Below are 57364 nucleotides of genomic sequence, written 5' to 3'. Positions count from 1 at the left end.
TCCCTAAGTTACTGGGAAAATAGAATTCAAAATTATACTGAAAATGGGTGGATTGGATTCGTTGCCGAGCTTGATGGCGTTGTTGTGGGTGAATTAGTCATTTTTACTGAAAAAAACATAAGGCTTAGGCATGTAGTTTCTTTCGGGATTGCTGTAGATGTCAATCATTCAGGAAAAGGCATAGGCAAACAGCTGATTACTTTTTTTCAGGAATATGCATTTCAATGGCTGGCAGCCAGTAGGCTCGAGTTAGAAGTTTTTGTTAGTAACTGTTCTGCAATAAAACTTTATGAAAGGTTAGGATTCGAAATTGAAGGTAAAAAGAGAAAGGCTGCATTGAAGGATGGCGTGTATCAGGATGTATTTATTATGTCGAAATTAGCCAGTTAAACTTAAGCCCTAGAGAGTATACTTCTAGGGTTTCAGCAATATTGTCGGCACCCGCAAGAACGACTTATGGTAAATCCGACTGCGCTGCTTCACAGTGCTTCATTTCTTCTGAAATAAACCAACTAACATTTTTGCAAACCAATATGTCAGATAACTGAAAATTCTGACCAGTATTAGAAAAGAGCATGTATTTTTTAGGTATTCGTTCACCAGCCTAGTTGAACAGGTAGCGATAACTCTCGCCAACACTTTTGATGTCGTTAAGTTGTGAACCTAAAGTGGCCTAGCCTTAATGGCACTCATGGGAAGATAGCAGCTTTGTGCTTAAGGTATAAAGTACTTTTCATTAGCGACAATTCGATGGTAGGCAAAAATGTTGACAGGTAGAAGAGCAGTTGTCACCGGTGGTGGCAAGGGATTTGGCCAAGCATTGTGTGTCGGACTCTCCAGGGAGGGAATAGAGGTAGACTTCTGCGCCCGACGTTCCGAGGATATCGATAATACCTGCGAAATGGTCAGGGCCGAAGGGGGGATTGCCAGAGGGTATCTCTGTGACCTTACTCTGACAGAGTCTGTACAGCAATTCGCTGCACAGTTGACGACGGTAGAAAAACCCATAGACATTCTGATCCTAAACGCAGCACAGTGGTTATCAGGAACCTTAGATAACCAGCAAGAAATAGAAATTATTACTACTATCAATTCCGGCGTAACTGGCTCTATTTTACTGACCAAGGCACTGCTACCCAGTTTAAGACGCTCTGAGGGCGCGGATATTATATCTATCATTTCGGCTTGTGCTATTCCACACTTTACCGATTCCATCGCGCACCCAGCCTTTTTTGCAGGTAAGCACGGACTCAGTGGCTTTACATCCCTACTGTCAGAGCAATTAGCCTCGGAGAATATCCGAGTGACTGGGTTGTATCCGCCGGATTTCGAAACTACGTCTGTAGACGCGCTTATCGATAATCAGGCTAAGATGGGGCAACAATTACTAAATGGGCGTTCTATTTGGGAAACTATACGCTTTTTATTACTTCAGCCTCGTAGTTGCCATATTAGCAGTATCTACTTTAAAGGACCGACTCGCGAAACACTGAAGTCAGTGCAATAGCCAATAACTAAATCGACGTTTCCTATCAAAATCCCCTGCAGTTGAGGTGTTATACCTTAGGCGTAAATGCGCATTCTGTAAGTCGTGGTACTTCGCCCACAGCTATGTTAAATAATCGATAACCACAACCGCAGCGTTAAGGATCATTATGAAAGGTAGCTGTCTTTGCAAAGCCGTGAGTTATGAATGTGATCAGCTGAGCAGTGGTATAGTGAACTGTCATTGTCATACCTGTCGGAAAGCTCAGGCTGCCCGTTACGCGCCCACGGCAAAGGTAGAGCGCAAACATTTTCGCCGGCGGCAGGGAGAACACCTGCTTAAGGCTTACGAATCATCCGCTGGAAAGTTTCGTTATTTCTGTTCAGTGTGTGGTTCGCATCTGATGGCTGAAAGGCCCGCTCAGGGGCATGTGATCTTAAGGGTAGCAACCTTAGATGACGCGCCTGCTGTTACAGGCATTTCTTATATCTGGTGCAGCCATAATTTACCTTGGCTTGTGGACAGTGAAGTAACACCTCACTTTGCTGAATGGCTACCTGAGTGACGATGATAAACACTAGCTCGGTGTTTTGGTGATGAGCGACAGTCGCTTAGCGACTGGTTGAGTACTTACTGAGTAATAGCTATACCCGTGCGGTAGACACCTGCTACTTAGCCGAAAGGCAGCAGTGATAGACGATAACTATGTTAAGTCATCGGTAACCACAACCGCAAAATTAAGGGGCATTATGAAAATGAGCTGTCTATGTAAAGCAGTAAGTTATGAATAGGTTCAGCTGAGCAGTGGGGGATGGGGGACTAGCAGTATGACTGCTCGCTGGTGACGGAATATTAAACGAGCAAGACTCAATCCTTCCCTGCGGTAATAATTTTACCTTTAAACAGGTCAAAGAACTCGTGGATATCCTCGATGAGGACTTCTGGATGGAAAGTATCCTCAAAAGCCCTATCTGGGTTTTCCGTGTAGTCGCTGATAAACAGGTCGAACTCCTCGGTCAACAGATACAGAATACCAGCAGGGCAATTAGCGATGTAGTAATCCACCGCTCCTTCAATAGAGTCTGCTTCGCAGATATAATCGAAATCTTGATTCAGATAAGCACCCATTAGGTTTTCAATTAACGGATAGGGCGTTTTCATCGTGCGCAGTCTTCCCAGAAAAAGGGCGACAAGCTAAAAGATTTTTTGTTGTCTGTATTTAAAGTCTCCGGTTCAGTGACTGAGTTATCAGACTGTATAGCGGTAACCTGAATGCGAGTGATCGCTATCTGTAATGCGTCATCCATAACCTTTATGCCCTCCAATAATCATCAGCCGATGACTGAATACACTTTCTGTATCAGTGAATAGCGTCAGTCCTAGACCGGTACTGTTACGAAATAGTCTCCCGCGTGGGTAGCTAAGACTGGCGTGGCTAAAATATACAATTTCCTCAGCAGCATAGGATAAAGACCTACATGATTTGTGTAGCTGATCACGCGGAGGAGAACTTTATTCCGAGCCTCATTCCTGGGGTTGCGACTCAGACTGCGTGGTGGACAGCGCGATTAGTGAGGGAGAGGGCTTTAGCGCACTCTCTACAGCAGACTATCTGTCGCGATTCACCGGACATTTGACAGTATAACCTTTAATTTACCTAAGCCGCGCTTAGTTTCGCCTACCAGGATCTTCACTGCAGAAAATGACGCTGAACGGCTTGTGAGGGACTCGTTTTTGTTATCTTTGCTGATCATCAACGATACAATCTATGAGTAGTTCCATTCTGATGGCAGATGCCGCTTGCCCTATACCCCCTATATTGTCCTGTGCACAGGGGAGTACGGCGACTTCAACGCACAGTATTGCTAAGGCCGTTGCAGACCTATTGATTGAAATGAAGAGGTAACATCATTCCCGATCATATTGTAGAGTCAATATCAGTAATTTGTGTTACAGTCATTTACAGCATTCACCATTCTCATATTTAGACAGGAAATTAAGTGAATAAGATTATACCATTTGTAGCGATGGCGTTATTTAGCCAACTTGCCATGGCCGATGATAGTCTTGATATCGATGGCTTACCCCTGGTATTGACGCTGCAGGATAATAGAACCGTTAGCGTGTCAAACTGTGATGAATTCATTAAAGTTAGGAAGGCAGGAGGGGTAGTAAAAGAACTTCCAGATTTACCTAATGATTTTTATGATGGGATGAGGATGGAGCTTATTGATTGTTATGTAAAAGCCGTAGTTTCGCAGCGGGGTTTAATGAGGAGTAATGCACCTAAACCGTCTTTAAGTGAGATATTACACCATCTTCCAGCAACTGAAAAACTGTTGATCAGTGATGATGAAAAAGAAAGTGTCGAGAAAAAGTTCAAAGGGAAAAGTATTTGGGATGCAGAACCTGATTTGACTAGCGTTGATGACACTGTTATTTCAAAAAAGAATGATGATGGTTACAAGCTGATTAATTATACCTCTTACACATCAAAGGATGGCAATAAAGTTGATTTAGTGACTATGGTATCATTTGTTTTGCATGGCACTTATGCTTACAGTAGAAGTTATTTCATTAACTCCAAAGAAAAAAATATTTGGGATGTTGAGGAGTTGAGTGTCAATAGCCCGTTGCATTAATGGCTAGAAGGATATATAGGCGTAGACTACTTTTATCATTAAAGAAGGTATACGTTATTTTTATAGGATGACTTGCTCTACAGTTGGTCCCCAAAGGTATCTTAATTCAAAGTGAGATTTGGAGTTAAATTGATTATTAAAGAGTTACTCTATAGATGGAGTGATGGAAAGGCGTAGACTGGGGGCAAGCATAGCAGAGCATTACTCTGCCTATCAGGAGGAATTTATGCCAATGTGGGGAGATAGATTGCCAGCCCTGTTAGGCGTAGCAAGGCCTATTTCGACTCAAGGGGTGGATAGTGAAGGCAACAAACACCGGTTGTTCAAACTCTGACCTCTCTTGGTATGTCGAATTGCCGGTTGGTTGACCAGCATTCTGATTAACTCGCGTAACCACCCTCTTTTACTCATTCGACTCTTTTGACATCAGGATGACGATCACTGGCCGCTTCGTGGAAAATATCCCCTAACCAAGCGGGAATTTCTGTCTCCGTCATATCATCAGGGATCACAATATCATAGGTTCTCGAGTACTTCCGTTCGGTGATACCGACTCTGAATGTTAGCCAACGATGATGTTTACGTTGAACACCAATGTATTTCCCAAAAACGTTGAAAATCATCATAGCAAGTCTCGACTTATCTCTTGAGTAAACTGCAACGGAAAATTATTTTGCATGACAGCCCTGGGCATTATCTACTTTGAAGTCAGCCCACCTTTGTCATCTTTCTCAATGATCCTATTGAAGTCAATGTCTCGACTTGGCTAAAGCTACACTCAGGCTTCTGTAAGTGTCGTAGAGATTAAGGCTGAATCAACGTAATGATGGCTCAAGCCTGAGCCTGCTTTTTGCAAAGCGTGAACCCGTTCTCGGCCATCGGGGGGATATTAGCCTTTCAAGATAAGGCTATGTCATAACCACTTAATCACGTAACTGCTCGATAGCAAAGTCAATTGAGTGCATATCGTAACTATAAATTGTCGCAACGTCGGTCCGCTGAGGGATGAAGTTTTATATCCCCCAAAACAGGGCTGAACACCGTTCTTAGCCAAGCAACATAAGTTAAGGGGAAAGCTTGACCGAGTTATCTATACCAGGGAGCGAACGGGATGGACAGGGTACCCAGTCGCTCAGTAAGTGAAGGGGGAGTTCGGACGATGACTCGCGGTGAGGCGTGACAGTCAGAGACTGTTCTGTATCGTCTACTATCCTGTGTCTTAGAAGGGTGCGGAATTGAGTGCATCAGCAATAAAATCAACGAAGGTGCGAACTTTAAACGGGATTCGGATCGCGCTTGGATAGACGGCCTGAATGGTGAGCTCAGACGTGCGGTACTCTGGTAACAGTTCCACTAATTGACCCTGCAGTATAGGCTCGCGAAACACGAAACTAGGGCCATAGGCAATTCCTGCTCCGGTCAGTGCGGCCTCCCTCAGCAATTGCATATTATTGGCGGTTAACCGACTTCGGCTGTCAATCACATGTAATGTGTTTTCTGCATCATAGAGTGTCCAATCACCAGCAGAAACTGCCTGACTGAATACCAGTCGTGGTGCACGTGAAAGATCATCCGGCGTTTCGGGCCTGCCATGTTTTTTTAAGTAATCTGGTGATGCACATAACACCATTCTGCAGGGTGCCAGCCGACGAGTTACCAGCGTCGGATCGTCAAGACGTCCTATCCGTAAGGCGACGTCAACTCGGTTTTCGAGTAAATCGCTATATTTATCCTCTAAAACAACATCCACACTGACGTTAGGGTAGGCTTCAAGATAACGTGACACAATTGGACCAAGATACATGGCACCAAAGGCGACCGGGGCGGCAATCCGCAGTAATCCATGAGGTGTTGCCTGAGTGTCACTAGCTTCTTTCTCGGCCTCTTCTAATGCCTCAATGATGGTCTTGCAGCGTTCATAATAGCGTTGACCTGCATCTGTCAGGCTCAGCCGACGTGTCGACCGCTGAATAAGCCGCACATTTAAATCAGACTCTATTGCACTGACATGTTTGCCCGCCATCGCCGCGGAAAGGTGAAACCGTCTTGCTGCCGCAGCAAAACTTCCTTCCTCAATGGTCGCAATAAAAACGCGCATACTGGTAAATTTATCCATCATATCTCACTATTCGATAATCTGGCTATCGACTGTATTAAATAACCTATCTATTATCATTTATAATAACTGTAATTAACATTGTTTCAAATCCTGAGGAGAATGAAGCGATGAAAATGACAGTTAACAATATCAGTATTAATGTTGAGCAATATGGTTGCGGTGAATGGACACTGGTATTTCTCCATTACTATGGTGGTTCATCTCGGACGTGGCAGCGGGTGATATCTCAGTTATCTGATCAGTACTCGATTATTGCTATTGATCACCGTGGCTGGGGACACTCCGATGCACCAGGATCTGGATACCAGATTGCGGATCTTGCCAGCGATGCTGAGGGCGTAATCGCTGCGCTCAAACTGAAACGCTATATTCTGATTGGCCACTCAATGGGTGGGAAAGTGGCGCAATTGATGGCATCTCGTCGGCCTCAAGGTCTTGAAGGACTTATCCTTATCGCGCCGTCACCCCCTTCGCCGATGCGGCTCTCTGCAGAAGAGCGCGATAGACTGGTTAATGCGTACAGCAGCCGCGAATCCGTCGAGTTTGTTATCGATAATGTTCTGACGTCGAAGCCGCTGAGTCCTGAGATCCGTGAGCAGGTGATTGAGGACAGCCTAAACGCTTCAGCTGCCGCTAAGGCCGCTTGGCCCGAGATCGCTATGAACGAAGATATTACCCGTGAAGTCGCAGCCATTAATGTTCCCGTGACGGTCATTTCAGGGGAATTTGACCGAGTCGATACACCGGACCGGTTACAAAAGGAGTTACTGCCGCGTATTCCCCATGCAGCGATGAGGATTATCGAAGGGACTGGACATCTTTCACCGCTGGAATCCCCCCAGGACATTGCAGGGTACATCTCAAATTTTGCTGCTTCAATTGAGCGGAGTGACAGTGTTTATCGTACCCCAGCAGACACTATTGCGGCATTTGATGCAGCGTTCAATGCAGGGAATATTGATGAATTAATGTCAGTGTTTAGCAACCTCGCGACGATGAAAATGACCAATGAGGTTATCGTGGAGCAGGATGTTGTTGGCTTGCGCAATGCACTGACTGCACTGATTGCAACAGGAGCACAAATCAGTAATCAGATCCGCACACTGATACCTTCAGGAGATCTGCTGCTGGCCATAATCAGTTGGTCGTTGACAACCACTCTGCAGGACGGGACTCACCGGCATGAGCAGGGTATTGCGACACAGGTCTTGGAAAAAGGTGCAGATCATGGCTGGCGCTTACGGATATCGAATCCTCTCGGCGTGAGTTAATTACGGTCAGGGTCACGACTGCTGTCACTGATGTCGAGAGCGGTATTATGCGCGACGATTTACGAAAGTATCAATGGGTTACGTTGTCGGTATAGTGATTCAAGACCCCGCGAATCTCACGTCGAACCTTTTCAATATTGAACGGCCATTCCCGCCAGGGATGGCCGAATTCTCCGGTTGCACGGCTAGACTGCCGGTGGCTCAATCCTGAGTGCTGAGCAGCACGAGGCATCACGCTGAGCACTCTGCTTTGAACGGACTCTGTAAAGCGCATCATAACCGTGACTTATTGCCCCTGCTCCTATGTTGGTAACCCTTGTTCATCGCTGCTGGCGGTCTGATAGCGGGCTTCCATTTCATCTAACGCTTGCTGATTCTTCAGCCCCCATTGGTAAAGCTGTTCTATCGGTTCGGCAAACATTTGCCCCAGAGAGGTGAGACGGTAATCCACTTTGGGTGGCACCACTTGGTAGACATGCCGGGCGATCAGACCGCGCATTTCCAGTTCTTTCAACGTCTGAAACAACATCTTTTTGGAAATACCCTGGAGACTGCGTTGTAGCTCGCCGGTGCGGGCTCTCCCCTCCGGCCAGTGATAAAGCGCGTGCAGCACCATTGTGCTCCATTTGGCTGAAAATAAGTCCATCATGCGACGCGGTGGCGAGTCCGCATAAAAAAACAGTTTACCTTCTACCCAAGCTGGCATAAGCGATCTCTCTGTTTATGGTCACCAAATGGTGACTACTATCAATCTAAAACCCATTTGATTATAGTCTGCGCCACGAAGTCAACCTACATCCTTTTATTGGTGAGGATAAGATGAAAATTAATGCACTGGTGGCTCATGATGCCACCCAACCCTTGACCACTGGACAGATCGCACTGCGCCCCTTGCAACCTCAAGACGTCAAGATTGATATCCTTTACTGTGGTGTCTGCCATTCGGATTTACACATGGCGCGCAATGAGTGGGCGGTTAGTCGCTATCCTCTGGTTCCTGGGCATGAAATCGTCGGCCGAGTGGTGGCAACCGGTCATGCTGCAAGTCGGTTTAAGGTGGGCGAACTGGTTGGGGTTGGTGTGATGGTCGACGCCTGTCGTGAGTGCCATTTCTGCCAACAGCATGAGGAGCAGTATTGTGAGGCCGGTTTTGTGCCGACTTACAATGGAATCGACCGTTATACGGGAGATAATACCCATGGCGGCTATGCACAAAGCTTGGTTGTTGATCAACATTTTGTGGTGACGGTTCCGAAAAATCTGTCTCTGCCTGGGGTAGCCCCGCTGTTATGTGCTGGGGTAACGGTCTGGTCACCGTTGCGCCATTTTAACGTCAAGGCTGGGGATCAGGTGGGCGTTGTTGGACTGGGAGGCTTGGGCCATATGGCGGTTCAGTTGGCCAGTGCCATGGGCGCTGAAGTCACGCTGTTTACCACCTCGCCACAGAAAGGGCAGGATGCACTACGCCTGGGGGCTAAAAACGTCGTGGTCTCTAAGGATGCGGCGCAAATGACTGCTTGCCAGACTTCACTAGATCTGATTATTGATTGTGTTGCTGCGCCGCATGATTTAGATCCTTATTTGGCGACCTTGAAAACCAATGGTCGGCTGGTGCTGGTGGGGATCCCCGATAAACCTCACCAGTCCCCTAATATCACGCCGATGGTGTTTCGTCGCCTGAGTATCAGCGGCTCTTCAATTGGCAGTATTCAAGAAACTCAGGAGATGCTGGATTTCTGTGGTCAGCATAATATCACTGCGGACATTGAACTGATCACCGGTGAAGAGATTGAAACGGCATTTGCCCGAATGCTGCGAGGCGAAGTGAAATACCGGTTTGTGATCGATGTGCAGGCGACTTGCTGGGGGGCAGTGCATCCTTAAAACGGCTAGCGGTTTCATTGCAGCACAACCACAGCGTGATGCCGATTGCTGGATACAGCGATCTGGTTAATGGGCGGGCCGTCATAGCGGGCGGCCTGCGCAAAAATCACATCGCTGTTAATACAGCCAGCGACCGGCACGGGCTGAGTTAGCAAACATCCTGACGGTTAAGGGAGTTTTGGCTATTGGCGGTGTATCACGGCGTAACCATTTTCGAAAACAGCCCCGTATCGTCCAAGGAAAGTAGTTATCTACCTCCATGGCGGTGATATCGACCTTAAAGTGTTCAGCATAGTTGGCGATGGCCTCTACCAGCACCTCCCTCGCGGCATACTCCTGCAAAATATCATCGGCTCTCAGGGTAACGGACTTTATCCCTAAGCGCGTTACCCGGGGGAGTTGTTGGCTGAAGAAATTCAGTACCCTTTCTTCTGTTACCATCTTTTATGCACTCCTTGCAGTTAGGGTCGGGGCATACCCTACGATAGCATTCAGTTGATCACCAGTGCGAAAACCTGGTTTTGTGAGGGCGCGCCGTTTTCGGCTGCGGTGACGTTTCCCTCCGCTAAGATGAGGAAGAGGCGGCACAAAATGCTGACGAAAAATCACGTATAGATCACTTTGCCGGCTGAATATTTCACGGCATCATCTGTAGTAACCACTGGCGCAGGGCACGGATTTCCGTCACATCCGCCTTATCTTCAAGTGTCATCATGTAATAATTAGCCCCCGGTAGCGAATCTGCAAAAGGCGCGACCAACACTCCACGGTTGACCAGGTCACCGACCAGAAGCTGACTGGCAATAACTGCCCCGTGTCCTGCCACCGCGGCTTGCAAGGCATGACTCTCATCATTGAAGTAGAGCCCGCGCCCAGTACCGGCAGCTATCACACAGCCGCTTGGGCGTGGCTGGCGCACTCACCCACAGATGCCGGCACTTTATGTGGCGACAGCAGTTATTATCAGTGCCGCACTTTGCGGCCTTCACGTATATCCAGCCAATGCTGACTCGTATCCAGGCTGTTCCGTTCAGTGGCGTCTCGGCATTGTTATTGGTCTCTGGTCTGGCCGGGATATTCGGAAATGTGATTGCTGGTAAATTGATTGACCGTCACCTGAAAAGATTGATCACCCTCAATCTGTTTATCAGTGCCATTGCGTTGGTCTTACTGGGGCTCAAAGGGCTAGCGCCACTCCCAATCGCAGCCATTATTGCGTTACTGGTGTTATGGGGTGCCGCAATCGCGATAATTTTTGTCGGTTTACAGACCTGGGTACTGCGAAACGCTGGTGATGCGGCACAAGCCGCCTCTGCCTTGTACGTGGCTATTTTTAATGCGGCTATCGGTCTCGGTGCCCTGGTCGGCGGCCGATTGTTGGCCACCACCGGCGTTCAAGGAATGGCCCTTTTTTCGGCAGTACTGCTGCTAGCAGGGGGGCTATTGATCGTGAAACTAAGAAAACCTGACTAGAGAGACGGAAGTGGAAACTGGGTAAAGGTCCCCAGTTGCCGTTACCCGGTGCCAGAAAACCGTTGATTAGCTATCCTTAAGGAGTAAGGCATTTAACCAACGTTCATCTCGATCAGGACGCTGGTCAGCAGTTGTCCAACATTTTTCGATGCGCAAAGCGGATACAGAGTGGATCAGAGTATTCAGTCTGTCCTCATTAAGATCAGTAAAATGTCTTTCTCCAACCTGTCGCTCTTGGTCACCATATTTGAATGAGACATAGATAACGCCACCTGATTTGCAGGCTTTACTTAGACGTAGCAATGCTTCAGATAATTGTGAATAGGGGAGATGTAATAAAGAGGCGCAACACCAGATACCATCATAGAGCAGATCACTGACGAACTCTTCAAAACGTAGGGTGTGTACTGAGATACCGGCATACCCGGATGCCAGTTTTGCAAGCGCCGGACTGGCATCAAAGGCGTCAACCTGGAATCCCTTTTCAATAAACACTTTACTGTCCCGACCAGACCCGCAACCCGCATCCAATACCCACGCACCTTCTGGGAGATAGCGGCAAAATAACCCATGCAGCGAAGACATATCGACCCGATAAGTGTTCTCAAAAAAGCTCTGCGCATGGGTTTGGTAATACTGTTCGCTACTCAAAATAACGGGTCTCCACAGACTTCAGGCTGCCAAGTATGAAATAGCGCAGTGTGAAGGGCAGTATTCCATTGTGTATTGAGAAACTCTCTTCTGGTTGCTTCGGTTTTTCCGGTCTGTCTGATTAAGGTTTCACGTAATGGCAGGTGGCTATTAATAAAATATTCATTACGTTTGTGCAATCGCCGTAACAGGTCAAGTGAGGGCAGTTGCGCGAACTTTCCACCTTGACCTCGGTTGCACGGTTGGCAGGCAAGTACCAGGTTCCAAATACCGTCGATATTTTCAATATTCTGCCGAGAGGACCAGGGTATAAAATGGTCAACATCACAAAGTTCTGTGTTTCCACTGTCAACCCCGATTGGCCGATAGCAGTAAAAACAGCGACCTTTTTGGTAACCATTCAAGCTGTTTCTGCAGCTAGTAATAGTCACTCTGCGCGTCTGCTGGCGGCTATATAACTCACTGGTTTCTGCATCATAGGCGACATCCAACAGGTTGCGTGAGACACCACTAGCCCAGGCATGTTCCACCAGTCGCCAGCGTGCGTCGGTCTCCGCGATGAGGTTGCTGAACTGCTGGGTCTCTGCGAGGTGAAAGAAATCATCAGTCAAACGGATAGATTTAGCGGTTTTACGCTCATCGATAAAGAACCGGGTCGCAATTTCTGCGCTATTTACGTTATGAAAAGCATCAATCACATTATTAAAGCCAAGACGTACCGTGGTGTTAATCAGTGTCTCCCGACTGATTTCACTTTGGTTGAATGCATTACAGGCATCAATATAGCGGCTGCTGTTTGTGGTGATCTGCTTAGGAGCATCGAGTAAATGTCGGCAGAGGTGTTCGCTGAAAGGCTGTGCCAGTTCTTCAAGACTGAGTAGTTCTGACTGACTGTGTCTTAAATCGTAGAGTGCATGGGCGAGAGCGAATTTGTAGGAGGCAACATTTTTGCCAAAAAGAATAATACCACGCCAATAATTTTCGCGTGTCGGGTCGCATTGATAAAACTCCATCTCTCTGCCTGTTATCAGTAAACTGATAAATGATTTTAATATAAAGCACCAGGCTTGTAACCTGACCCTCTAGCAGAGTTTCGGTAGTATAGGTTTGCAGGATGTAAAAACAGGGGTCAGCTTGCGCTGACCCCTGTTTTAGTACCAAGAGTGGGGCAGTAGACGATCACTGCCCGCTTGGGATTATTAGGCACCCAGCTCTTTGCGGATAATGGCCGCACCGGCGCTCAGGGCTTTTAACTTACCGTTTGCCACTTCGCGGGACAGTGGCGTCATACCACAGTTGGTAGAAGGGTAAAGTTTGTCAGCATCGACAAACTGCAGAGCTTTACGCAGGGTATCCGCCACTTCTTCCGGGGTTTCAACCTGGTTAGTGGCAACATCAATCGCACCGACCATCACTTTCTTACCGCGGATCAGTTCCAGCAGATCCATCGGTACGTGGGAGTTATGGCACTCCAGTGAAATGATATCGATGTTCGATTTTTGCAGTTTCGGGAACGCTTCTTCATATTGGCGCCACTCTGAACCTAGGGTCTTTTTCCAATCCGTGTTGGCTTTAATGCCGTAGCCATAACAGATATGCACCGCGGTTTCACACTTCAGGCCTTCGATAGCGCGTTCCAGTGTAGCAACACCCCAGTCGTTAACTTCATCAAAGAAGACGTTAAACGCAGGTTCATCGAACTGAATAATATCGACGCCCGCAGCTTCTAACTCTTTCGCTTCCTGGTTAAGGATTTTAGCAAATTCCCACGCCAGCTTTTCGCGGCTTTTGTAGTGACCGTCATACAGGGTATCGATCATGGTCATCGGTCCCGGCAGGGCCCATTTGATCGGCTGTTTAGTCAGGCTGCGCAGGAATTTAGCATCTTCGACAAACACGGGCTTTTTACGGGAAACGTCACCGACCACAGAAGGTACGCTGGCATCGTAACGATTACGGATTTTGACGATTTCACGTTTCTCAAAATCGACACCTTCCAGGTGTTCGATAAAGGTGGTGACAAAGTGCTGACGGGTCTGCTCACCGTCGCTGACAATATCGATACCGGCCTGCAGTTGGTCCAGCAGGGAAACACGCAGTGCATCCAGTTTACCGTCGATTAATTCCTGGCCTTCCAGTTTCCACGGCGACCACAGTTTTTCTGGCTCGGCGATCCATGATGGTTTTGGCAGGCTGCCGGCGGTAGAGGTTGGGAGCAAAATTTTCATTACAGGTGACCTTTTTGTTATCGTTAATTAAAGTGCGCAGTCAGCAGACCATTCTTCGAGCAGGGCTTTATAAGGTTTAATAAAATACTCTTCGGTATATTTACCCTGTTCAACTGCCAGACGGCTACGCTCTTCGCGATCGTAGACAATTTTGGTAACTGAGTAATCCTGATAATGCAGGTCCGGCTGGTATTCGTGTCCGGCAGCGGAGTTAGCATTATAGATTTCAGGACGATAAATCTTTTGGAAGGTTTCCATAGTACTGATAGTGCTGATTAATTCAAGATTGGTGTAATCAGCCAGCAGGTCACCATTGAAGAAGAATGCCAACGGAGCAACGCTGTTTGGCGGCATAAAATAGCGCACTTCCAGGCCCATTTTATGGAAATACTGCTCGGTCAGCGAGCTGCCTTGCGGCTTATATTCATGACCCAGTATCGGGTGGTGGTTACCGGTACGGATATAGGTATCCTTGGTGGAGACACTCAGACAAATTACCGGCTGCTTGCTGAACGTCGCGTTATATTCCTCGGAGCGCAAGAATTTTTTGAAAATATTACCGTGCAAGTCGCCGTAGTTTTCTGGAACCGTAAACTCACTTTTGCCTTTGTTATGATCTAGCAGCACTACACTGAAATCGTAATCGCGGACGTAGGAAGAGAAGTTATTGCCGGTAATACCTTCGATACGCTGACCGGTATGTTTATCCAACACGGTTGTTTTTAAAATTTCGATAGCGGGGAAGGTACCGGTCTGTTCTGCGGTATGAATATTCATCTCCACAGAGATAATGTCCAGCTCAACAGAGTAACGGTCGCTTTTCGGATTGTCCCAATGGGCCAAGTTATTAAAGCGTTTATCGATCATCACTAAGGTATTGCGCAGGTTCTGCTGACGGCTTTCACCGCGCGCCAAGTTGGCAAAGTTAGTGGTCAGACGGGTATTTTCCGATGGATTATAATTCTCATCGAAGCGACTGCGCGTAATCGTAAAGCTAAAATTATTATTCATGGTGATCCTGTCTTCCGGTGTTTATTCGGTACGCTGAGGTCATTGTTATTACGCCTGAACATTCGGCACTGTCATCCAGCGAGCTCATGATGTCTGTCATCTATAAGGCATATTTTATGCCAGAGTGGGGCGGGAGAAGGTAGTGAATTAATTTCACTCCTTCATGAGGGAAATTCATGTTGGAGCTCTATACGCCTGGACATCCATACTTCCAAGGTCGATAAGCGCTAAGATAGGACGGTATTGCCTGGGCTCCGCAAGGGCCACAACGGGAAAAACTTGCGACGCTATGGCAACATGGCACTTGATGGCAGGGCGTTATCTTGTGGGGGAACTCGGGGGAATGCAACCGTTTGCTGCCTGCTTAGAACGCTGGGGGGCAGTCAAATGTCAACGCAATACCGCTCAGCGGGTGGATGAAGGCCAGTTTGCTGGCATGTAACATCAGTCTGGGTAGCGATGGAGACTCATCAGCACCATACAAATCACAGCCGAGGATAGGATGTCCGAAGTGTTGGCAGTGAATGCGCAGCTGGTGGGTACGGCCGGTTTCTGGGTACAGTTCACAACGGCTATAAGGCAGTCCCGCTGCCAGATAACCGGTTTCCATTAGCTGATAACGGGAACGCGCTGGTTTTCCACGCTGCTCACAGATTACCATTCTTGGAAACAGTGCCGGATCTTTGGCAATAGCGGCCTCGATACACCCCGTCGGCGACTGTAAATGACCGGCTAGCAGAGCCGTATAAACCTTGGTGACCGTGCGCGCACTGAACTGCTGGCACAGGGCGGCATTGATCTATTTATCACGGGCAACCACCATTAGGCCCGAAGTGCCGAAATCTAAACGGTGTACTAGGCTGCAACCGGGGTAGTCGCGGACCAGTCGGTGATGGACCGAATCCAGATTGGCAGGATTTTTTCCCGATAAGCTGAGCAGTCCGGATGGCTTATTGATGATCACTATCTGGTGATCTTCATACAGTACATCAATCTGTTCACTGCAGGGCGGAGCAATAAACGTATCATTAATAACGGTCATCAGGACTTCCAAGCATCATGTGGGCACGGGAGTGTACCCTAAAGGCTATCCCTCCGGAACCGGAGGGAACATTGTCGTCTCTGACCGAGCATGGTAGTTTCACCAAACGCAGTACCTCTGCCACCTCCTAAACGGATCTGTTATGACTATCAGCAAATGCTCTGCCGCAGACTGGCCCTCTCTGGTCGATATTTTTATTGAGATGGAAAATTATTACCATGATCTTCCCGAGATCACACCACAGGAGATGGGTGACTATCTGCGGGAGAATATTTTTAATCCGACAGCCGGGACTTCGGTCTATATCAGCCGTCAGGAGGGCAGGATCACCGGTTTTGCCTGTGTCACTATTCTATTTCCTGCACCGCGTTTTAGCGGCCAGATGTTTATCAAAGAGCTGTTTGTTTCGGCACCGTGGCGGGGGCAAGGGATTGGTAGATCCTTGATGGCATTCTTAGCTGGGCTGGCACGCAAAGCTGGCTGCCTGCGTCTAGACTGGCTATCGGATAAACATGACCGTGCCGCCCAGCATTTTTATCAATCGCTGGGCGGAGAAGTGATAGAATCGGTGAGCTATTACCGACTTACTGGTGAAAATCTGCACCGGCTCGCAGAGAGCGATGACCACCACTAACAGCCGATCCTGACGGACAGTCGCCGAAGCCGGCGAGAGGGGTTAATCCACTTTCAACGCACTGAATACAATACTGATAGCCTCAGCGCCGGGATCTTTATGGCCTTTGAGGGTGTCTTCATTCAGGTAAGCAGAGCGTCCAGCGGCCGCCTTTTTCATCTGGGCGGTGCTATCCGCCCCCTGCTTGGCGGATGCGACCACCTGTTGCCACGGTTTATCTTGGCTTAAGGCCTCTAATGCCGGTTGTAGGGCATCGATTAGCGTACGATCCCCCGGCTGTGCACCGCCGTATTTTTTCATCTGTTCAAGACCGGCCAGCAACCCGCGGGCCAGGAACTTTTCTGTCTGGCAGCCTTCGGCAGCAGCGCTGAACAATAAGGACAGTAATACACCGCCGGAACCGCCCATTGGCGTGGTGATATTTTCCCCTAACCAGCGTAACAGTGCCGGAGGTTCATCCAGCGGCAGTTTTTTTTCCTGTAGCGCTTTCAGTACAAAGCGCGCTCCGGTGGCTAGCGTTGAGCCGGTGTCACCATCACCGACATGGCTGTCGAGGGTATTCAGTTGCTCCTCGCTATCGAGCAGCGATTGGCAGGCGGAGCGCAGTAGCTCAGCCGTATGTGGATTGTCACTCGGCGTGACCGTAGACGTTGGCGGCAGTGGCTGGCTGGGTTGCCAGTTCATCTGAGTGGGTTGATATACCGGCGACCAGCCACTGACTTCGACGGGTGCAGTCAGCGCGGCCAATAACTCATCATCCAGCGACAAGACTGTTAGGGAGAACCCCTTCATATCCAGAGCACTGGCCAGTGTCGCGGGGCCTTGTAGATAGCTGATGCGCTGAGCTATTGGGGAGTTCAACACTTGTTGAGTCAGCAGCGCCATCTCCAAGAGTGAACAGCCGCCAAGGTTATTGACCATCAGTAGCAGATCACGCTGATCGCCGATATGCTCGAGTAGTATTTCACTGAGTGTGCGCACCAGTTGTTGGCTGTTCTGAGTGTTTAAGGTAGTGATGCCATGCTCGCCGTGGATCCCCATTCCTAATTCACTCTTACCCGTTGGGATACGTTCTCTGCTATTGCTGGCGGGCAGGTGACAAGAGGAGATGGCCAGTCCCACCGTGGCGATTTTATTCAATGCCTGCCGAGTGATTTCAGCAACCTGTTGTAGCGATGCGCCTTGAGCGGCAGCATAGCCCGCAATTTTATGGGCGAGGATAGTACCTGCCAGGCCACGGGGGTGTGGATTATCCGGTAAGGCAATATCGTCGCTGACCAGCACCATTTCAACCTGATAACCGAGGGCACGCGCCTTTTCTGCTGCCAGGCCGAAATTTAGGCGATCACCGGTATAGTTTTTCACGATCAGCAGGCAACCCGCATCACCGGTGACAGTTATGATGGCGCTGAGGATCGCGTCCACCCCCGGAGAGGCAAAGATATCCCCGACAATGGCACCGGTTAGCATCCCTTCACCGACAAAACCAATATGCATAGGTTCATGGCCGGAACCGCCACCAGACAGCAGCGCCACACGGGATTTATCATAGTCAGTCCTGACCACTATCCGTTGACCGTCTGGGGTTTTCAACTGGCTAAGTCTGCCGCCAGCAGTACGGATCATCCCTTCGATGGCTTGATCGACCAGGTTCTCTTTATTATCAAAGAAAAAATGACTCATGACTGTTACTCCGCGCAATGGCTTGGAAAGGTTATTTTAGTGTGGGGCAGAATATCCAGCTGTGAGGGGGTTTGGGGTCTATATGTGATGAAGATCACCAAATGAATTGAACGTACCGGTATGGATAACCCTAGCCTAAGACCAGTTTCTGATGGAGAACAGAAGGTCACAACAATAATTGTGACTCTGCTCCCGCACCTGCACCTGCTAACGTGGCTGCAGTAACGCTTTTACCGCTGAGCGAATATCTATAGACAGTAAAGTTGTTTGCTGCATCGCAGAGGAGTCAATAGGATCAAACATTTACCGCCAGACTCGCCTTATGAAAAAAAATGCTTTTCTCTGTCTTGATGATTACCAACGTCCAGCGAAACGAAAACTGCCAGGACCACTCTATGCTTATGTATCTGGGGGAGTAGAAGATAATATTTCTCTGCATGATAACCGTGCCGCGTTTGCAAGGATTTATCTGCGTACGGAAGTCCTTAAAGATGTCTCAGTAGTCAACACCGATATCGAGTTGTTCGGTCACCGTTATCGCGCACCTGCCGGCATTGCCCCGATGGGTATTGCCGCGATGACCGCTTTTCAGGGGGATATTGCCCTTGCTCAAGCGGCCCGCGACGAAAATGTTCCCTTTATTATGAGCGGGTCGTCGTTGATCCCGCTAGAAGAAGTCGTCAGTGTAAACCCACAGATGTGGTTTCAGGCCTATCTGCCCGGTGAGCAAGAGGCTATCCGCGCATTGGTGCAGCGAGTCAGTGATGCGGGGGTCAAGACCTTGGTGATCACCGTTGATACCCCCGTTAAGGCTAACCGTGAAAACAACCTGCGGGCTGGTTTTTCAACCCCTTTTCGGCCGAGCCTACGGTTAGCACTGTCCGGAATCAGTCATCCACGCTGGCTGTGTGGCACCCTGTTACGCAACTTGGCAGTGCGGGGGCAGCTTCACTTTGAAAATAACTATGCCACCCGGGGAGCGCCGTTATTCTCACGTCACGTGGTCCGTGATTTTAGTGGGCGCAGCCATATCAGTTGGCAGCATCTGGAGCAGATACGCGCGCAGTGGCAGGGCGCCTTAGTGATTAAAGGTATACTGAGCAGTCAAGACGCGGCGCGGGCGGAGGCGCTCGGTGCCGACGGTATCATTGTCTCCAACCATGGGGGGCGCCAATTGGATACCAGTTTACCCCCTATCTATGCGCTGCCAGCAGTGGTTGCGGCGGCTGGAAACATGACAGTAATGCTCGACAGCGGAATACGTCGCGGGACTGATATCATCAAAGCTTTAGCGCTGGGGGCAAAGTGTTGCTTTATTGGCCGGCCTTTCAATTATGCCAACGCCTTAGGCGGAGCCCGAGAAGTGAGACATGCCATCCGACTTATTAGTAATGAAATCCGTCGTGACATGGGGATGATGGGCACCCTCCAACTCAGCGAGATACAATCACAGCATCTGTTGTTGCGTGATGATGCGCAGCGTTTCACGGTCATCAATTGAAAGCGGATAAGTCAGCCCCCATAGTGTCTTGGTTGCTGCTATCGGTAACTTTTCCTTGTAATGGCACAGGAGTGACAATCAGTGGCGATCTCTATAGGGGTACTGGCCGGGATGGGGCCGCGTTCAACGGCGCCTTTTATCGATCTGCTGGTGACAGAGTGTCAGCAGCAATATGGTGCTCGAGACGACATCGATTTCCCATTGATGCACATTATTTCGCTGCCAACACCGTTTCGACCAGGTCAGGCAGTAGATGATGCCGCAATGATTGCTGCCTTGACCGCTGGGATCAAACAGCTGGTCGCAGCGGGGGTGGATGTGATCGCAGTGCCTTGTAATTTGGCGCATTGTTATTTTGCAGAGATGCAGCAGGCTGCTGCGGGTGTGCCGCTGTTACATATTGCCGACAGTACCTTGTTAAAGCTGCCTACCACGGCTCGCCAGATAATGGTATTGGCCACCGAACCCACCTTGCAAAGTGGATTTTATCAGCAGCGTCTGCGCGACAGCGGGTATCTTTACAGTGAACCGCCAGCGCTGCGTGGGCTGACGACTCAGTTGATTGCTGAGATAAAACAGCACGGTTTTAGCAGTCCCGATGCCGCTATCCTTTGGCAACAGCTCTCCGCGCTAACCCGCCAGGCCGATGCTGTGCTGGTTGCTTGTACCGATATCACACCACTGATTGCGCGTTATCCCGATGACCAGTTACACCTCGACACTGCACAAAGTTTGGCCCAAGCGACCATTGGTTATTATCTCAGTGCACGCAAATCGTAGCATCAAAAAGCACGGAGTGACCGATTAGCCGCTCCGTGATAACCGCTGAACCCTATACCCGGACCACAGGTATTTCAGGCGGCAAATTTATCTCGCCCTAACGGTTCTCGAATATGTTCATCGGGCATGTCTGCGGTGTCTGTCACCAAGGGTTGCCGATAGCTGGCGTGATGAACATCTACAGGCAAGTGAACTCGCAAAGGTTTAGCCATCGGGGCGACTGAAATAAACAAGAATAACCAAGCATAGAGTCGTTTCTTCATCTAGGGTTCTCCGTGAACAGTTCCCGGAAATGCTAAAAGAAACAACGTAAACTTCTGTCATTAACGCTTAAATCCGTGACAGCCGTTGTAACCCGACACGCAGAACGGTTTGATTTTTTACGCTTTACTGCCGCGAGTGGTAAATAATCCGAAGTTTATTCGGAATCAGCCGATATTTAATTGAATAGGCTATTTATCGGCTATGCTTATCTCCGGCACAGGTTGTGCCGGTCAGAACTTATATGACTGACAAATCATTGTCATATTGATAAAGGATACTCTGTCAGTCACAGAAAAAGGAGAGTCGCCATGCTGGCTAAAATGTTTCTTCACGGTCGTCATTGCTATGTTGCTGTGACGGTAATGACCGAATTGCATACCCCCTCAATGAACAACGGTCATAAAGAATACCTTGTGAGTTTGGCCAATGGTATGCAGGAAAAAATTGTGATGGATGCTGCCACTCAGGCAGGAATGGAAAAAGGTTGTTTACGTCTAGGGTAATTTGCACATTCCCCCGCGCCCTATAAAGCCTCCTTCTCAGCACTATCAAACATAACAATGTTGTTACACTGAAATGCTGGCTAAGCTTGTAGGTGTTACATCTCTAAAAATAAAAAACCCTACTTTCGCCAGAAAGCAGGGTCAAGAGAATGAACTCAATGTGGCGGGTACATGTGCCCGCCAGAAAGGTGAGTTTATTTACGTCCCAGCAAGTATCCGAACACAGCACCTACGGCTGCGGCAATCGCAACACCGGTGTATGGCTTATCAGAAACCTGTGATTTCACAGTGTCTGCAGCATCACGTACTGCATAGCTTGCCTGGGAAGCGTATTTACGGGCTGCACCTTTCACAGAATGCTCAGGTGAGTCAGTAACATCACCATAGGTTTCCTGTGCTGCGCCTGCCAGTTCTTCAGCTTTATCCTGCACTTTACCTACCATGTAAACTCTCCTTATATGATGTTTGGTTAACTCCTTTTCAGTATAGCAAAGGATTTTTTAAGTGTGAGTGAACGAGAATATTCTTAGGAAAAGGTGAATGACTGTGCCGTTATTCCGTCAGTAAACCCTGTACCAGACTGGCTTTCGCCAACGTGACCTGCGGTATGTTCAGGGCTTGCATATAGCCTTCCACCAATAACAAATTACTGATATCAGTGGCACGGTAATCGCCGGAGAGCTGGTCATCGCTTTTGTTCACTTGCTCAGCGGCCAGGGCTGTTAGTCCAGACAGGGTATAGCTGTTCGGCTTGTTCACGAACTGGTCACGCAGGGAATAATCATGCACGCCACCGATACCTATCACTTTACGTTGTGTGATCAGCGATTTGATGGTCGGGTCCACATCATTATCAGCATAGAAGCGGACAAATTTCAGGACATTTTCTGCCTGAGTGCCAATAGGGTTAGGGGAGCTATCAGCCTGTAACGGCTTATTCTGCAGGAGACTGATAATGTAGTTTTTCAGGGTGACAGAGGCTAATTTTCCTTGATAAATCACCGGCGTCATTTTGCCGTCTTTCTGATAGAAAGTAGTCATTTGCATGGAGCCACCACCGATATCCCATACCAGAATATCGTCATCCTTCAACGACGGATCATTGAGCGTTGCTTTGGCAGAAGCAAAGCCTAATAGGGCTTCCTGGCGCTGACTGATAATGCGAAGACTGGCGCCGCTGTGCTGAGCAAATAAAGTCATCACCTGTGGCCCATTTTCGGCACTACGGAATACTGCTGTCCCCACGCCACGAATACTCACTGGGTGAAAGCGGCGGGCAACGTTGACTTCCTGGGTGATAGCCGCCAACCCTTGCTTAATCACTGACTCAGGTAGCCGTTGGTCGGCAGAATGCATCAGCGCGTCGTTGTAGGCTACCGGCAGTTGCTGCTGAAAGAGCATTTTATGGATCCGCTGCTGACAGGTATCGACTTCCGCCACAGCGATTTTGGTACTGCCCGAACCGATATCAATGGCTGCACGGGTTTGCAAGCAATTCTGCGCGAGGGCGAAACTGCTAAACAGGATAGGCACAAGCGCTAGCATTGGGCGTAAGTGGCGGGATGTTTGCATCATTTATTTCCTTAAGGATGTTGTTATCTTTAAGAAAATTACTACAAAATATGACATATCAACAAGCACGAAGCGGGTTAGCAGAGCAATTCCCTGAAAGTCAGTAGCGGGCAAAGCCTTCACCATGGGGAGTAAGGTTGACTCAACTGGGGCATTGCCGTGCATGAATTTGTTGCTGTAACCAGTAAAACAACACCTCACACAGATAATCTTGTTGAGCTTCACTTAGCTCAGATCCCAGTGGGATGCGGTGCCATTTCTGCAGACAGCCACGGCAGCAGGTGGCCGTTGCATGCTGGGCAATAAACACGGGATGGCCGCGCATCGGGGTCTGCTTACCATCGTTGGGCGGGTGTGCCGCGGCCAGTCGTTGGCGAATGAAGTCTCGGGCATGACGCATAACGACTTCCGCCCCTTTTTCCAGACAATATTGATAATCTGCATCACTGAGGTGAAAGCGACTGCGGAATGCGGAAGCGGATAATCGGCTGAAAAGGCGAGCCATCGCCGGATCAACAGGCTGCATAAATGTTTATCTCCGGTCATATTTATTCGTAACTTGTAACCTGCTGCGGCTTTTTTAGTTTGCCGGCAACGATATTCTCATCAGTAAATGGTAACTGACCCTCAGCATGACAGGAAGCGTGATGAAAAAAAGTGTCATAACTCTGCTGGCAATATTGATGCCACTGGCAGCCGCTGTGGCTGCCCCAAATGATGGCGATGAGTTTCAAATATCCTGTCAGGGCCGACAAACCATGACAATTGATCGGGCAGAGTATGGCATCAGCACCCTGATGTGGGGGACAGATAATTTTCAAATTGCTGCCGGTCAGGAACGTACCCGCCTGCAGGACGGTCAGCCGGTCTCGATCACCTTGTTTCGCAACGGTGATCAGTTAATGGTAGATCAGGCGACACAAAATACGTTCTTCGTCTATGCCGGTACCTCGGCATTAGTCCCCTGTGAACGGACCTTCACACGGCCTGATCCGCTACTAACGTTAACGCCGTGGAGTGATCATCCTAGCGATGGCAGTGCGGGTATTGAAGCCGACCGCGGACAGCACCGCTATTCCTGACCCTGCGGAACAGGATAGCCACTGAGCGTCAGGGCAACCTCTCCCTGCTGACAGTGTAAGGTGGCATCAGCCCCGATAGGCAGAGTCACGGTTTCCGGCTCATGACCGAATTTTAGCCCTTGGATAAAGGGGACGCCGCTCAGTTCACTTAAGTAGCGCCAGACAGTGTTGAAATCATAGCCCTGATCATAGTCGCTAAGGGTGGCACCACTGAAGCTGCCGATGATCACTGCCTGCTGTCTTTGCAGGATACCTGTGTAATAAAGCTGCAATAGCATACGTTCAACGCGGAACGGATGCTCATTAACATCTTCGATCACCAGAATGCCATCACTGATATCTGGCATCCAGGGTGTGCCTACCAGAGAGGTCAGCATCGCCAAGTTTCCGCCCCATAGCGTGCCTGCGCCGTGAAAAGATTGCTGTGTATTTTCTGGCCAATGGATGGTATAACTTTTTTGCCCGAGTAATCCGAAGAAATGGTCTTTCGTATAGTCCGATATCGGCTCGGCACCGAAATTACCAGCAAGCATAGGGGCACTAAAGGTCACCAGGCCTGTTTGGGCCAATAGCGCGAGCTGAATGGCAGTAAAGTCACTGTGACCGCAGAGTGCGACCTGCTCACCAGTCAGCCGAGTTGCGATGTCCGCGTAACGGATATCACCGAGTAAGCGGCTGGCCCCGTAGCCGCCGCGTACCGCTAGCAGAATGTCCGGTAGCGGGGAAAGTGTAGCGATGTCATTGATATCGGCGAGCCGCTCTGCCTCTGAGCCCGCAAAACGTTGGCGACGGCGATGGATTATCTCACTGTTTTCTAATCGGTGACCGGCAGCATGCAGTGCCGCGACACCCCGTGCCGCGGCACTCTGATTATGACAATAACCTGAGGGGGCAATTAAGCGGATACGATAGCTTACAGGCATAATAACAATTCTTCAGGCTGGATAAATATAGGGTTTTATCATGGCGAAAATGCTGGCCGGTGTCACCTGTTTCAGTCAAGAGGTGCTTTCGGATAAACGGTAATTTGCACGCTGAGTGAAAGCTGTATCATACGCGAGGCAAAATGATCAGGATAAAAATAACGTGAAAATAAAGTATCTTGTACTTTCCGCCTTATTCTTGGCGGGCTGTGCCAGTCAACCCACACAGCAACAGACGACACAACAGAAGTATACACCTTTAATACAGGCTCCACCCTCAAGGCTACTGACCAGTAATAATGATAGTGATAACTGGTCAATTTTCACCGAAGACGCTGCCAGTCATTATGGTGTTGATGAACGTTTGATCAGTGCCATTATTAGTGTCGAGTCCGGTGGGAATCCTGATGCGGTCAGTCGCTCTGATGCGATTGGTTTAATGCAAATTAAAGCCTCAACCGCAGGTCGTGAAGTCTACCGCGTGCAGGGCAAACGCGGTCAGCCGACTCGGCGCGAATTGCAGGACCCGGCTAAGAATATTCAGATAGGGACCGCCTATATTAAAATTCTGCAAAAAACCATGCTGTCAGGGATCCGTAATCCGGTGACGATGCGTTATGCGACCATCGTCTCTTATTCAAACGGCGCTGGCGCGCTACTGCGTACTTTTTCCCCAGATCGTGAACGAGCGATTGCGATGATCAATGGCATGACGCCACAGCAGTTTTACCGCTATATCGAGCGTCGTCACCCTGCCGCACAGGCCCCACGCTATTTGTGGAAAGTGACCACCGCTTACCAAGACAGTTAATCCCTGGTCTGATGTCGGGGCAACCGGCATCAGAAAATGAGCCTTGTGCTTTTGTTCTGCTCTCAGCGTTCTATACTTAAATTCAGTCGCTGCATTTTTTTCAGTTTTATCCTAAACTTCCAGTGCTTAAGCATGTAGAATCTGGACAGATTCTGCAATTGTACTAAGCTTTCATATAGATACACGCTTAGTACTGACTGAGAGTTATCCCGGCTGAACTTCCCTATGGGGCGGCCTGAATGAAATCAGAGTTAACAAATGTAAGGAGTCATTATGGGTATTATTTCATGGATTATCTTTGGTCTGATTGCCGGTATTATCGCTAAATGGATCATGCCAGGTAAAGACGGTGGTGGTTTTATCGTGACCGTTATCCTCGGTATTATTGGTGCGGTAGTGGGTGGCTGGATCAGTACTCTGTTCGGTTTCGGTCATGTAGATGGCTTCAACTTCGGCAGCTTCGTGGTAGCGGTCATCGGTGCCCTGGTGGTACTGTTTATCTACAGAAAAGTCAGCAGCTAATTTGCCTGAACGGTTTTGATGCAGGCTAAGGCCTGTCGTCACTCAAACGCCCGATGTCCCCATCGGGCGTTTTGTTTTAGGCTCTTCCACCATTTCCTGCATAGATTTCATTTATCCATTACTCGATGTGTTCTGTTAGCAATATGGCTTCCAAAACGAGACTGCGCATGCCAGTAAGGCATAACCGTTGACAGAACCCTCTGACGGACATCTAATACACCGCCATAACGGAGTGGGTGAGGCGCTGAGTTCTCGGTGATCTATTACCCGCACGATCCCTCATAAATTAAGGACACTTCATGAATGAATTCTCTGTGATCTGCCGTATTCTCGGCTCGTTATACAATCGTGCGCCGCAGGACCCCGTGTTACAGCCACTTTTCACCTTGATTAAAGAAGGTAAACTGCAGGCGCAATGGCCGCTGGAGCAGGATGAACTGCTGAAGGTGTTACAGACGAACTGTGATGTGGCGCAGCTGGAACAGGACTATCAGGCACTGTTCGGCGGCGAGCAACCGGCGGTTTCTCCTTATGGCGAAGACTGGGAAAACGGGCCACAGCCGCAGCAAGTGCGTGCGTTTTTACAGCAGCGCGGGATGCCACTGACCGATGCGCGCTATGACAGCATCGGCATGTTGCTGTTGGCGACCTCCTGGTTAGAAGACCAGTCGCAGCAAGATGAGGTATTGGCGCAGTATACCCTGTTTGATCAGTACCTGCTGCCATGGTGCGGCGCCTTCTTGGGGAAAACCGAAGCGCATGCCCGTACGCCGTTCTACCGAACGTTGGCGGCGGTCACCCGCGGGGCTATCCAGGCCATGTATGAAGAATTGGCAGAACAGCAAGAGTCTGATCCACAGCCGTAATAGGATGGTAGTGATTATTTGTTGTGCGCGGCCCAGTGTTCAGTGCAGCGGTACACCCAGGCGGGGGGCACGTTTTTGAGCACCCTTTGCCTTTCCCAAGTGAAATAGCGGGACAACTCTGATTGAGTTAGCGACGTGTACTGAAACTGCACAAATACGCCGCCGGGTGTCAGCGAGCGATGCACGGCAGATAATATCGCATGGCGAACCGGTACCGGCAGGGATAATAGTGGTAGCCCGGAGAAAATCGCATCGTATTTATCATCAAGACACTCCGCAGAAGTGGCATGTACCACCACTCGGGGGTCGTTAATCATCCGTAGTTTAGAGACCAGCGGCGGACTGATTTCGAAGACATCCATTGTGGTGGCGGCTGACATATGATTGAGTAGTACTCGTGTCAGCACGCCGTCTCCGGCGCCCAATTCTGCAATATGTTTTACCTGAGACCAGTCAACACAACTTGCCATCGATTCGCACAGTGCCATGGATGATGGCGTGATGCTGCCTACTTTACGCGGGTTGCGGATAAACTGTTGTACAAACCCAGCCTTCGAACGAACCATACTGATGGCTGATGCCAGCATGCAGACCTCCGTAATTAATATTGTTACCTTAACTATGTACCCGAATTGCCGATAAAGTGCTGCTCGGCGTAAAGAAATCTGACATTATCAGAATAGTCTGCAGCGGCAATGCTGGCTGAAATATTTCAGTGACTCGCGACCGCAGACACAAAATAACGGTTGCCTCCGTCGTCGCAGTAGGTTCTCAATCAGACTATTACTAGGTTGAAGGTGAAAGCGTCTGATTGTCTGAAAAGTCTGGGTGGTCATTGCTACTGCGGTGACAGCCTGGCAATAAACCGTAAATAAATCTTTAGGTTAAGCCCAGAATATTTTATCTTTCATCCTTTGCGTGACAGGTTTACTCTCTGTGACCGGCACTTGAGTGATAAACACACTGCCACCATCTTTAAGTGAATACGGCTGCGCTGAACCCATGGCGGCAGTAAAACAGTAATGAGGGATAACAATGAAAATCTGGACACTGGGCGATGCTGTCGTCGATCTGCTTCCTGCCGGAGATATGCAGTATCAAGCCTGCGCAGGCGGGGCTCCCCTCAATGTGGCTGCGGGGGCTGCACGTCTGGTCAGTGACACCGGCTTTATTGGTCGTATTGGTGATGATCCCTTTGGCCGTTTTCTAAAGCGAACCCTGGAAGAGCAGGGCGTCGGTACAGAGCATATGTTGACCGATGAGACTCACCGTACCAGTACGGTGGTGGTCGATTTAGCCACCAGCGGCGAGCGGAGTTTCTCGTTTCTGGTCAACCCATCAGCGGATCAGTTTCTGACCTGCGACGATTTACCGGCTTTTGGCACCGATATTTTGCACTATTGCTCGCTGGCACTGGTGGCGGAAAGCTGCCGTAAGGCGGTGTTTACCGCGAGTGAACAGATCAAACAGCAGGGTGGAAAAGTCAGTTTTGACCTGAATTTGCGTGAGCAGATGTGGTCCGATAAACAGCAGATGCGTGACATTATCGAACAGCAGTGTCAGCGCGCAGATATTCTTAAATTGTCTGATGAAGAGCTTTTCTGGCTGGCTGACACCGACGATCAGCAGTGGGATCAGGCCCTGAAGGCACTGGAACGGTTCCCAGCAGAGCTGAAAGTGATCACCCGAGGCAAAGAGGGGGGCCTAGTCTTCTGTCACGGTAACGCCTTTACCTTTGCTGGTTATCAGGTCAAGAGTATTGATACTACCGGTGCGGGTGATGCCTTTATGGCCGGACTGCTCGCATGGGTCGCTCGCCACGGCTCCCCGCAACAGGATTCCTTGAGTACCTTGCTCTCCCAAGCCGGTGCCTGTGGGGCGTTAGCGACCACGCGGAAAGGTGCATTGCCAGCCTTGCCAACCCCAGCACAGTTAAGTGACTTTATCGACGCTGCAGGGCTACTGACCCTTCATCAGGCCTGATCCTCATTAGCTTGTCCTGAATCAATCCACTGATAGGTGCTAATGGCTATACTCGTTGCCCCTGCATGTATTGCTGCAGGGTAGGGCGCAGCAAGGCTTGCAGAGTTCAGTTTGGGCAAACCCGCCAGCGATGACACTGGTGTGGGTTACCTTGAATAGTACTCATGTGGTGGCCGCTGTGCCGGGATTGACAGGAGGCTATCCTGATTGTGTGACTCGAGCCCCCGGAGGGACAATGCGTAAACTTACCACTTCACTGTTATTGCTGTTACCGGTACTAGGTATCAGCGCCGCCGCGCAGGCCGCGGATCCAGCGTCTGATCTGATGAAGCCTTATCCGCCGGCTACCAATGAGATGCAGCGTAATGTCATGACATTACCGGCGCTCAGTGATGAAGATAATTATCGGGTGGAACTGATCATCGGTAAGATGATGGCAACGGACTGCAATCCAACGCGGCTACTGGGTGAACTTCGTGAAGAAACGGCCAAAGGCTGGGGTTATCCTTACTATAATGTGACCCTGGCGCCACAGACGGTTTCTACCCGCATGGCCTGTCCGGAAGGCAGCAAACAGACGCGGTTGGTGACCCTACCTGCGGCATCCGAAAAGCTGCTGCGCTATAACAGCAAATTACCGCTGGTGGTGTACGCACCGGCAGACGTTAAAGTCAGCTATCGGGTCTGGCAGGCCTCCGATCAGGTGGTTGCCGCCCATCAGCAGTAGTACTGTGACTCCAGGGGCAGCGCTACGTTGCCCCTGTTACTGATTGCGGTGATGCTATTACTGGCGCGAAAAGGCCGCAGCGTCGCGAAACAACGCTTCATCGGGGCGCTTGCCGGTATAGAGCGCAAACTGCTCCACCGCCTGAATGGCAAACACTTCGGCACCGGTGATCACCGTTTTACCCAGTTCCCGAGCACTGTTAATCAAAGGCGTAGTTTCTGGAAGCGCCACCACATCAAATACCACGTCGGCACGCTTAATGTCTTCTAGGCTGAAAGCCAGACTGGAGGCTTCAGCACCGCCAGCCATGCCGATGGGTGTGGCATTAATCAGCAGCCTGGCCACTGATCCTTCAAATTCACTTCCAGATTCGAATCCATACAACTGTGCTAATCGCTCGGCATTTTCTGGCTTACGATCAATGATTTTACCGTGCCGGAAACCGGCATCTTTAAGGGCACAGGCCACAGCTTTTGCCATCCCACCGCTGCCCCGCAAGATGAAAGAAAGCTGGTTATCCACCTGATACTGACGCAGCAACGTGGCGATTGCGATGTAATCAGTATTGTAGGCTTTGAGATGACCTTCACTATTTACCACCGTATTCACGGAATTGATGGCGGCGGCTGAGGCGTCCAACTCATCTACCAGTGCAATCACTTGCTCTTTGAATGGCATTGAAATCGCACAGCCTCGCACCCCAAGGGCACGGACACCAGCGATGGCACCGGCTAAATCACTGGTAGTGAAGGCTTTATACAAATAATCCAAATCCATGGCGTCATAAAGGTAGTTATGAAACCGCGTGCCAAAGTTACTTGGCCGTGCAGCCAGTGACATACACAGGGTAGTATCCTTATTCAAATGACGGGTCATTGTGACTTCCCTCTGGCAATGATCAATGATGTAAGGCAGTTCTTTGCGGCTCCTGCTTGTCCTGTCACTAATAATGAACTAAAAAGAGGAGGTTAAAAACGGCTGTCTTTGGCTCAAAGGAGTTCCCCTTTTATGTCGGAATCACGTCTGGAGTTGCAGTATCGGCGATTGTTGAACCTGTATCCCCAACGGCAGGTCACTCTGACACTCGAAGACATCGCAATCAAGCTGTGCTGCAGTAAGCGCCATATCCGTACCGTCTTACAGCGAATGCAGCAGGCGGGTTGGCTGGAATGGCAACCGGGTCGTGGCCGCGGCCATCATTCTCGTTTGTTGCTGCACTTCAGCGAGCAGCAGTTGCTGTTACAGCAAGCGCAACAGTTGCTGGAAAAAGGACAGCATGGCAAGGCCATCAGTTTAGCCGGCGATCAGCAAAATTTACTCATCAAGCTGTTAGGTCAACGGCTGGGGTACCGGGTAACCGATGATTACTCCTCACTTCGGGTACCCTATTATCGTCCGATGCCCGTGCTTTATCCGTGTCTGCCGCTCAGGCGTTCAGAAACCCACTTGCTGCGGCAAATCTTTAGCGGTCTGACACGGGTGGATCCGACGACTGCACAGCCGGAAGCTGATCTGGCTCATCACTGGACTGCGCTCAATGAGCGGCACTGGCGTTTCTATTTACGCCCTGGAGTGCGCTTCCATGATGGCAGTGAACTGGTCAGTGAAGATGTGGTGGCCTCGTTGCGTCGCGCTGCTGAACAGCCACTGTTTACCCATCTGCACTCGGTGATCGCCAGCGGTCGGCTCAGCGTGGATGTTCACCTCAGTCAGCCTGACCCGCAGCTGCCATTACTGTTGACCCATGTGGCGGCATTGATCCTGCCGGGTGATCATCTTTCCCGTAAACAGTTTAGTTCACATCCGATTGGCACGGGACCTTATCAGGTCATCGACAACAGCCCACTGCAGTTACGGTTGCAGGCATTTAATGACTACTTTGGCTTGCGTGGCTTATTGGATGAGGTAGACATCATCGTCTGTCCACCGCTGGCAGAAACTGACAGCCATCCTCCGCAGCAAATGGTATCGCCAGACCAAGATAGACTCCCTGCAGCGTGGCTCAGTTCCAGTGTCAGCGATATGGATCACAGTGATGCTGCCGGACTGCCAGTGTTGAGCCCGAAGCAGGATGAAGAGATGTTTCCAGAAAAAGGCGGCTATTTTCTGTTGTGCGATCAACGCAGCCCTAGCTGGCAGAGTGCCAGTGCACGTTGTTGGTTACGCGAAGTGCTCAGCCCGCAGGCCATCCTACACCGGTTGCCCCCGCAGGTGCAGCCGTTATGGATCCCAGCAAACAGCCTGCTCCCCGACTGGCACCATTGCATGTGTCACCCACTAGGGAATAGGCCAGCGGGATTGTCAGCGCCACAGGCCTGTTTACGGCTGGTGGTACACCGCCAACATCCGGAATTCAAGATGTTAACAGACATCATGCAGGCACTGTTGCAGCAGCAGGGTATCCAGTTGCAATGTATTGAAGCAGATTACACACAATGGTGGACAGGAGAAGGTGAAGCTGACCTCTGGTTGGGTACTGTCAATTTCCCGATCCCTGAGGAGTGGAACGTGGGTGCCTGGTTAACCGGCATGCCTTTACTACGCACGTCAATCAGTGGTGGTGATCAGCAGCAACTTGACGACTGGCAGTGGGGTTGGCGGCAAGGGACTCTTAGCGGCAAATCGCTAACGGCTGAGGTGCTGGCCGAGGGCTGGCTGCAACCATTGTTTCATCATTGGATGCGGCTGAAGAGCCCAGGCCAAGCTCAGGGGATCAAACTGAACAATCTTGGCTGGTTTGATTTCAGCCAAACTTGGATGCCCCCAGGCACTGCACGCTGATTACATCGCGTTGCTGCGCATGACCTCGCCACACAACAACTGTGTGTTGGGGCGCTGTTTTTGGTCCTGAATCAGGGCTGACTGGCACTGGTCTTCGGTGGGATAAAGCGCCTGGGTCACCGGCAACACTTTAGAGTGGGTGATCATTAATGCAACAAATCCGGCAATCATCACTACCTCCGGTCATGTAAGCTTAAGATAACTTCATTATAGCACATCAGGGTTATCTTGCCCGCTGAGGGCGAGTCGTAGTCAACGTTCGTACAGTAACTGATGATCCGGAATAAGGCCAAAGTTACCCTTCAACCGAGTGGATCGCCTCATTGAGATCTTCGGGATCTAAGTCTGCTTGGCGGAAATCTTGATCATCGGGAAAATCGATAATCAGCCTCTCTACGCTGCCAAAGGTGAGACGACCTTCACTGACTTGGTAATCCAAAACATGGCCACCGCTGCTGCGCTGCTGGTTAATAAAATGCTCATGGTAACCCGCAACATTGATGCCCTGCATATAGGCCGGGGTGAGGAAGCCAATCACGACTCCCTGCTGGCGATGGAGATGGAAGATCGGTTGCTGTTCGGTGGCCTTTATCATCGGCTTATACGGGCGCTGTTGCTCGGTAACGGTACGGGTATCCACCCTCTCAAATACACCGTCAATACGCAGAGCGCAGAACATATTTTCGCTGTTTAGGGTCTGATCAATAATCTCATGGATCTGTTGGCGACTGTGTGGCTTCGTAAAATGATATTCGTGGGTGGGGTTAAAATAGGTCATTACCGCAAAGGGGGTTTGCTGCTCCGGTTTGGCGGGGCGAGCCGTACCGTCACCGCGTAACTGAAACACGTCACTGTTAAAGGCGATCATTTCACCATCAAGGCGGTTGAATGTCCCCAAGCCAAAATCGCCGTGTTGCAGCAGTTCGCCGATAGTGGTCTTCCCTTCATAGACACCGCTGAGTAGGGCACTCATCAGCGAAGTCTGCCAGATAATGCGCTCACCGCGATCCTTCTCCAATTTCAACGCGGCCCGAGTGATGTCGCTGATGCAGCGACATCCGCAATCTGTTTTTTCCATCATGGTATCCTGATCTCAATCACGCACTTATTGTAAGGTTAAGTGTGGCATAATTTTGGGTTCTCGGCCAATGGGGGTTCAGGCTGGATGGGTAACACCTACTCTGAACCCGCTCTACTGCCGAGTTTGTCGGCAGACTGTTTATTTTAGGAACTCATTGTCTTTGAGGATCCGCAGTGGCTCTATATTGCTCTCTTTCTTAATCACCAGTGTCGGGTCTGAACGCAAACAGGCTCCCCCATAGTGACCGCCTACCGTAAAGGTGCAGACCTGAATATAGCGATCGGCCACTTTCGGTAAACACCAGAGTTGCTGATAGATATTGGTCTGCCCACTGAAGCGGCCACCGGTTAACCCTAATGACTCTTCTTGGTGGCTGACCAGCCCGATATTGTTGCCACAACGTCCACCGATAGGTTTGACCGCATAGCCGGTTTGTTTCAGGTCATCATTCACTTTGAAGTCGGTATCCAACAGGTACGGATGATGAGGAAATAGTGACCACAGCACCGGTAGAATAGCCTTGTTCCCAGGGATCACCGTCCAAAGTGGTTCAAACACCATCACTTCTGGGCGTAGCAGGACATCGATTAGACGCACTTCATCGCCATCGCCAGTACGTACTGGCAAGGCCACCGGAGTTTCGCCTTCACACTCTTGACGTAGTTGCTCAAGAACCGTTTCCCACGCCCAAGTTTTCCATACACAGGCCACTTCGCGCTGATCGCCGTCCAGTAACTGACCGGTCGCCCCCCAGTGCAACTCTCTGAGGCCATGTAAAATTTTGCTGTCAAAACCGGCTTCACGCAGGGCCTGTTGCATTAACAACGCATGGTAATTTTCCTCAATATCGTCATCCTGCAGTATGTGGACAAACGGCAGGGCGTCGCAGTGTTTCCACGCATCTGATAGTAAGCTGACCAAACGGTGACAAGGATCTTTACCTTGTTCAACACCGGCGGCCGTGGCCCATTTGTCGAGGATCACCCCAGCTTCGGTATGGCAAGACGCTGAGTCGGCATTGTATTCGTAGACCTTCAAACCGCGCTCATCGAGGCAGAAATCCAAGCGACCGGTCACCATATGATGACGTCGTTTCTGCCAAGAGAGTCGTAGCCGGGGCCAGAGAATTTCCGGAATATCAAACAGCCGTAACAGCGCATCATCCCGTAGGACTTTCTCGGTGGCGTGCAAATACATCAGATGCAGCTCATTGGTGGCACTGATCAGCGCCTGTTCGGCACTGCGAGACAGGGTAAAATACTGTGTTGGGTCATCATTGAGCACACAGCCCTGGTTAGCCTGAATGTAGGCATGTTCGGTGGGTTGCTGGTCATCCAGCCACTGTCCATTTAATGTTTGAGGGGCGCTCACCCGTTGGCTATGGATGGCCAATAAATGCGGCTCTGTTTGTGGCAATGGCAGTGCACCTTGGCTGTCACTTGTCTGAACCATCCAGCCGAGAATTTCGGTATCGTTAAAGGTATCCTGCAGATGGTAGCCATCATCGCGTTGATGCAGGGCCAGTTCACGGGTCCATTGCTGTCCAGCGGGCAAAGGATGGTGGATCACATTTTGCTCAACAATCTGCACCCGATCGGCCAACACCCGCGTGATGATGGCCACATGTCCGGTGTGTTCAAACTCTCCCCCTTGCTGCCAAATCAGCAATGCCCCGGCGATCGGAGGACGGCTGCCGCCATTGGCATAGGCCTGTAACGGCAGGATGTCATCATTGACGACTTGGCGCATAAACCGCAGATCAAAGATTTCATAGGCCATGCGTACATCGGTGAACACGACCCCGTAATTGAGGTAAAGGAAGCGGCGGGCAAATTCAACGCACTGCCATTTATACCCCATATACTCATTGCCGAGATAACTGCGTAACGAGGCATCATCGGGAAATTCTTCACTGTCGAGGGAGTCATAATCAGAGGAGTAGATGGCAACACCACCAGGGGCGTAACCCAGTACTGTACCGAAAGGAGCCTGTTGTTCGGTCTGTTCCACAGTCATTATCGAGCCTTTCATTGATGCAGGCAGCCATCGGCTGCCGGTTCTTCCCTGAACAAGGTGTCATAGGCCGTGCTGTATCAGGGAGCCTTCCCGGAGCAGGGTGCTGCCAGACGACAGCAGACGGGGCGGGTTACAGTAAGCATAGCAGCTATTGGGTGATCGGCGAGGGGAGCATAAGTGACACTGTCACTTATATTACCCCTCACCACTGTTTTAGAGTGATATCGTCAGTTCACCCAGTTTGTCGACCAGCGCCATATTTTCTCGGTAGTCCACCGGACAGGCGATAATCGTGACGCCTGGGTCAGCCAGCGCCTGTTGCAGTACCGGCAATAACTGCTCCGCGGCGGTAATTTCCTGACCGCGGGCACCGAAGCTTTCGGCATACTTCACAAAGTCGGGATTGTTGAAATCGACGGAGTCATGGTCACCTTCCTCGATATCCATTTTCCATTTGATTAGGCCGTAGCTGCCATCGACCCATACCAACACCACCAGCGGGATCTGCTCGCGGACAGCAGTTTCAATCTCTTGGGAATTCATCATAAAACTACCGTCCCCCATGCTGGCCAGGACTTTACGTCCCGGACAGGCGAGATGGGCCGCGATGGCACCCGGCAGAGAGAAGGCCATGGTGGATAGGCCATTAGAAGTCAGACAGGTTAATGGACGGTAGGTGGGATAGAGCCGCGACACCCACATTTTAATTGCCCCCGTATCAGCCAACACAATATCCTCATCATCCAACGCGGCGCGCATATCTGCGACCACCCGCTGCGGCTTTAATGGGAAACTGTTATCTTGACGTCCGTTCTCTAGCTCTTGTTCCCGCAGGCGACGGATCTCTGCGGTAGCCGGGCCATCTTGTAACGGCTGGTCACCCAATTCCGCGCTTAGGGCATGCAGGCTCTGGGTCAGGCAGGCAGCTATCGCCACGCTGGCAGGATAGTGACGGTCCGTATCCGGTAAGAAACTGTTGATATGGATGATTTTTTTATTGATCTCCGGGTTCATACGTTCCGGGGCAAACTCTTGTAACTCGTAGCCTACCGCCAAGATCACATCCGCTTGGTCAAAAGCAAAATTCTCATAATCATGGCGCATAAACCCCATTACACCGAGGGCATGAGGGCTGCGATCACTGACCACGCCTTTGCCCATAAAGGTGGTGGCCGTTGGCAGACGATACTGTTCGACAAATTGATTCAGAGCTTCTGATGCCCCGTTACGAGCGACCCCGTGTCCCGCCAAAATGACCGGGAAGCGGGCATTACGCAACAATTTGGCTGCCTCGCGGATACTATTGGCAGGGGGCGCGGGTAAGCGTGGACGCAGCGGCTGGATCGGCTGCAATGCCGCAGGTACCGGCATCGCTTCCACATCCTGAGGGATCGCCAGATAGGCCGCCCCCGGCCGTTCCTGTTGAGCAACCTGAAAAGCCTTACGCAACATTTCAGCACTAGCCTGCGGGGTGTAAAGGGTTTCGGCCCATTTTGTCACCGGACGAAACATCGCTGTCAGGTCAACAATCTGGTGAGACTCTTTATAAATACGGTTCAGGCCAACCTGGGCGGAGATCGCTACCAGTGGGCTGGAGTCAGTCTGCGCATCGGCGGTACCCAGTAATAGATTAATAGCCCCTGGGCCAAGGGTGGCCGTACAGACGCCAGCATTGCCGGTCAATCGTCCGTAAATATCAGCCATAAACGAGGCCGCCTGTTCATGCCTCACTAAGATAAAACGAATATCGGGCGATGCGCTGATAGCACGCACGAATTTAATGTTCTCCTCGCCGGGGATGCCAAACACATATTTGACTCCTTCGGCCTCCAGACAAGATACCAAAAATTCGGCGACGTTTTGCGTTTCAATGGTCATACAATCTCTCCGCGACATTGTGGTCATCAGTGACCGGCAAGGTAATAGAGCATTCCGCCCATAGTCAAAATGGAAAAGAGGGTGCTAAAAAACAGGATCGAGGCCATCTCCTGACCCGCGGTTTTATACTGCACCGCCAGGATCACGCAGACTGAAGCACTGGGGATCGCCATGCTGATCACCGATAGACTCAAGGTCTGTCCGTCGGTATGTAATGCCCGAGCCAGGATCAGGATCAGCAGCGGCAGGATGATATTCTTTGCCAGTACTGACAGGATAACGGTGCGGTCAAACACCACATGATAGGAAAAGAGGATCACCCCTGATGCGAACAACGCAACGCCGCCAGTGGTACCGCCTAACAACTGAAGGGCACTGCGCAATGCCGCTGGGATATGCAGGTTCAGTAACAGCAACAGCAATGCCAGTAACGGTGCCCAAACCACCGGCTCTTTCAGGGTATGCAAGATATTCTGGCTAAAACTAGTGTTAGCTTTATCGCGGTTACCGGCGGACAGGATCAGAATAGTGAGCGGAACCTGAAACAGGTTCATGATAATGCTACATAACGCAATGGGAAGGGTACTGACAGTACCATATAAATGGCCGAGTACCGGCACGCCAACAAAGGGGACTGCTGGACCGGAGATAGCCAGTGCCAATAAAGCTGCCATCCCTGCTGGCTGGTGGCACAGATAGCGTACTAGTAAGTAAACAATCAAATATCCCCCCACCATGCCAGCCAGTAAAATAACTGCGATGATCCCCTGAGATAACAGCACCGAACGGGAAAGTCCCATCATTCCGGCAAACAGAGTCAGTGGTAGCGCATAGAGCATCACCATTCGGTTAAGCACGGCCCCTTGACTGGCATCAAAGTCGTGGTGCCAGCCAGCAATAAAGCCCAGCAGCAAGGTGATCACAATCGGTAACAGGGCAGGAATAATCAGGTCAAGCATACAGGCTCCGCGACAGATTATTGAAACAGCCGGTACCCGTTGATTGGCACCGAAAACTACAAATAAAGTAAATCTGATTAACAATAATGTATATAGGGTTATTTGGGGGCTGTCTTGTATTTCCCGCAGAAATGTCATTGGGTAAACAAATGTTTCTCTAGGTAGTGGCGAAGGGGATTTTTTTATCTGATTATTATCATGGGGTTATTTTGATATGCCACGGGCGTTTAAGATGAAGAAAACCCTGAAAATGACGGGGGAAGCTGAAGAGTTAGGCGGTAAATTAAATGATGTAACCTTAAATGTCCTTAGTAAAAGAATGGCTTATGCAGGCAGGTAATATTAATGTTATTGATGATGCTAGTAGTGCGCCAGCAAGGCATTTGATGATAAATGCATTAATCATAGCCCCTGACTTCGCACAGCGGGCTATAGTGTAACAGCAGCAGACAGCTAATCCCTGAACCTGACAGGAACGCTTACTATGGAACTGAAGGACTACTACGCCATTCTCGGGGTGGAACGCTCCGATGATCTTAAAGCCATTAAAACCGCCTATCGGCGGCTGGCACGTAAATATCACCCTGATGTCAGCAGTGAACCGGAAGCCGAAGCCAGATTTAAAGAAATCGCCGAAGCCTATGAAGTGCTGAAAGATCCACAGCGCCGTGAGGAGTATGACCACCTCTGGCAGCACCGCAATGACCCTCGCTATGGCACCAGTGCTGGACGCGACAGCGGCTATCACTCTGCGGACTCCGCTGAAGATTTTGCCGACTATGCCGATTTTTTCAGTTCGGTCTTCGGCCAGCGAGCCCGCCAGCAGACTCCGCGCCGCGGCCATGACATCGAAACGGAAGTAGCTGTTTTTCTTGAAGAAGCACAAAGAGGTGAAACACGGACGCTCTCTTTCACCCTCCCGCAGCGCAATGCTTTCGGCAGCGTTATCGGTGAAACCCGTAAAACCCTGAAAGTGACCATTCCTGCCGGGGTAGCCGAGGGCGAGAAAATCCGTCTCAAAGGCCAAGGTGAGCCAGGCAGCGACGGCGCACCTGCAGGAGACCTTTATCTGGTGATACGCATTGCTCCGCACCCATTATTTGATGTGACAGGGAATGATCTGGAAATCATCCTACCCCTTGCCCCGTGGGAAGCCGCGCTGGGGGCGAAAGTATCGTTACCCACTCTTGATGGGTCGATTTTACTGAGCGTGCCTGCGGGTTGTCAGGCGGGACAACGGTTACGGGTCAAAGGCAAGGGGTTGAAAAGCAAGAAAGGGCAAGGCGATCTCTATGCTGTCATCAAGATCGTGATGCCACCTAAGCCCGATACACAGAGTGAAGCGCTGTGGCAACAACTGGCCCAAGCACACTCCGGATTCGATGCCCGAAACCAATGGGGGGAATCATCATGAGCCATACCACCCTTCATCTCACCGTCACAGAATTTTGTTTCCACACCGGGCTGACCGCGCCGGAACTGAACGAAATTGTTGGGCTAGGCATGATTGAGCCGGTTAACGGGGTCCAGCAGGATTGGTATTTCGATGACAGTGCTATCCGCGTCTGCCGACGAGCCAGGCGCCTGCACCAAGAGTTAGAAATTGAGTGGGCGGGGATCGCCGTGGCGATGTCGTTATTGGAACAGATCGATCGACTGAATAGTGAAAACCGTCAACTTAGTCAGCGTTTGGCCCGTTTTACCTCTGAATGAGCGGATGGTGATCATAAACGATTAACGTAAACTCATGTGTTGCCATGAAATAGACTGGGGCACAATATTGGTGCATTGCACCAATATTGTGCCCTAAATGAGTGATGGCCATCCTGCCTCCGCAACGCTAGACCGTGTTGACTGCTGCTCATGGACCGGATGAAGTCCCATCGCTGCCATCCTTTCCCTTCCCTGCTAAGCTGGCATAAGTTTTGCTTTTGACCTCCCACGGAAGCAGGACAGCCCCTTATAACTATAGATACCTGCCCGTACGAGTGCTGCCGACAGGGCAGTACGGAAATACACTTTTTAGCAGTGAGTAATTTTATGTGGCTTAGGGAAACTGATCGCGGTGAGCGTAAAGCGCTGACCGCCGCCTTTATGGGGTATGGCATCGATGCCTTCGACTCGATGATTTACACCTTTATGATCCCAACCTTTATCACCTTATGGGGAATGACCAAAACCGAGGCGGGTTATATCGCTACCGGTGCATTGATCTCTTCTGCGGTAGGCGGTTGGCTGGCGGGTATTTTGGCCGACAAGTATGGCCGAGTGAAGATGCTACAAGTCACCGTGTTATGGTTCAGCTTTTTCACCCTGTGCAGTGGTTTTGTTCACTCGCCGGAACAATTGATGTTTACCCGTATGATGCAAGGGCTAGGCTTTGGCGGTGAATGGTCGGTCGGTTCGGTACTGATTTCCGAAATGATCCGCGCTCGCCATCGTGGCAAAGCCGTCGGACTGGTACAGAGTAGCTGGGCTGTGGGTTGGGCTATCGCCGCATTGGCCTATTGGGGGATCTTCAGTAACGTTTCGGCAGAGTTGGCCTGGAAACTTTTGTTCTGGGTGGGAGCATTACCGGCGTTGGCGTTAGTGTTTATGCGCCGTACTTTGCAGGAGCCTGAGGTCTATCTGCAGACCCGCCGTCGTCGGCAGGAGCAGGGCTCATCCCCAGAGAATTTTATGCAGATTTTCCGGCCAGGCCTGCTGCGCATCACTTTACTGGCCAGTTTTCTGGCAACCGGTATGCAGGGCGCTTATTATGCGGTGACTACCTGGCTACCTACCTTTCTCAAGGTGGAGCGCCACCTGTCGGTCCTCAATACCAGCGGTTATTTGGTGGTCCTAATTTGTGGTTCCTTCGCCGGGTATCTGACCAGCGCTTGGGCCTCGGATGCTATCGGCCGCCGCCGCTGTTTTATCCTGTTTGCCGTGTGCGCTATCCTGCTAGTAGTCAGTTATACCTTACTGCCGGTGACGAATGAGATGATGTTGATCTTGGGCTTCCCGCTGGGCTTCTTTCTGTCAGGGATCTTTTCCGGCATGGGGGCCTACTTGAGTGAACTCTATCCTGGTCATATCCGTGGGTCAGGTCAGGGCTTTTGCTATAACTTTGGTCGCGCAGTCGGGGCTATTTTCCCAGGGATGATCGGTACACTGAGTAATCATATGCCGCTTGGGACCGCGATTGGCTATATGGCCGGCGGCTCATACCTGCTGGTGATCATTGCATGTCTGGCGCTGCCAGAAACCCGCGGCAAAGTGCTGGAAGACGGTAAGCACTGATTGCGTCTTTAGGTCGACAGCCCATGCGGCACATCTGCCCGTCACAATACTGGCGGGCGACCCTCTGAGGAACAGCACATGACATTGCAAAACACGCTCCAGCAGAAGATGACTGCTGCCCAGATAGCACGTAACGGCTATCGAGGCGGAAAAATCACCCCCACCGCCGGGGTTGCCCCAGGTATGACCCAGGCCAATATGATTGCCTTACCGGCAGATTACGCGTGGGATTTTCTGCTGTACGCGCAGCGCAATCCTCAGTCCTGCCCGGTGCTGGATGTTATTGAAGCCGGTCGAACAGACACGGTATTGGCCAGCGGGGCGGATATCAGTCGTGATATTCCGTTGTACCGAGTATGGCGTGACGGCAAACTCGATCAAGAAGTCGGCGATGCCTCCGCATTGTGGCAGCAGCATCCCGACCTGGTGACATTTCTGATTGGCTGCAGTTTTACCTTTGAAACACCGTTGATGGAAGCGGGTATTGAGATCCGTCATATCACCACTGGCAGTAACGTTCCTATGTACCTGACCAACCGTGCCTGCCGTCCGGCGGGCAAGCTACAGGGTAATATGGTGGTCTCGATGCGCCCAATCCCCGCCCATCAGGTGGCTGACGCCGTGGCTATCACGGGTCGTTATCCGGCGGTACACGGCAAACCGGTACATATCGGCGATCCGCAAGCGCTGGGGGTCACCGATATCTCACGCCCCGATTTTGGTGATATTCCGCAAATTCGGCCGGGGGAGATCCCGGTATTCTGGGCCTGCGGTGTCACGCCACAGGCGGCAGTTATGGCCTCTAAAGTACCCTTTGCCATCAGCCATGCACCCGGGCACATGTTTATCACCGATGTGGCGGACAGCAGTTTCCATGTCTGATCCTTTTACTCAGCCTGATAATGGCAGTTGTGTCAGTGCTGACAGACTCTGTTCTCCCTGCTCATCTACCGGCAGATAAACCATTAACCTCGAGCCATCTCGTGGAGCCGAAAACCAGTTCATCAGTTGCAGGGTGATGGCTCCCAACTGTGGGTGATGAAATTGCTTGATGTGGTTTTCGAGATTGCGGATCTCGTACTGCTGCTGCCAAAGTCGGCGAAACTCGGGAGAAACATCAAAAAAGCGCTCAAGCAACCCTTCCCAACGGGGATCGCCACGATATTCCGCCATCCCAGAACGGAAATATGCCACGTATAATGACAACAAAGTCTGTTCATCTTGGAGTCGACTGCGCCAGCAAGGGTTGGTGAGATACTGATAGATACAGTTTCTGTCTTCGGTCGGCACCTGTTGCAGGTCCACTCCCATCAGTTGGCAGAACGCCGGATTGAAGCCAATGATATCGAAATTAGGTTTCTGCAATAGTGCCGGGTTAGGCATCAAGGAAGTCAGTAAGCGCTGTGCCGCCGGGCCGGCCTGCTGGCATTGGACAACCTGCGGCATATCGGGTACCGGCAATCCGGCCAATAAGAAAAGATGGCGTGTTTCTGCTGCGCTGCACTGTAAGGCCTGACTGATAGCGGCCAATACTGCCGCAGAGGGTTTCATCTCTCGCCCCTGTTCCAGCCAGGTGTACCAGGTAACGCCGACATCCGCCAGCATCGCAACCTCTTCTCGGCGTAGGCCTGGCGTTCGGCGGCGGCCAGTACGGGGTAGCCCTAGTCGCTGTGGGTCAAGGCTCTCGCGGCGGGTACGTAAAAAAGCCGCCAGCTGTTGGCGTGGTTCAGCCTCGGTGCGGGGTATCGCATCAGATAGCAGAGACAAGTTTCCCTCCTGCATAGTAGTCCCAATACCAGTATAAATAGGAACTGGTACCGGTTTAAAGAATACTGAATACTAGGCCCAGAATATTAAAATCGCAACGGAGCTTCAATGAAAGCCGCACCTGCTTCACCCGGCACAGCCGGACTGATCCTGTTACTTACGGCCCAAATGTTGCCGTTAATTGACACCTCTATCACCAATGTTGCCCTAGAGTCGATCACCCAATCGTTGGCCAGTACCCCAACCGACCTTGAGCTGATCGTTGCCCTGTACGGGGTGGCGTTCGCCGTTTGTCTAGCGGTGGGCAGTAAACTCGGGGATAACTACGGTCGCCGTAAAATGCTGCTCAGTGGGGTCGTAATTTTCGGCATTGCCTCACTGTTCTGCGGGTTGGCGGGCTCGGTTACTGCGTTACTGATCTCCCGCACCATTCAGGGGATCGGCGCGGCGCTGATCGTGCCGCAAATTCTAGCCACCTTGCATGTCACCCTAAGTGGTAAAGCACATGCGAGGGCGATCAGCCTGTACAGTGGTATCGGTGGGATCGCCTTTATCATCGGCCAAGTAGGGGGCGGCTGGCTGGTATCGGCAGATATTGCCGGGCTAGGCTGGCGTAATGCCTTTTTCATCAATGTACCGGTCTGTTTGCTGGTACTGGCGTTCAGTATCCAGGTCATTCCTGAAACCCGCAGCGTCAGCCGCTCACGTATTGATGGGCAAGGGACGTTACTGCTGGCGTTGATCCTTTGCTGCCTGTTATTTCCATTGGCTTTGGGGCCGGTGCTGCACTGGCCAGCGGCAACCTTTGTCTCATTGTTAGCGGTGATCCCATTGACAGTACTGTTGGGCATCAATGCCCTCCAGCAGCAGAAGAAAGGACTTAAACCGTTATTGCCACCGCGATTGCTGGCACTGCCCGGGGTACGGTTTAGCCTGCTGATTGCGGCTATGTTTTTCAGTTGCTGGTCAGGGTTTATGTTCTGTATGGCGCTCACCCTACAGGCAGGAGCTGGTATGGGGCCACTGGATTCCGGTAACAGTTTTGTGGTGCTGGGGATTTCCTATTTTCTGTCCGCCCTGTATGCCCCCCGTTTGATTGCCCGCTTTAGCTTGCCACCGGTTCTACTGGTGGGGATCCTGATTCAGATTAGCGGAGTCGCGCTGTTAATTGCCACCCTGTACTGGCAGCAAAGCCAGTTAACTGTGTTTTCCATCGCTCCAGGAACCTTGTTAATGGGCGTGGGCCAGGCAGTGATTGTTAATGCTTTCTACCGTATTGGTATGCGGGATATTGCCACTGCGGATGCTGGAGCCGGTAGTGCTATTTTAAGCACTTTGCAACAGGCCACGCTGGGGTTAGGCCCGGCATTGGCCGGCGTGCTGTATCAACATCTGCATCACAGCACCAACGGCAGTTATGCTGATGCCATGATCGGTTTCTTAATCGCGGAGGCGGGAGTCATGCTGTTATTGGCGCTGTTGACCCTTATCAAGCGCCGTGGTTTACAATTAGCGCAAAGCCATGCTGACAGCCGGCCAACGGTTGCCGCCGCTGACTGATAAGCGGGTATGCCGGCCAATCATTTGGCCGGCTACGCTTTAGTGATGGCTACTGTTACGAGTAGTCAATGCCATCACTAGGCTGGCTAAAGTAAACACCCAGATGATCCAGCCCATGGTCCAAGCAGTACCGCTGTTAAAAGCCGCCAGCAATAACGATGAAATAATACCGCTACCGTACTGCAAAGAACCGATCAGTGCAGAGGCTGAACCGGTGATCCCCTCTGCATGGTCGAGTGCGGCGGCGGTGGAACCGGCAGCGATGATGCCATTCATCGAGAAATAGACCAGCACCGAGAGCACCACTAATACCACACCGCCGATATGAGTGAACGAAGAGAATGCCAGTATCGTCGCTGCGACCGCCGCAATGATGGCGGCAATTTTCAACAGCTTCTCTAACGGGTAATGACGCACCAGATGACGGTTTGCTTGACTGACGCACACCATACCGACAATATTGACGGCAAATAACCCCCCATAATACTGCGGATTAATATCAAAGTACCTGATATAGACAAACGGCGAACCCGCCACAAAGGCATACACGCCAACATAGTAAAAGGCTAAACAGAGTGTAAAGCGCATAAACACCGTATTGCGTACCAGCAGGGCATAATTCTTCAATGCCTTTAGTGGCGAGGCTTTTACACGTTTCCCCACTGGCAATGTTTCCGGTAGCCAGTACAACGAAATCAGCATCAAGGTGCCGAGGAACGCTAGTAACCAAAATATGGCATGCCAAGAGGCAAACGCAATGATCTGACCGCCAATCAGTGGGCCAGCGATCGGTGCCACTGCCATAATCATCATCAATACCGACAACATCTGTGCCGCACGGGTGCGGGTGAACAGATCACGGATCATTGCCCGCGCCAGCATCGGCCCAGTACAGGCTCCCAGCGCCTGGAATACCCGCCAGAAAACGATATGGCTGATGTCGGTAGACAGCGCACAACCGACTGAACCGACGATATACAGCAACATTCCAATGAATAAAGGCTTACGTCGGCCGAAATGATCGCTGACCGGTCCCCAAAACAGTTGGGCAATACAAAATCCCAGCAGAAAGCCGGTGATAGTCAGTTCGGCATTGCCGTGTAGCTCTTTACCCATCGCAGGTAGTGCGGGCAGATAAATATCGGTGGACAGCGAGGTGAACGCCATCAATGCACTGAGGATCAGTACAAAAGGCATACCGGTCACCGGTAGCGAGGTATGCGGCTGCGAAGTCGTCTCAGACATAAGTATCCTGATGCAGGGAATATTAGGTGTTATGCCTTTTCTGTCAAGGTGGGCAGTCAGGCTAATAAGTATTGGTGTGGCAAGGGGATCAGGCCGTTCCGAGGACAATCTAAGCTGACTACAGCATAGCAGACATTTACGGATGTCTTTATCATCGAGATGTCAGGCTAAATCAGCACTGTTTCGCCGATTAACCCCTTTCGCCAGTGAAAGCCGGGAAGTATACAAGTTACTCGCCTTTTTACCACCGCCTACTGTGTTGCAATAGGGTGCCATATCACTGGTATTGCGCCATCCAGGCCCTTTTAAAGCCCCATCGGAGTCGCTGAACAACCCGGTTCCTGCATTAGGCTACCCATCAATTAACACTCAGCAAAGAGGCCACGAGTTGGGCCGTTTATCCGGCATGGCAAATAAAGCTTATACAGATAAGCATAAAGGACGACGGACTCAACGATTTATTCAACTCACGCAAAGGGGCAGGAGAGTTCGTTTGCTAACGGGTCTAATTAGCCATATTAGGGCTCTCACGTTCATTGAAAAGCATTAACGAAAGAAATAATTCTACGCTATTCATTTTTCTAATGGATGTATCAATCAAATATCTGTTTTTTGTATTTTAAACGGGGTCTTGTCCTCATCGGTATGACTATTGCTCTACATCCTTGCACCAATTAAGTGACGTTCAATAAATATAGTCTTTTGACTGCTGTCGGTGCTTTAATTTAAGTTATTGTTTGTTAATGACAAAAATAAAAAAATAACTGTTGGCATGTCAAATGCATAACATAGAAATAAAAACAGTTTACAGACAGTTATGGGGCAGAGAAATAATGAGTCATTTGCAGGAATCCGGGGCTCCGTATCCTCTGGAGATAAATCAGCTAAGCCATCATTTTGTATTGGATAACGGTGAAGAGTTACGTCTTTTCCAGTTTCTAAATTTTGTTGTCAAACCCGGTGAAATTGTGGCAATTGTAGGCCGCAGTGGTGCAGGGAAAAGTACATTATTTAACCTTATTTCAGGGTTGCTTAAACCTAGTTCCGGCAGTGTGGTACTTGGTCCCGCCAAAAATGGCGCTATTGGCCGGATAGCCTATATGTTGCAAAAAGATCTGTTATTACCCTGGCGGACGATTTTAGATAATGCCTTATTAGGTATCGAACTCTATCGGAAAATTACCCCTGAGGATCGTCAACGGGCCATGGTGATGCTGGACCGTTATGGCCTTTCCTCAGTAGAAAATGCCTATCCTTCTTCACTTTCCGGTGGCATGAAGCAAAGGGTTGCACTGACCCGTACGCTGTTGTGCGATCCGACAGTGATTTTACTGGATGAACCTTTTTCAGCGCTGGACTATGAAACACGATTGATGCTGGAAGATGATGTGATGAACCTGACGAAAAGCGGGGAAACCAGTGTGATCCTAGTGACTCATGATATCGATGAAGCGATTGCGATGAGTGACCGAGTCGTACTGCTGGGAGGCCGGCCTGCAAAAATTGTGATGGAACAAAAAATCGATCTTACCACTCCGGGACCTAGGACAGCCGTCTCTGCGCGAGGAGCGCCAGAATTCCATGATTATCATAGTCGAATCTGGGACGGATTGAGAATGAATAATGTGGCGCATGGGAAATAGGATCGACTGAAATGACACAGAATACCGATAAGCGCAGAGCAACAATCATTGTCTTTTTTATTCTTTTTATTTTGGTCTGTTTATGGGCACTGGCTTCCGAACAAAACTGGATTAATGGACAGTTATTAGGCTCCCCTTATGGCATATACCATTCGGCAATGCTTGGTCTGACTCAAGGACAATTGATTTACGATACATGGATTACCTTCTATGAAACGATTATGGGGCTGATCATAGGGAGTGGGCTAGGCATAATTCTCGGACTAGGACTGTGGTTCTATCCTAAGTTATCCCAGGTCGGAGAGCAGTTTTCTGTGATCCTCAATAGTATTCCCAAAATTGCATTAGGACCGATGATCATTATCTGGTTTGGGTCTGATACCACCTCAAAAATTTGGTTGTCAGCGATTTCTTCTTTCGCGGTGGCTATGATTTCTGCGTGTGCGGTAGCCAGAGAAATAGACAGTGATTTAATGAATTTATTTCGTTCATTCAAAGCGTCTAACCTGCAGGTTTTTAGAAAGCTGATCATTCCCTCCTCGGTACCTTGGATATTTTCTATTATCCGTATCAATGTCGGTTTTTCATTAATTGGCGCTGTAGTGGGGGAATATATCTCCTCTAATAATGGCTTGGGCCATGAAATTTTTGTTGCGGGATCCCTGTTTGATCTTAATACCGTCTGGCTTGGCGTCATTGTGCTGACAGTGATGGCCTCTTTAGTAACCTGGTGTATTCAATATATTGAGAAAAAGGTGGTTAAATGGAAAGCATGAAAATGAAATCTGTGCGTAAACTGGCTGCCGCCGCTGTGCTGGTGGGTACCTCAGCATTTGCCTCTATGGCCCAAGCGAATCAGTCTGCGGTTATTTATGAAGCTTTCCACTCAATTCAGTATTTACCGCTCTATGTAGGGATTGACCAAGGTATTTTTGCCAAGCACGGTGTCGATGTAAAACTGATGACGGCCGGGAGTGGTGCTCAGGCAGTCGCAGCAGTGATTGGCGGCCATGGTGACTTCTCGCTCCAAGACCCAATGACCGCAGTGCTTGCCCACATCAAAGGAGCGCCAGTGACGAATATCGGGCTGGTCGTCTCCGGAGTACCGGTATGGATCATTGCACCACCTTCCGCAAAGCTGAGTTCAGAAGCGGACCTCAAAGGGAAAACCGTTTCTACCGCAATGCCTCCGAGCACGACAACCTATCTGTTACAGCAATTGATTAAAGATAAAGGTATCCAGGATGTGAACCTGAGCACGGTTCAGTTGGGTACAGAACTGTCACCTTTGGGTGTTGGCCGTGCCCAGGCGGCGACCGTGTACGAACCCCAGGCTGATCAGGGCATTGCCAGCGGTTATAAAATTGTCTATTCGTTTAATGACAAGTATCACGGAGAGTTTGCCTTCTCAGCCATTGATACCCTTGACTCGACCTTGAAAAACAAACCTGACATGGTGAAAAACTTCATTGAGGGTCTGGCGGAAGCAGAAAAAGTGGTGCATAGCTCTCCGGACATTGCCCGCAAAGTTGCTATCAAAGAGTTTCCAACCCTAGATGCTAAAGTTGTCACTAATGCGGTAAATCGACTGTCACAAAATAACATTTATGCCGTCAATCCCTTTATCTCCGAAGGCGCCTTCAATAATGCCATTAATGTTCAGCAATACATTGGCAATATTAAACCCGGACAGGTGACTTATACAGACGTCGTGCACAATGTTTATCAAAAATGATCCTATAGCTGCGGTGATAGGCGCAAATAGTATGGAGAATGCCCGAACGCTCTGTCAGGCGACCAGGCTGGCACACCAATATAACGCGCATTTAAAAGCCTTTGTTTTTTTACCAAAGTACTATCCCCAGACAGAGGCGGGTTTACCGTTTTCTGGTATCCCTATTGCGGTGAAAGATTTGGTTGAAACGGAGGATATGCCGACTGCATACGGCTGCCCACAATTTGAGGGGCACTACCCGATGCAGGATGCGCATATTGTCCGGCAACTGAAAGCGGCCGGTGCCACCATTTTTGGCAAAACCGCGACCACTGAGTTTGCCTGGCGTCACCCGGCGGCTACGGTTAACCCTTGGAACGTCCGGCATACGCCGGGCGGTTCGTCCAGTGGATCGGCGGCAGCCGTCGCCGCGGGAATAGTCAATATCGCCATCGGCACCCAGACTGTAGGGTCAATCATCCGACCTGCAGCCTACTGCGGAGTCGTGGGATTCAAACCGACCTATGGTCAGATCTCAGTAGAGGGCGTACAGCCCTTGGCCCACTCTTTAGATCATATCGGATTTATCACATCTGATTGTCATTATGCCAGTCTGTGTCAACAAGCGATTATCGAACATAAAACCGAGATTGCTCCCTTGACGACTATCAAACCGCAGCAGATCGGACTCTATTTCCCTGAGCAGTGGCAAACTGCCGATGAAGAGCTTAAGTCACTCTTGTTGAATTTAGTGAATGATCTGGAGGAACAGGGCATTGAATGTAAACCTTTAGCGTGTTCAGAGCAGAATGCAGACTGGCTGGCCGCCCTTAACACGATTTTGGCCGTTGAAGCTAGCCAGGAACTGCCTGCGAGGCTGGGTCCAGACCGTAAACCTGCGGGAGAGGCAACAGCGGCGTTGATTCAGTTAGGACGTGAAACGTCGCAGCAGGAATATCAGGCAGCCATAACCTTTATGCAGCAATGTCGCGACCAGCGGGAGAGTTATTTTGCTGATTGTGATCTGATTTTATCACTGGCTGCGCCTTCGGTTGCTCCCGCAGGGCTACTCTCCACCGGGGATGCATCATTTTGCGCGGCCTGGTCATTTCTGGGATTACCGGCAATAACAGTACCCGCAGGTTTATCAACAGGGCGCTTACCGATAGGGTTACAGCTAATTGGTCATTCATTTAAAGAAAGTGAACTGATTTCCATGGCCAGCTGGTTTGAGGAGCGTTTACCACGACTAAAAGCACCGCTAATCAGCGGGGAGAATAACGATGATTAGGGTCGATCAGCAACAATTACTGACAGTAATCAGCGACAAACTTCAACGTGCTGGGCTGACTGCCCCCCATGCCGGCGCGGTGGCAGAATCACTGGTCCATGCTGATAAGCGGGGCGTGCATTCCCATGGTTCACTACGCACAGAGTACTATGTGGAGCGACTGTGTAAAGGGGGGATTAATACCCGCCCAGAATTTACCATTACCCATGAATTGCCCTCAGTCATTACCTTTGACGGTGATAACGGGGTCGGCCATTTTGTCGCTAAGCAGGCAATGACACGGGGGATTGAAATTGCTCAGCAACAAGGGATATGGCTGTCGGTATCCGCCGGATCAGCCACAGTGGTGCGCTGTCATTCTTCGTTGAACAAGCTGCTAGAGCAGGGATGGTGGCGTTATCACTCTGCCAGTCAGATCCTATGGTTGTTCCCTATGGTGGAGCTGAACCCTACTATGGTACTAACCCGATCGCCTTTGCGGCACCTGGGGAAGGTGATGACTACATGATGCTGGATATGGCAACCAGTGTTCAGGCATGGGGGAAAATCCTTGATGCGCGGTTACGCCATCAGCCCATTCCTGATAACTGGGCGGTGGATCGTGGCGGCCGTCCCACCACTGATCCCGCGGCAGTCGCCGGACTTAACCCAATTTCCGGGCCAAAAGGTTATGGGTTAATGATGATGGTCGATGTGCTAGCGGGTATGCTTCTGGGACTGCCGTTTGGTAAGCATGTCTCCTCCATGTACCAGAATATGTCTGAAGGGCGTAACCTCGGGCAGTTACATCTGGTCTTTGACCCGGCCGCCTTTACGGATAGTCAGGTGTTTCGTGCCAATGTCTCCCGCTCGATGGCAGAGTTGAATGCCAGCAAGCCGGCACAAGGCGTAGAGCGTGTACTTTATCCCGGAGAGGATTGTGTCGTGCGAGAGAAACAGGCTGCCCTTCAAGGCGTAGCAGTTAATCAAGATGTCTGGGAGTATTTGAACAGCGATAGATTACATACTGACCGCTATGAAACGGGCGATCCGTTCAACGGGCGATGAGGGCCTAACTGGGGTAGGGAGAGCACCTGCTTGAACACTGCAATAAGTGCACGGACAGACCGCTAACCCCTTGACACCCCTGACGCTGACCGTCGGGAAAAGGTGACTGAATTTCAGTATCGCCGGCAGAGTTTGTCGGCGATACTGAAGCTGCTAGGGATTACGCGCTGACCCCAGCGTATTGCAACATGACCTGTAATAATACGTTAGCACCCGCGGTCACATGTTCCGGGGCGGCGTACTCAGCTTCGTTATGACTGATCCCGTCCTTACAGGGGATAAAAATCATCCCGGTGGGTACCCGATAGCTCATATAAACCGCATCATGCCCGGCGCCGGACACAATGTTTCGTTGGGGATAGTTGAGCGCTGTAGCCGCCTTCGAAATTGCAGCCTGGCAGTCACTATCAAAGGGGGCTGCCGGATAATGACTGACTTCGGTCAATTCAATCGCTAATCCAGTTTGCTGACTGACGTTGGCAATGTAACGCCTCAGGGCGGAATCCATTTCCGTGACCAGTGCATCACTGGTATTGCGCATATCAATAGAAAAGGTCACTTCTCCCGGTACCACATTGCGGCTGTTAGGATAGACTTGTACGCTTCCGACGGTACCACGGCCTTCAGGAGTCTGTCCGGCAATGGTGATGACTTGCTGCATAATCTGTGTTGCGACCTGCAACGCATCTTTACGCAGTGACATCGGTGTTGGTCCGGCATGGGATTCTTGACCGATCACCTTACAGTCATACCAGCGAATACCCAGTACGCCCTGTACCACACCAATCACTTTTTCTTCATCCTCGAGCAGTGGCCCTTGTTCAATATGGGCTTCGAAATAGGCACCTACCGGATGGTCTCCCGGTGTTTGTGTGCCGATATAGCCGATCTTCTCTAATTCACTGCCAACACTTTTCCCTTCACTGTCACAGACCGCATAAATATCCTCGAGAGGAAATACTCCGGCAAAGACTCCCGACCCCATCATCACAGGGACAAACCGAGAACCCTCTTCGTTAGTCCAGAAAACGACTTCGAGGGGCGCTTCCGTCACAATATCTTGGTCATTCAGGGTGCGGATCACTTCCAGTGCGGCCAGAACACCATAATTTCCATCATATTTACCGCCAGTTGGCTGTGTATCAATATGGCTACCTGACATGATGGGGGGCAGGGAAGGGTTACGTCCCTCTCTACGCATAAAAACATTACCAATTTTATCCACGGTAACGGTTAATCCGGCCTCTTTTGCCCATCCGATGACGCGATCCCTACCGATACGATCAAGGTCGGTTAAGGCTAACCGGCAGCATCCGCCCTTTGCTGTGGCGCCAATCTCCGCCAGTTGCATTAACGACTCCCATAATCGGTCGCCATTGATCCGTAATGTACTGAGGTTGGATACAGAATTAACCAATACTTCGGTAGTCATGTGTTATCTCCTGAAGAAAGACGTAATGCCATCTCAATTAATAGTCGGTCACTGCCGCGTGGACCAAGAAATGAAATACCGAGCGGACTGCCGTCAATATCAGCCATGGGTACCGTAACCTGGGGGGTGCCGGTCATCACTGACAGAATTAATAAATCCTGTGACAGCCGGCGAGTCGCTTCAATTTCCTGCTGACTGGCAGTCAGTAATGGCGCGGTATCGGGAACGGTAGGTAGGAGCAAGATACGTCCGGCCAGTTGCTGTTCCCACCATGCGGTGAAGATTTGACGCTGGGCAACCGCTTGTTGGTAGTCACTCTCGGTAACCTGACGTCCATATTCAAAGCGGTCGGCGACATCAGGCCCCAGCGACAACCCATAACGGTCAATGATGGTCCCTTGAGCCTGCCAGGCTTCATAGCCCTGGATAACACGAAACGCGTCAAAGAGGGGTTCAGACCAAACGTTCAGCCCCTGTAGTGGCGCTATTTCACCCCATAAATGGCGAATATCCTCGACGATTGGGGCGAGTGCCTGTTGGCTATGCATCGGTAAACGGCTGAAGTGCTGGGAGTCTGAGACCAATTGTATCGCTGTGGTTGCCACGGAGTCTTCCCCTAACAAGCATGCCGCTACTGCGGTAAAGTGCTGCACATTCGAGGCAAAGAAGCCACAGGTGTCCATAGAGGGGGCCAGTGGCTGGCAATCCTGTAAGCTGATACGAGCATGGGTGGGGCGGAGGCCATACAAGCCGCAATAACTGGCCGGAGTTCGGACTGAGCCTCCCGTATCGGTCCCTAGAGCGATATCACACAAACCGTTAGAGACTGCTGAGGCTGAACCGGAGGACGATCCCCCAGGGAGTCGGTCCGGAGCCGCCCCATTACGGGGAGTTCCGTAATGAATATTCTGACCACTCATCGAAAATGCCAGCTCGTTGGTATGTGTTTTACCAACAAAGCGGGCACCGGCATCCAACAATTGCTGAACGGCAGGGGCATTATGTGTCTTAATCCCTGAAAGGGCCAGAATATGAGGATTTCCCCCACCAGTCGGATATCCGGCAACATCGAAGAGATCTTTAACCGCAAAGGTTAAACCGCTCAACGGCCCATGTGGGGCATGTTCAACCTGTTTAAACGGGTAGGGCATAAATGCGCGTGATGCATCCCGCATGCTTCTCTCCAAAATAGCTAACCTGTTGATTGACAGTGATAATACAGATAAGCAAATGCCATACCAGACCTTAAAAGGTGAGGGGTTCTAATTTAAAAATAGATAAATCAATAAGTTAAAAATAAAAACAGTAACTATTTACTAGCGGAAGTATTCAGATAAGGCAGCGAGTGCACCGAGCTGGTGAGAATAAAAGGGCAATTGCGAGTGTTGTTAGCAGGACATTGAGTCCTTATGCGTCGAGAGAGTAAAACTTGGCGTGAGCATCAACGGACTTGCCCCTGCTGCGCACGCCAGTGCTCAATATTAGGTTCCCGAGGGAGTCTCTATTCAGTAATGTACCAAGCCGCCATCGACCGCGTACTGGCTGCCGGTGACGTATGACGCCTCATCGGAAAGCAGAAACAACGCTACGGCGGCGGCTTCCTCAGCGGTACCGACTCGTCGCAAGGGGACTTGATTGACCACAAATTCCTCGAACTGCTGGCGGGAATTTTCTGGCATAAAATCGCGGAAATTGGTCTCAATCGGACCGGGCACCAGCGTATTGGCTCTAATACCGCGCACGGCGAGAGCAGAGGACCAACTCTTCACCATCGCAATAACTGCCCCTTTGGTGGCAGCATACAGGCTGGTCATGGCAGCACCTTCATACACCGAGGAGGACGAAGTCACCAGTACTGAGGCCCCTGGATTAAGCGAAGCGGAGAGGGCGGCTAACTGTAGCATCGGACCGCGAACGTTAGTATTCATCAACCGGTTGAAGGATTCTGCCGTTATAGATTCAAGGGCATCCACCTCAGCGATACCGGCGTTCAGCCATAGTCCATCAAGGGTACCCCAATCTTCTACTGCTTTGCGCAGCTTGTCGATATCGGCTTCGCTTGCGGTATCGCTCTTTAATATCAATGAGTTGTCCGGCAGCGTAGCTCGCGCTTGATCCAATCTTTGGTCATTCAAGCCAGTGATCGCGACGTTACCCCCTTCAGCGACAATACGTCGTGCACCCGCCAGTCCGATACCGCTGGATCCGCCAGTAATTAAGATACGTTTACCTTCATAACGATTCATACAGCGACCTTTACCCTTTGATGGAAATATCATCCGATGGATTAACGTTAAGCCGATAGCAACCTTTATCTCCTGCGGCAATGATTATTGCCGCGACCAAGCAGAATTAAGGGGGATGTAAGAGGCTGCCACCCACGGCTAAAGATTTAGCTCATAAACAACACAGGATATATCGTAATGGGGTTCAATACCCTTGTAGGTCATACCTAAGCGTTGCATCACGCGTTGTGAGGGAATATTTTCGGGGTCGGCGACCGCCACCAGATAGTCGGTTCCCTTCTGTTTGACGGCAAAATCAATAATGGCGCGAGCCGCTTCGGTGGCATAGCCTTTACCGGTATGGTTTGGAAGCAGCCGCCAACCCAGTTCCAATGGGGCATTGTCATTATTGCCCAGATGCTGCAGACAGGCCGCACCAACAATCTCGCCGGAGACTTGCTCTTTAATCGCCCACCACGAATAGCCATACTGTTGCCAGCGTTGCTGTACCCGCCGAAGGGTTTCCCAGGTTTGCTCAGGGGTTTTCGCGATCCCATGGTTAATATAACGCATGACCTCGGCATCGCTGTCCATGACTCTTAAGCCCTGATAATGGGTGTCATCATAGGGTTCGAGCCGTAATCGTGCGGTTTCTACTATCATTTGACCAATCTCACTTATCGACAAAATAGGGGATGACGTTACGGGACAGTTATCAACATATCACGAGCCGATAAAGAGCGGCGACTGCGTTAAAATCACTTTATGATTAGATCATTTCTCATACGCGGTCAGCATTATGGCTACGTTAGACGTTACGGTAACCTGTTATTGTGGAAGTCATTGGTCACGTTCAGCTAAACAGGCGTAGCAGCCCTGTTTGGCATTATGTATGTGGATATAACTGACTTGTGGGTCGGCAAACATATCCTCTATAACAGCTTCGCAACAGTGGCCTTGGCAGACGTCTGCCCTCCTCAAAAAATGGTTGTCATCAAAGGCACGCAAGGAGAGCAGCCTGTTTTGCATCACTTCAGGCACTTCGTTGAAGTACACCCCTTGTTCGGTACAGCCTTCCCAAATATAAATGGCATGCGAACCACGATAGGGAGTATCTGCTGGTTGATAGAGGTGATTGATCAGGATGGCGTTTTCCCCTGCGGGAATATCCCGCAATGAGATCCTATCAGGGCAACTGGGATAGTCTTCAACAGAGTGTCTGATCGCCCCATATCTTTGCAAATAGCTATCGCTTTGCCCAAACAGATGGATAAATTGGCCCGCATTCATGCCGGAGATTTTATAGTTCATCGTTCCTCCTAGAGTGTCGTTCATACCTTAGAGAGAAGATTGGAAGGATACTCGCGGTTTACAGACAAGTAATTTTCAACCACGTCCTTGTGGGTAGGGCGCTTCTGAATCAGGGGCTGAAAACCGCTGTATAAGGGGGCCAGGGGTATCCTCCAGAGAGGTGATATTCAGTGGATCAGCGACTTTACTACGCCTGTTATCTTTAGCCTCTCAACCAACTTCAACAGAGTCCAAGGCAGTAATAATCTTTTGTTCAGTCAATCCGGCTTTGTGCCTAGCGTACTGGTACGGGGGATTTCTCGGTAGGGCGGAATGTTTAAAAGTGAGTGGTTGTTTTGATTGAGAGACTAACAGTGGGTCACGACAAGTGACCTTGTTAGTGAAAAAATCTTAATTGGTTTTCTTTGTTCGACTAAATAACTGCAACTGTGATCGGTTTCGGGTCTTTATGCTGATGTTGTGTGTAGAGTATAT

At 50.4% G+C, this 57364-nt stretch carries 56 protein-coding genes and 3 pseudogenes (1 of these 59 cut by a window edge); 28 read left to right on the top strand and 31 right to left on the bottom strand.

All coding sequences use genetic code 11. The annotated features are described in order from the left end of the window. The 3 genes from DW47_RS0109140 to DW47_RS16960 form a co-directional block, all read left to right on the top strand. Positions 1-390, top strand: partial view of a GNAT family N-acetyltransferase gene (locus tag DW47_RS0109140; RefSeq protein WP_029686118.1) — the 3' portion only. It extends 105 nt beyond the left edge of the window; only the last 390 of its 495 coding nucleotides appear in the window; its start codon lies off the left edge, out of view; it ends in the stop codon at positions 388-390. A 373-nt stretch (positions 391-763) separates the two neighbouring features. Then, positions 764-1507 carry an SDR family oxidoreductase gene (locus DW47_RS0109135; protein WP_029686117.1) on the top strand — a complete coding sequence of 248 codons (744 nt, stop codon included), beginning with the start codon at positions 764-766 and terminating at the stop codon, positions 1505-1507. A gap of 148 nt (positions 1508-1655) precedes the next feature. After that, a complete protein-coding gene (locus DW47_RS16960) occupies positions 1656-2051 on the top strand; it encodes a GFA family protein (protein ID WP_071846633.1) in 396 nt (131 codons plus the stop codon). A gap of 302 nt (positions 2052-2353) precedes the next feature. Here DW47_RS16960 and DW47_RS0109130 read toward each other — a convergent pair whose 3' ends face one another. Beyond that, a complete protein-coding gene (locus DW47_RS0109130) occupies positions 2354-2647 on the bottom strand; it encodes a contact-dependent growth inhibition system immunity protein (protein WP_029686116.1) in 294 nt (97 codons plus the stop codon). 839 nt (positions 2648-3486) lie between these two features. Between DW47_RS0109130 and DW47_RS0109125 the strand changes: the two genes are divergently transcribed. After that, complete coding sequence (locus tag DW47_RS0109125; protein WP_029686115.1) at positions 3487-4128, top strand: hypothetical protein; 642 nt, start codon at positions 3487-3489, stop codon at positions 4126-4128. Between the two features lie 407 nt (positions 4129-4535). On the opposite strand, the gene DW47_RS17665 is transcribed toward DW47_RS0109125, so the two are convergent. Then, a complete protein-coding gene (locus DW47_RS17665) occupies positions 4536-4754 on the bottom strand; it encodes a DUF7661 family protein (RefSeq protein WP_029686114.1) in 219 nt (72 codons plus the stop codon). Between the two features lie 593 nt (positions 4755-5347). Next, the gene (locus DW47_RS0109115) at positions 5348-6247 is read right to left on the bottom strand and encodes a LysR family transcriptional regulator (RefSeq protein WP_241430715.1); all 900 of its coding nucleotides are present in this window, start codon (positions 6245-6247) and stop codon (positions 5348-5350) included. Between the two features lie 107 nt (positions 6248-6354). On the opposite strand from DW47_RS0109115, the gene DW47_RS0109110 reads away from it, so the two are divergent. After that, positions 6355-7518 (top strand): alpha/beta fold hydrolase, encoded by a 1164-nt coding sequence (locus tag DW47_RS0109110; RefSeq protein ID WP_029686111.1) that lies wholly within the window; start codon positions 6355-6357, stop codon positions 7516-7518. 301 nt (positions 7519-7819) lie between these two features. Here DW47_RS0109110 and DW47_RS0109105 read toward each other — a convergent pair whose 3' ends face one another. Next, positions 7820-8224, bottom strand: coding sequence for a winged helix-turn-helix transcriptional regulator (locus DW47_RS0109105; RefSeq protein ID WP_029686109.1), 405 nt, complete (start codon positions 8222-8224; stop codon positions 7820-7822). Positions 8225-8337: 113 nt separating this feature from the next. Here DW47_RS0109105 and DW47_RS0109100 point away from each other — a divergent pair, with 113 nt between their 5' ends. After that, a complete protein-coding gene (locus DW47_RS0109100) occupies positions 8338-9402 on the top strand; it encodes an NAD(P)-dependent alcohol dehydrogenase (protein ID WP_029686108.1) in 1065 nt (354 codons plus the stop codon). Positions 9403-9519: 117 nt separating this feature from the next. Here the strand turns inward: DW47_RS0109100 and DW47_RS0109090 are convergent, their stop codons facing one another. Beyond that, entirely contained in the window at positions 9520-9843 is a 324-nt protein-coding gene (locus tag DW47_RS0109090) for a DUF1493 family protein (RefSeq protein WP_029686107.1), read from the bottom strand. A gap of 196 nt (positions 9844-10039) precedes the next feature. Next, positions 10040-10270: pseudogene (locus DW47_RS0109085) on the bottom strand (LysR substrate-binding domain-containing protein); the annotation flags it as partial. 74 nt (positions 10271-10344) lie between these two features. Here DW47_RS0109085 and DW47_RS16350 point away from each other — a divergent pair. Then, a complete protein-coding gene (locus tag DW47_RS16350) occupies positions 10345-10875 on the top strand; it encodes an MFS transporter (RefSeq protein WP_051150882.1) in 531 nt (176 codons plus the stop codon). A 66-nt stretch (positions 10876-10941) separates the two neighbouring features. Here the strand turns inward: DW47_RS16350 and DW47_RS0109075 are convergent, their stop codons facing one another. The 5 genes and pseudogenes from DW47_RS0109075 to DW47_RS16345 all read right to left on the bottom strand — a co-directional run bounded on the left by DW47_RS0109075 (position 10942) and on the right by DW47_RS16345 (position 15807). Next, positions 10942-11526 carry a class I SAM-dependent methyltransferase gene (locus DW47_RS0109075; RefSeq protein WP_029686074.1) on the bottom strand — a complete coding sequence of 195 codons (585 nt, stop codon included), beginning with the start codon at positions 11524-11526 and terminating at the stop codon, positions 10942-10944. Beyond that, positions 11523-12539 carry an HNH endonuclease gene (locus DW47_RS0109070; RefSeq protein ID WP_029686073.1) on the bottom strand — a complete coding sequence of 339 codons (1017 nt, stop codon included), beginning with the start codon at positions 12537-12539 and terminating at the stop codon, positions 11523-11525. The genes DW47_RS0109075 and DW47_RS0109070 overlap by 4 nt, the downstream gene beginning before the upstream one ends. A 186-nt stretch (positions 12540-12725) precedes the next feature. After that, the gene (locus tag DW47_RS0109065) at positions 12726-13754 is read right to left on the bottom strand and encodes a methionine synthase (RefSeq protein WP_029686072.1); all 1029 of its coding nucleotides are present in this window, start codon (positions 13752-13754) and stop codon (positions 12726-12728) included. 27 nt (positions 13755-13781) lie between these two features. After that, positions 13782-14765 carry a DUF1852 domain-containing protein gene (locus tag DW47_RS0109060; protein ID WP_029686071.1) on the bottom strand — a complete coding sequence of 328 codons (984 nt, stop codon included), beginning with the start codon at positions 14763-14765 and terminating at the stop codon, positions 13782-13784. A 364-nt stretch (positions 14766-15129) separates the two neighbouring features. Next, positions 15130-15807 (bottom strand): annotated as a pseudogene (locus tag DW47_RS16345) (RluA family pseudouridine synthase). Positions 15808-15949: 142 nt separating this feature from the next. On the opposite strand from DW47_RS16345, the gene DW47_RS0109050 reads away from it, so the two are divergent. Then, positions 15950-16441: a GNAT family N-acetyltransferase gene (locus DW47_RS0109050; RefSeq protein WP_051150881.1), complete on the top strand. Its 492-nt coding sequence runs from the start codon at positions 15950-15952 to the stop codon at positions 16439-16441. A gap of 42 nt (positions 16442-16483) precedes the next feature. Here DW47_RS0109050 and DW47_RS0109045 read toward each other — a convergent pair whose 3' ends face one another. Next, a complete protein-coding gene (locus tag DW47_RS0109045) occupies positions 16484-18124 on the bottom strand; it encodes a dihydroxyacetone kinase subunit DhaK (protein ID WP_029686069.1) in 1641 nt (546 codons plus the stop codon). Positions 18125-18446: 322 nt separating this feature from the next. Here DW47_RS0109045 and DW47_RS0109040 point away from each other — a divergent pair, with 322 nt between their 5' ends. Beyond that, positions 18447-19625, top strand: a complete 1179-nt coding sequence (locus DW47_RS0109040) for an alpha-hydroxy acid oxidase (RefSeq protein WP_029686068.1) — start codon at positions 18447-18449, stop codon at positions 19623-19625. Positions 19626-19706: 81 nt separating this feature from the next. Then, positions 19707-20405, top strand: a complete 699-nt coding sequence (locus DW47_RS0109035) for an aspartate/glutamate racemase family protein (RefSeq protein ID WP_051150880.1) — start codon at positions 19707-19709, stop codon at positions 20403-20405. A gap of 74 nt (positions 20406-20479) precedes the next feature. Here DW47_RS0109035 and DW47_RS0109030 read toward each other — a convergent pair whose 3' ends face one another. After that, a complete protein-coding gene (locus DW47_RS0109030) occupies positions 20480-20668 on the bottom strand; it encodes a hypothetical protein (protein ID WP_029686066.1) in 189 nt (62 codons plus the stop codon). A gap of 309 nt (positions 20669-20977) precedes the next feature. Here DW47_RS0109030 and DW47_RS0109025 point away from each other — a divergent pair, with 309 nt between their 5' ends. Next, entirely contained in the window at positions 20978-21172 is a 195-nt protein-coding gene (locus DW47_RS0109025; RefSeq protein WP_029686065.1) for a hypothetical protein, read from the top strand. A gap of 194 nt (positions 21173-21366) precedes the next feature. On the opposite strand, the gene DW47_RS0109020 is transcribed toward DW47_RS0109025, so the two are convergent. From DW47_RS0109020 to DW47_RS0109010, 3 genes are all read right to left on the bottom strand, one after another. Next, positions 21367-21615 (bottom strand): glycine zipper domain-containing protein, encoded by a 249-nt coding sequence (locus DW47_RS0109020; RefSeq protein ID WP_029686064.1) that lies wholly within the window; start codon positions 21613-21615, stop codon positions 21367-21369. Positions 21616-21724: 109 nt separating this feature from the next. Beyond that, positions 21725-22747, bottom strand: coding sequence for a Ppx/GppA phosphatase family protein (locus DW47_RS0109015; protein ID WP_084689049.1), 1023 nt, complete (start codon positions 22745-22747; stop codon positions 21725-21727). A gap of 139 nt (positions 22748-22886) precedes the next feature. Beyond that, entirely contained in the window at positions 22887-23270 is a 384-nt protein-coding gene (locus DW47_RS0109010) for a DUF4186 domain-containing protein (RefSeq protein ID WP_029686062.1), read from the bottom strand. A gap of 121 nt (positions 23271-23391) precedes the next feature. Here DW47_RS0109010 and DW47_RS0109005 point away from each other — a divergent pair, with 121 nt between their 5' ends. Continuing rightward, positions 23392-23826, top strand: a complete 435-nt coding sequence (locus tag DW47_RS0109005) for a hypothetical protein (protein ID WP_152473152.1) — start codon at positions 23392-23394, stop codon at positions 23824-23826. On the opposite strand, the gene ldcA is transcribed toward DW47_RS0109005, so the two are convergent. After that, positions 23817-24749 (bottom strand): muramoyltetrapeptide carboxypeptidase, encoded by a 933-nt coding sequence (gene ldcA, locus DW47_RS0109000; RefSeq protein ID WP_029686060.1) that lies wholly within the window; start codon positions 24747-24749, stop codon positions 23817-23819. The genes DW47_RS0109005 and ldcA overlap by 10 nt on opposite strands. Positions 24750-24912: 163 nt before the next feature. Between ldcA and DW47_RS0108995 the strand changes: the two genes are divergently transcribed. From DW47_RS0108995 to DW47_RS0108985, 3 genes are all read left to right on the top strand, one after another. Beyond that, positions 24913-25560, top strand: a complete 648-nt coding sequence (locus DW47_RS0108995) for a transglycosylase SLT domain-containing protein (protein ID WP_029686059.1) — start codon at positions 24913-24915, stop codon at positions 25558-25560. Positions 25561-25833: 273 nt separating this feature from the next. Then, positions 25834-26082 carry a GlsB/YeaQ/YmgE family stress response membrane protein gene (locus DW47_RS0108990; RefSeq protein ID WP_029686058.1) on the top strand — a complete coding sequence of 83 codons (249 nt, stop codon included), beginning with the start codon at positions 25834-25836 and terminating at the stop codon, positions 26080-26082. A gap of 299 nt (positions 26083-26381) precedes the next feature. Beyond that, on the top strand, positions 26382-26948 hold the full coding sequence (locus DW47_RS0108985; RefSeq protein ID WP_029686057.1) for a TorD/DmsD family molecular chaperone: 567 nt from the start codon (positions 26382-26384) through the stop codon (positions 26946-26948). A 14-nt stretch (positions 26949-26962) separates the two neighbouring features. On the opposite strand, the gene DW47_RS0108980 is transcribed toward DW47_RS0108985, so the two are convergent. Beyond that, positions 26963-27535, bottom strand: coding sequence for a class I SAM-dependent methyltransferase (locus DW47_RS0108980; protein WP_029686056.1), 573 nt, complete (start codon positions 27533-27535; stop codon positions 26963-26965). A 448-nt stretch (positions 27536-27983) separates the two neighbouring features. Between DW47_RS0108980 and DW47_RS0108975 the strand changes: the two genes are divergently transcribed. After that, a complete protein-coding gene (locus DW47_RS0108975) occupies positions 27984-28931 on the top strand; it encodes an aminoimidazole riboside kinase (RefSeq protein WP_029686055.1) in 948 nt (315 codons plus the stop codon). A gap of 235 nt (positions 28932-29166) precedes the next feature. Next, on the top strand, positions 29167-29658 hold the full coding sequence (eco, locus tag DW47_RS0108970) for a serine protease inhibitor ecotin (RefSeq protein WP_029686054.1): 492 nt from the start codon (positions 29167-29169) through the stop codon (positions 29656-29658). Positions 29659-29715: 57 nt separating this feature from the next. Here eco and DW47_RS0108965 read toward each other — a convergent pair whose 3' ends face one another. After that, on the bottom strand, positions 29716-30534 hold the full coding sequence (locus DW47_RS0108965) for a shikimate 5-dehydrogenase (protein ID WP_029686053.1): 819 nt from the start codon (positions 30532-30534) through the stop codon (positions 29716-29718). Between the two features lie 132 nt (positions 30535-30666). On the opposite strand from DW47_RS0108965, the gene DW47_RS0108960 reads away from it, so the two are divergent. Further along, positions 30667-32439, top strand: a complete 1773-nt coding sequence (locus tag DW47_RS0108960) for an SgrR family transcriptional regulator (protein WP_029686052.1) — start codon at positions 30667-30669, stop codon at positions 32437-32439. Here DW47_RS0108960 and DW47_RS17570 read toward each other — a convergent pair whose 3' ends face one another. The 5 genes from DW47_RS17570 to DW47_RS0108935 all read right to left on the bottom strand — a co-directional run bounded on the left by DW47_RS17570 (position 32440) and on the right by DW47_RS0108935 (position 38373). After that, positions 32440-32610: a hypothetical protein gene (locus DW47_RS17570; RefSeq protein ID WP_173391607.1), complete on the bottom strand. Its 171-nt coding sequence runs from the start codon at positions 32608-32610 to the stop codon at positions 32440-32442. It abuts the gene before it with no gap. A gap of 124 nt (positions 32611-32734) precedes the next feature. After that, positions 32735-33517, bottom strand: a complete 783-nt coding sequence (gene budA, locus DW47_RS0108950) for an acetolactate decarboxylase (protein ID WP_029686051.1) — start codon at positions 33515-33517, stop codon at positions 32735-32737. Between the two features lie 141 nt (positions 33518-33658). After that, positions 33659-35536, bottom strand: a complete 1878-nt coding sequence (gss, locus tag DW47_RS0108945) for a bifunctional glutathionylspermidine amidase/synthase (RefSeq protein ID WP_029686050.1) — start codon at positions 35534-35536, stop codon at positions 33659-33661. Positions 35537-35749: 213 nt separating this feature from the next. Next, positions 35750-37414, bottom strand: a complete 1665-nt coding sequence (locus tag DW47_RS0108940; RefSeq protein WP_029686049.1) for an acetolactate synthase large subunit — start codon at positions 37412-37414, stop codon at positions 35750-35752. Between the two features lie 26 nt (positions 37415-37440). Continuing rightward, complete coding sequence (locus DW47_RS0108935; RefSeq protein WP_029686048.1) at positions 37441-38373, bottom strand: AEC family transporter; 933 nt, start codon at positions 38371-38373, stop codon at positions 37441-37443. A 484-nt stretch (positions 38374-38857) separates the two neighbouring features. Between DW47_RS0108935 and cbpA the strand changes: the two genes are divergently transcribed. From cbpA to DW47_RS0108910, 4 genes are all read left to right on the top strand, one after another. Next, on the top strand, positions 38858-39787 hold the full coding sequence (gene cbpA / locus DW47_RS0108925; RefSeq protein WP_029686047.1) for a curved DNA-binding protein: 930 nt from the start codon (positions 38858-38860) through the stop codon (positions 39785-39787). After that, the gene (locus DW47_RS0108920; protein WP_029686046.1) at positions 39784-40086 is read left to right on the top strand and encodes a chaperone modulator CbpM; all 303 of its coding nucleotides are present in this window, start codon (positions 39784-39786) and stop codon (positions 40084-40086) included. Before cbpA ends, DW47_RS0108920 begins: the two co-directional genes overlap by 4 nt. A gap of 327 nt (positions 40087-40413) precedes the next feature. Continuing rightward, complete coding sequence (locus tag DW47_RS0108915) at positions 40414-41655, top strand: MFS transporter (protein WP_029686045.1); 1242 nt, start codon at positions 40414-40416, stop codon at positions 41653-41655. Positions 41656-41733: 78 nt separating this feature from the next. Continuing rightward, the gene (locus DW47_RS0108910; RefSeq protein ID WP_029686044.1) at positions 41734-42537 is read left to right on the top strand and encodes a putative hydro-lyase; all 804 of its coding nucleotides are present in this window, start codon (positions 41734-41736) and stop codon (positions 42535-42537) included. Positions 42538-42546: 9 nt separating this feature from the next. Here the strand turns inward: DW47_RS0108910 and DW47_RS0108905 are convergent, their stop codons facing one another. Next, positions 42547-43437 (bottom strand): helix-turn-helix transcriptional regulator, encoded by an 891-nt coding sequence (locus tag DW47_RS0108905; protein WP_071846632.1) that lies wholly within the window; start codon positions 43435-43437, stop codon positions 42547-42549. Positions 43438-43530: 93 nt separating this feature from the next. Here DW47_RS0108905 and DW47_RS0108900 point away from each other — a divergent pair, with 93 nt between their 5' ends. Then, positions 43531-44982 carry an MFS transporter gene (locus tag DW47_RS0108900; protein WP_029686042.1) on the top strand — a complete coding sequence of 484 codons (1452 nt, stop codon included), beginning with the start codon at positions 43531-43533 and terminating at the stop codon, positions 44980-44982. Positions 44983-45021: 39 nt separating this feature from the next. On the opposite strand, the gene DW47_RS0108895 is transcribed toward DW47_RS0108900, so the two are convergent. After that, complete coding sequence (locus tag DW47_RS0108895) at positions 45022-46227, bottom strand: multidrug effflux MFS transporter (protein ID WP_038027436.1); 1206 nt, start codon at positions 46225-46227, stop codon at positions 45022-45024. A gap of 833 nt (positions 46228-47060) precedes the next feature. Between DW47_RS0108895 and DW47_RS0108890 the strand changes: the two genes are divergently transcribed. The 5 genes and pseudogenes from DW47_RS0108890 to allD all read left to right on the top strand — a co-directional run bounded on the left by DW47_RS0108890 (position 47061) and on the right by allD (position 51922). Continuing rightward, the gene (locus DW47_RS0108890) at positions 47061-47870 is read left to right on the top strand and encodes an ABC transporter ATP-binding protein (protein ID WP_051150879.1); all 810 of its coding nucleotides are present in this window, start codon (positions 47061-47063) and stop codon (positions 47868-47870) included. A gap of 11 nt (positions 47871-47881) precedes the next feature. Beyond that, the gene (locus tag DW47_RS0108885) at positions 47882-48646 is read left to right on the top strand and encodes an ABC transporter permease (RefSeq protein ID WP_029686039.1); all 765 of its coding nucleotides are present in this window, start codon (positions 47882-47884) and stop codon (positions 48644-48646) included. Then, entirely contained in the window at positions 48634-49605 is a 972-nt protein-coding gene (locus DW47_RS0108880; protein WP_029686038.1) for an ABC transporter substrate-binding protein, read from the top strand. The genes DW47_RS0108885 and DW47_RS0108880 overlap by 13 nt, the downstream gene beginning before the upstream one ends. Before the next feature lie 31 nt (positions 49606-49636). Continuing rightward, the gene (locus DW47_RS0108875; RefSeq protein ID WP_029686037.1) at positions 49637-50875 is read left to right on the top strand and encodes an amidase; all 1239 of its coding nucleotides are present in this window, start codon (positions 49637-49639) and stop codon (positions 50873-50875) included. Further along, positions 50871-51922: pseudogene (gene allD / locus DW47_RS16340) on the top strand (ureidoglycolate dehydrogenase). Before DW47_RS0108875 ends, allD begins: the two are co-directional and overlap by 5 nt. Before the next feature lie 160 nt (positions 51923-52082). On the opposite strand, the gene DW47_RS0108865 reads toward allD, so the two are convergent. From DW47_RS0108865 to DW47_RS0108845, 5 genes are all read right to left on the bottom strand, one after another. After that, the gene (locus DW47_RS0108865) at positions 52083-53354 is read right to left on the bottom strand and encodes a Zn-dependent hydrolase (protein ID WP_029686036.1); all 1272 of its coding nucleotides are present in this window, start codon (positions 53352-53354) and stop codon (positions 52083-52085) included. After that, positions 53351-54529 (bottom strand): amidase, encoded by a 1179-nt coding sequence (locus tag DW47_RS0108860; protein WP_029686035.1) that lies wholly within the window; start codon positions 54527-54529, stop codon positions 53351-53353. Before DW47_RS0108860 ends, DW47_RS0108865 begins: the two co-directional genes overlap by 4 nt. Before the next feature lie 330 nt (positions 54530-54859). Next, a complete protein-coding gene (locus tag DW47_RS0108855; protein WP_029686034.1) occupies positions 54860-55600 on the bottom strand; it encodes an SDR family oxidoreductase in 741 nt (246 codons plus the stop codon). Positions 55601-55738: 138 nt separating this feature from the next. Then, on the bottom strand, positions 55739-56242 hold the full coding sequence (locus DW47_RS0108850) for a GNAT family N-acetyltransferase (protein ID WP_029686033.1): 504 nt from the start codon (positions 56240-56242) through the stop codon (positions 55739-55741). A gap of 177 nt (positions 56243-56419) precedes the next feature. Next, complete coding sequence (locus tag DW47_RS0108845) at positions 56420-56890, bottom strand: DUF1203 domain-containing protein (RefSeq protein WP_029686032.1); 471 nt, start codon at positions 56888-56890, stop codon at positions 56420-56422. Positions 56891-57364 lie beyond the last annotated feature (474 nt).

Source organism: Tatumella saanichensis (assembly GCF_000439375.1).
Taxonomy (GTDB): Bacteria; Pseudomonadota; Gammaproteobacteria; order Enterobacterales; family Enterobacteriaceae; genus Tatumella; species Tatumella saanichensis.
Note: the sequence above shows the minus strand (reverse complement) of the source record. Positions and strands in the feature narration are given on the sequence as shown.

Bases quoted from the DNA above. Each gene is read 5' to 3' on its own strand.
- DW47_RS0109135 (WP_029686117.1), top strand. From the start codon at position 764: ATGTTGACAGGTAGAAGAGCAGTTGTCACCGGTGGTGGCAAGGGATTT.
- DW47_RS16960 (WP_071846633.1), top strand. From the start codon at position 1,656: ATGAAAGGTAGCTGTCTTTGCAAAGCCGTGAGTTATGAATGTGATCAG.
- DW47_RS0109130 (WP_029686116.1), bottom strand. From the start codon at position 2,647: ATGAAAACGCCCTATCCGTTAATTGAAAACCTAATGGGTGCTTATCTG.
- DW47_RS17665 (WP_029686114.1), bottom strand. From the start codon at position 4,754: ATGATGATTTTCAACGTTTTTGGGAAATACATTGGTGTTCAACGTAAA.
- DW47_RS0109115 (WP_241430715.1), bottom strand. From the start codon at position 6,247: ATGATGGATAAATTTACCAGTATGCGCGTTTTTATTGCGACCATTGAG.
- DW47_RS0109110 (WP_029686111.1), top strand. From the start codon at position 6,355: ATGAAAATGACAGTTAACAATATCAGTATTAATGTTGAGCAATATGGT.
- DW47_RS0109105 (WP_029686109.1), bottom strand. From the start codon at position 8,224: ATGCCAGCTTGGGTAGAAGGTAAACTGTTTTTTTATGCGGACTCGCCA.
- DW47_RS0109100 (WP_029686108.1), top strand. From the start codon at position 8,338: ATGAAAATTAATGCACTGGTGGCTCATGATGCCACCCAACCCTTGACC.
- DW47_RS0109090 (WP_029686107.1), bottom strand. From the start codon at position 9,843: ATGGTAACAGAAGAAAGGGTACTGAATTTCTTCAGCCAACAACTCCCC.
- DW47_RS16350 (WP_051150882.1), top strand. From the start codon at position 10,345: ATGTGGCGACAGCAGTTATTATCAGTGCCGCACTTTGCGGCCTTCACG.
- DW47_RS0109070 (WP_029686073.1), bottom strand. From the start codon at position 12,539: ATGGAGTTTTATCAATGCGACCCGACACGCGAAAATTATTGGCGTGGT.
- DW47_RS0109065 (WP_029686072.1), bottom strand. From the start codon at position 13,754: ATGAAAATTTTGCTCCCAACCTCTACCGCCGGCAGCCTGCCAAAACCA.
- DW47_RS0109060 (WP_029686071.1), bottom strand. From the start codon at position 14,765: ATGAATAATAATTTTAGCTTTACGATTACGCGCAGTCGCTTCGATGAG.
- DW47_RS0109050 (WP_051150881.1), top strand. From the start codon at position 15,950: ATGACTATCAGCAAATGCTCTGCCGCAGACTGGCCCTCTCTGGTCGAT.
- DW47_RS0109045 (WP_029686069.1), bottom strand. From the start codon at position 18,124: ATGAGTCATTTTTTCTTTGATAATAAAGAGAACCTGGTCGATCAAGCC.
- DW47_RS0109040 (WP_029686068.1), top strand. From the start codon at position 18,447: ATGAAAAAAAATGCTTTTCTCTGTCTTGATGATTACCAACGTCCAGCG.
- DW47_RS0109030 (WP_029686066.1), bottom strand. From the start codon at position 20,668: ATGAAGAAACGACTCTATGCTTGGTTATTCTTGTTTATTTCAGTCGCC.
- DW47_RS0109025 (WP_029686065.1), top strand. From the start codon at position 20,978: ATGCTGGCTAAAATGTTTCTTCACGGTCGTCATTGCTATGTTGCTGTG.
- DW47_RS0109020 (WP_029686064.1), bottom strand. From the start codon at position 21,615: ATGGTAGGTAAAGTGCAGGATAAAGCTGAAGAACTGGCAGGCGCAGCA.
- DW47_RS0109015 (WP_084689049.1), bottom strand. From the start codon at position 22,747: ATGATGCAAACATCCCGCCACTTACGCCCAATGCTAGCGCTTGTGCCT.
- DW47_RS0109010 (WP_029686062.1), bottom strand. From the start codon at position 23,270: ATGCAGCCTGTTGATCCGGCGATGGCTCGCCTTTTCAGCCGATTATCC.
- DW47_RS0109005 (WP_152473152.1), top strand. From the start codon at position 23,392: ATGAAAAAAAGTGTCATAACTCTGCTGGCAATATTGATGCCACTGGCA.
- ldcA (WP_029686060.1), bottom strand. From the start codon at position 24,749: ATGCCTGTAAGCTATCGTATCCGCTTAATTGCCCCCTCAGGTTATTGT.
- DW47_RS0108990 (WP_029686058.1), top strand. From the start codon at position 25,834: ATGGGTATTATTTCATGGATTATCTTTGGTCTGATTGCCGGTATTATC.
- DW47_RS0108985 (WP_029686057.1), top strand. From the start codon at position 26,382: ATGAATGAATTCTCTGTGATCTGCCGTATTCTCGGCTCGTTATACAAT.
- DW47_RS0108980 (WP_029686056.1), bottom strand. From the start codon at position 27,535: ATGCTGGCATCAGCCATCAGTATGGTTCGTTCGAAGGCTGGGTTTGTA.
- DW47_RS0108975 (WP_029686055.1), top strand. From the start codon at position 27,984: ATGAAAATCTGGACACTGGGCGATGCTGTCGTCGATCTGCTTCCTGCC.
- eco (WP_029686054.1), top strand. From the start codon at position 29,167: ATGCGTAAACTTACCACTTCACTGTTATTGCTGTTACCGGTACTAGGT.
- DW47_RS0108965 (WP_029686053.1), bottom strand. From the start codon at position 30,534: ATGACCCGTCATTTGAATAAGGATACTACCCTGTGTATGTCACTGGCT.
- DW47_RS0108960 (WP_029686052.1), top strand. From the start codon at position 30,667: ATGTCGGAATCACGTCTGGAGTTGCAGTATCGGCGATTGTTGAACCTG.
- DW47_RS17570 (WP_173391607.1), bottom strand. From the start codon at position 32,610: ATGATTGCCGGATTTGTTGCATTAATGATCACCCACTCTAAAGTGTTG.
- budA (WP_029686051.1), bottom strand. From the start codon at position 33,517: ATGGAAAAAACAGATTGCGGATGTCGCTGCATCAGCGACATCACTCGG.
- gss (WP_029686050.1), bottom strand. From the start codon at position 35,536: ATGACTGTGGAACAGACCGAACAACAGGCTCCTTTCGGTACAGTACTG.
- DW47_RS0108940 (WP_029686049.1), bottom strand. From the start codon at position 37,414: ATGACCATTGAAACGCAAAACGTCGCCGAATTTTTGGTATCTTGTCTG.
- DW47_RS0108935 (WP_029686048.1), bottom strand. From the start codon at position 38,373: ATGCTTGACCTGATTATTCCTGCCCTGTTACCGATTGTGATCACCTTG.
- cbpA (WP_029686047.1), top strand. From the start codon at position 38,858: ATGGAACTGAAGGACTACTACGCCATTCTCGGGGTGGAACGCTCCGAT.
- DW47_RS0108920 (WP_029686046.1), top strand. From the start codon at position 39,784: ATGAGCCATACCACCCTTCATCTCACCGTCACAGAATTTTGTTTCCAC.
- DW47_RS0108915 (WP_029686045.1), top strand. From the start codon at position 40,414: ATGTGGCTTAGGGAAACTGATCGCGGTGAGCGTAAAGCGCTGACCGCC.
- DW47_RS0108910 (WP_029686044.1), top strand. From the start codon at position 41,734: ATGACATTGCAAAACACGCTCCAGCAGAAGATGACTGCTGCCCAGATA.
- DW47_RS0108905 (WP_071846632.1), bottom strand. From the start codon at position 43,437: ATGCAGGAGGGAAACTTGTCTCTGCTATCTGATGCGATACCCCGCACC.
- DW47_RS0108900 (WP_029686042.1), top strand. From the start codon at position 43,531: ATGAAAGCCGCACCTGCTTCACCCGGCACAGCCGGACTGATCCTGTTA.
- DW47_RS0108895 (WP_038027436.1), bottom strand. From the start codon at position 46,227: ATGTCTGAGACGACTTCGCAGCCGCATACCTCGCTACCGGTGACCGGT.
- DW47_RS0108890 (WP_051150879.1), top strand. From the start codon at position 47,061: ATGAGTCATTTGCAGGAATCCGGGGCTCCGTATCCTCTGGAGATAAAT.
- DW47_RS0108885 (WP_029686039.1), top strand. From the start codon at position 47,882: ATGACACAGAATACCGATAAGCGCAGAGCAACAATCATTGTCTTTTTT.
- DW47_RS0108880 (WP_029686038.1), top strand. From the start codon at position 48,634: ATGGAAAGCATGAAAATGAAATCTGTGCGTAAACTGGCTGCCGCCGCT.
- DW47_RS0108875 (WP_029686037.1), top strand. From the start codon at position 49,637: ATGGAGAATGCCCGAACGCTCTGTCAGGCGACCAGGCTGGCACACCAA.
- DW47_RS0108865 (WP_029686036.1), bottom strand. From the start codon at position 53,354: ATGACTACCGAAGTATTGGTTAATTCTGTATCCAACCTCAGTACATTA.
- DW47_RS0108860 (WP_029686035.1), bottom strand. From the start codon at position 54,529: ATGCGGGATGCATCACGCGCATTTATGCCCTACCCGTTTAAACAGGTT.
- DW47_RS0108855 (WP_029686034.1), bottom strand. From the start codon at position 55,600: ATGAATCGTTATGAAGGTAAACGTATCTTAATTACTGGCGGATCCAGC.
- DW47_RS0108850 (WP_029686033.1), bottom strand. From the start codon at position 56,242: ATGATAGTAGAAACCGCACGATTACGGCTCGAACCCTATGATGACACC.
- DW47_RS0108845 (WP_029686032.1), bottom strand. From the start codon at position 56,890: ATGAACTATAAAATCTCCGGCATGAATGCGGGCCAATTTATCCATCTG.